The organism is Caballeronia sp. BCC1704 (genome assembly GCF_902833455.1).
Taxonomy (GTDB): Bacteria; Pseudomonadota; Gammaproteobacteria; order Burkholderiales; family Burkholderiaceae; genus Caballeronia.
This window is the reverse complement of record NZ_CADFFT010000003.1, coordinates 797879-855549: the sequence shown is the minus strand read 5'-3', so window position 1 is coordinate 855549 and position 57671 is coordinate 797879. Positions and strand designations below refer to the sequence as shown.

Annotated in this window: 47 protein-coding genes and 1 pseudogene (1 of these 48 cut by a window edge); 22 read left to right on the top strand and 26 right to left on the bottom strand. The window is 63.9% G+C overall.

Translation table 11 applies throughout. The features are described 5' to 3' along the window. On the top strand, window positions 1-219 hold the 3' end of the coding sequence (locus HWX53_RS19470) for a response regulator (RefSeq protein ID WP_175943844.1). Its footprint begins 522 nt before the window's first position; only the last 219 of its 741 coding nucleotides appear in the window; its start codon lies off the left edge, out of view; the stop codon is at window positions 217-219. A gap of 7 nt (window positions 220-226) precedes the next feature. Then, window positions 227-1501 (top strand): ATP-binding protein, encoded by a 1275-nt coding sequence (locus HWX53_RS19465; protein WP_175943842.1) that lies wholly within the window; start codon window positions 227-229, stop codon window positions 1499-1501. A gap of 162 nt (window positions 1502-1663) precedes the next feature. Here the strand turns inward: HWX53_RS19465 and flgM are convergent, their stop codons facing one another. The 6 genes from flgM to HWX53_RS19435 all read right to left on the bottom strand — a co-directional run bounded on the left by flgM (window position 1664) and on the right by HWX53_RS19435 (window position 5972). Then, the gene (gene flgM / locus HWX53_RS19460; protein ID WP_175943840.1) at window positions 1664-1969 is read right to left on the bottom strand and encodes a flagellar biosynthesis anti-sigma factor FlgM; all 306 of its coding nucleotides are present in this window, start codon (window positions 1967-1969) and stop codon (window positions 1664-1666) included. 167 nt (window positions 1970-2136) lie between these two features. Then, window positions 2137-2580, bottom strand: a complete 444-nt coding sequence (locus tag HWX53_RS19455) for a response regulator (RefSeq protein ID WP_175943837.1) — start codon at window positions 2578-2580, stop codon at window positions 2137-2139. A 70-nt stretch (window positions 2581-2650) separates the two neighbouring features. After that, entirely contained in the window at window positions 2651-2815 is a 165-nt protein-coding gene (locus HWX53_RS19450; protein ID WP_175943835.1) for a hypothetical protein, read from the bottom strand. A gap of 125 nt (window positions 2816-2940) precedes the next feature. Further along, window positions 2941-4629: a methyl-accepting chemotaxis protein gene (locus HWX53_RS27960; RefSeq protein ID WP_175943833.1), complete on the bottom strand. Its 1689-nt coding sequence runs from the start codon at window positions 4627-4629 to the stop codon at window positions 2941-2943. Between the two features lie 468 nt (window positions 4630-5097). Beyond that, window positions 5098-5670: a flagellar transcriptional regulator FlhC gene (flhC, locus tag HWX53_RS19440; protein WP_175943831.1), complete on the bottom strand. Its 573-nt coding sequence runs from the start codon at window positions 5668-5670 to the stop codon at window positions 5098-5100. Between the two features lie 2 nt (window positions 5671-5672). Further along, entirely contained in the window at window positions 5673-5972 is a 300-nt protein-coding gene (locus HWX53_RS19435) for a flagellar transcriptional regulator FlhD (RefSeq protein ID WP_175943829.1), read from the bottom strand. A 744-nt stretch (window positions 5973-6716) separates the two neighbouring features. Here HWX53_RS19435 and HWX53_RS19430 point away from each other — a divergent pair. Next, a complete protein-coding gene (locus tag HWX53_RS19430) occupies window positions 6717-7031 on the top strand; it encodes a DUF4148 domain-containing protein (protein ID WP_175943827.1) in 315 nt (104 codons plus the stop codon). Between the two features lie 90 nt (window positions 7032-7121). After that, window positions 7122-8231 carry a patatin-like phospholipase family protein gene (locus HWX53_RS19425; RefSeq protein ID WP_175943825.1) on the top strand — a complete coding sequence of 370 codons (1110 nt, stop codon included), beginning with the start codon at window positions 7122-7124 and terminating at the stop codon, window positions 8229-8231. A 95-nt stretch (window positions 8232-8326) separates the two neighbouring features. Here HWX53_RS19425 and HWX53_RS19420 read toward each other — a convergent pair whose 3' ends face one another. Then, window positions 8327-8554, bottom strand: coding sequence for a hypothetical protein (locus tag HWX53_RS19420; RefSeq protein WP_175944046.1), 228 nt, complete (start codon window positions 8552-8554; stop codon window positions 8327-8329). Window positions 8555-10138: 1584 nt separating this feature from the next. Between HWX53_RS19420 and HWX53_RS19415 the strand changes: the two genes are divergently transcribed. Together HWX53_RS19415 and HWX53_RS19410 are read left to right on the top strand one after the other, a co-directional pair. Further along, window positions 10139-10582 carry a hypothetical protein gene (locus HWX53_RS19415; RefSeq protein ID WP_175943823.1) on the top strand — a complete coding sequence of 148 codons (444 nt, stop codon included), beginning with the start codon at window positions 10139-10141 and terminating at the stop codon, window positions 10580-10582. Between the two features lie 126 nt (window positions 10583-10708). Further along, window positions 10709-12112: a sensor domain-containing diguanylate cyclase gene (locus HWX53_RS19410; protein ID WP_244140187.1), complete on the top strand. Its 1404-nt coding sequence runs from the start codon at window positions 10709-10711 to the stop codon at window positions 12110-12112. 702 nt (window positions 12113-12814) lie between these two features. On the opposite strand, the gene HWX53_RS19405 is transcribed toward HWX53_RS19410, so the two are convergent. Beyond that, entirely contained in the window at window positions 12815-14719 is a 1905-nt protein-coding gene (locus HWX53_RS19405; RefSeq protein WP_175943821.1) for an ATP-binding protein, read from the bottom strand. A gap of 164 nt (window positions 14720-14883) precedes the next feature. Between HWX53_RS19405 and HWX53_RS19400 the strand changes: the two genes are divergently transcribed. Together HWX53_RS19400 and HWX53_RS19395 are read left to right on the top strand one after the other, a co-directional pair. After that, window positions 14884-15654 (top strand): 3-oxoacyl-ACP reductase family protein, encoded by a 771-nt coding sequence (locus tag HWX53_RS19400; RefSeq protein WP_175943819.1) that lies wholly within the window; start codon window positions 14884-14886, stop codon window positions 15652-15654. Continuing rightward, window positions 15651-16043: a nuclear transport factor 2 family protein gene (locus HWX53_RS19395; RefSeq protein WP_175943817.1), complete on the top strand. Its 393-nt coding sequence runs from the start codon at window positions 15651-15653 to the stop codon at window positions 16041-16043. Before HWX53_RS19400 ends, HWX53_RS19395 begins: the two co-directional genes overlap by 4 nt. Before the next feature lie 17 nt (window positions 16044-16060). Here the strand turns inward: HWX53_RS19395 and HWX53_RS19390 are convergent, their stop codons facing one another. Further along, window positions 16061-17641: an amino acid carrier protein gene (locus HWX53_RS19390; protein WP_175943815.1), complete on the bottom strand. Its 1581-nt coding sequence runs from the start codon at window positions 17639-17641 to the stop codon at window positions 16061-16063. A gap of 297 nt (window positions 17642-17938) precedes the next feature. Beyond that, a complete protein-coding gene (locus HWX53_RS19385) occupies window positions 17939-19651 on the bottom strand; it encodes an IlvD/Edd family dehydratase (RefSeq protein ID WP_175943813.1) in 1713 nt (570 codons plus the stop codon). Between the two features lie 705 nt (window positions 19652-20356). Here HWX53_RS19385 and HWX53_RS19380 point away from each other — a divergent pair. Together HWX53_RS19380 and HWX53_RS19375 are read left to right on the top strand one after the other, a co-directional pair. Continuing rightward, window positions 20357-21874 carry an ATPase domain-containing protein gene (locus HWX53_RS19380; protein ID WP_175943811.1) on the top strand — a complete coding sequence of 506 codons (1518 nt, stop codon included), beginning with the start codon at window positions 20357-20359 and terminating at the stop codon, window positions 21872-21874. A gap of 4 nt (window positions 21875-21878) precedes the next feature. After that, window positions 21879-23570 (top strand): response regulator, encoded by a 1692-nt coding sequence (locus HWX53_RS19375; RefSeq protein ID WP_175943810.1) that lies wholly within the window; start codon window positions 21879-21881, stop codon window positions 23568-23570. Between the two features lie 193 nt (window positions 23571-23763). Here the strand turns inward: HWX53_RS19375 and HWX53_RS19370 are convergent, their stop codons facing one another. Next, a complete protein-coding gene (locus tag HWX53_RS19370) occupies window positions 23764-24903 on the bottom strand; it encodes a PDDEXK nuclease domain-containing protein (protein ID WP_175943808.1) in 1140 nt (379 codons plus the stop codon). 184 nt (window positions 24904-25087) lie between these two features. Between HWX53_RS19370 and HWX53_RS19365 the strand changes: the two genes are divergently transcribed. Further along, window positions 25088-25267: a hypothetical protein gene (locus tag HWX53_RS19365; RefSeq protein WP_208454801.1), complete on the top strand. Its 180-nt coding sequence runs from the start codon at window positions 25088-25090 to the stop codon at window positions 25265-25267. Between the two features lie 354 nt (window positions 25268-25621). Next, the gene (locus tag HWX53_RS19360) at window positions 25622-26596 is read left to right on the top strand and encodes a glycosyltransferase family 2 protein (RefSeq protein ID WP_175943805.1); all 975 of its coding nucleotides are present in this window, start codon (window positions 25622-25624) and stop codon (window positions 26594-26596) included. On the opposite strand, the gene HWX53_RS19355 is transcribed toward HWX53_RS19360, so the two are convergent. Beyond that, window positions 26589-27218 carry a CDP-alcohol phosphatidyltransferase family protein gene (locus HWX53_RS19355; protein WP_175943803.1) on the bottom strand — a complete coding sequence of 210 codons (630 nt, stop codon included), beginning with the start codon at window positions 27216-27218 and terminating at the stop codon, window positions 26589-26591. The genes HWX53_RS19360 and HWX53_RS19355 overlap by 8 nt on opposite strands. A gap of 205 nt (window positions 27219-27423) precedes the next feature. Between HWX53_RS19355 and HWX53_RS19350 the strand changes: the two genes are divergently transcribed. Both HWX53_RS19350 and HWX53_RS19345 read left to right on the top strand, forming a co-directional pair. Then, window positions 27424-28053, top strand: coding sequence for a lysophospholipid acyltransferase family protein (locus tag HWX53_RS19350; protein WP_175943801.1), 630 nt, complete (start codon window positions 27424-27426; stop codon window positions 28051-28053). A gap of 3 nt (window positions 28054-28056) precedes the next feature. Beyond that, window positions 28057-28986 carry a phosphatidate cytidylyltransferase gene (locus HWX53_RS19345; protein ID WP_175943799.1) on the top strand — a complete coding sequence of 310 codons (930 nt, stop codon included), beginning with the start codon at window positions 28057-28059 and terminating at the stop codon, window positions 28984-28986. 66 nt (window positions 28987-29052) lie between these two features. Here HWX53_RS19345 and HWX53_RS19340 read toward each other — a convergent pair whose 3' ends face one another. The 5 genes from HWX53_RS19340 to HWX53_RS19320 form a co-directional block, all read right to left on the bottom strand. After that, the gene (locus HWX53_RS19340) at window positions 29053-30498 is read right to left on the bottom strand and encodes an NAD-dependent succinate-semialdehyde dehydrogenase (RefSeq protein ID WP_175943797.1); all 1446 of its coding nucleotides are present in this window, start codon (window positions 30496-30498) and stop codon (window positions 29053-29055) included. A 162-nt stretch (window positions 30499-30660) separates the two neighbouring features. Then, window positions 30661-31485 (bottom strand): NAD(P)-dependent oxidoreductase, encoded by an 825-nt coding sequence (locus HWX53_RS19335; RefSeq protein WP_244140186.1) that lies wholly within the window; start codon window positions 31483-31485, stop codon window positions 30661-30663. Between the two features lie 90 nt (window positions 31486-31575). After that, on the bottom strand, window positions 31576-32910 hold the full coding sequence (argG, locus tag HWX53_RS19330) for an argininosuccinate synthase (protein ID WP_175943794.1): 1335 nt from the start codon (window positions 32908-32910) through the stop codon (window positions 31576-31578). 120 nt (window positions 32911-33030) lie between these two features. Continuing rightward, window positions 33031-33351, bottom strand: a complete 321-nt coding sequence (locus HWX53_RS19325; protein ID WP_175943792.1) for a DUF1330 domain-containing protein — start codon at window positions 33349-33351, stop codon at window positions 33031-33033. An 85-nt stretch (window positions 33352-33436) separates the two neighbouring features. Beyond that, entirely contained in the window at window positions 33437-34453 is a 1017-nt protein-coding gene (locus HWX53_RS19320) for a 1-aminocyclopropane-1-carboxylate deaminase (RefSeq protein ID WP_175943790.1), read from the bottom strand. Between the two features lie 176 nt (window positions 34454-34629). Between HWX53_RS19320 and HWX53_RS19315 the strand changes: the two genes are divergently transcribed. Beyond that, a complete protein-coding gene (locus tag HWX53_RS19315; protein ID WP_175943788.1) occupies window positions 34630-35130 on the top strand; it encodes an Lrp/AsnC ligand binding domain-containing protein in 501 nt (166 codons plus the stop codon). Window positions 35131-35144: 14 nt separating this feature from the next. Here the strand turns inward: HWX53_RS19315 and HWX53_RS19310 are convergent, their stop codons facing one another. The 4 genes from HWX53_RS19310 to HWX53_RS19295 form a co-directional block, all read right to left on the bottom strand. Beyond that, a complete protein-coding gene (locus tag HWX53_RS19310) occupies window positions 35145-37319 on the bottom strand; it encodes a TonB-dependent siderophore receptor (RefSeq protein WP_175943786.1) in 2175 nt (724 codons plus the stop codon). A 129-nt stretch (window positions 37320-37448) separates the two neighbouring features. Next, a complete protein-coding gene (locus tag HWX53_RS19305) occupies window positions 37449-37895 on the bottom strand; it encodes a DMT family transporter (RefSeq protein ID WP_175943783.1) in 447 nt (148 codons plus the stop codon). Window positions 37896-37904: 9 nt separating this feature from the next. Beyond that, window positions 37905-39086, bottom strand: coding sequence for a Gfo/Idh/MocA family oxidoreductase (locus tag HWX53_RS19300; protein WP_175943781.1), 1182 nt, complete (start codon window positions 39084-39086; stop codon window positions 37905-37907). A 39-nt stretch (window positions 39087-39125) separates the two neighbouring features. Next, window positions 39126-40052, bottom strand: coding sequence for a LysR family transcriptional regulator (locus tag HWX53_RS19295; RefSeq protein WP_175943778.1), 927 nt, complete (start codon window positions 40050-40052; stop codon window positions 39126-39128). Between the two features lie 154 nt (window positions 40053-40206). On the opposite strand from HWX53_RS19295, the gene HWX53_RS19290 reads away from it, so the two are divergent. The 4 genes from HWX53_RS19290 (at window position 40207) to HWX53_RS19275 (ending at window position 44822) form a co-directional block, all read left to right on the top strand. Further along, window positions 40207-41652, top strand: coding sequence for a M20 family metallopeptidase (locus HWX53_RS19290; protein WP_175943775.1), 1446 nt, complete (start codon window positions 40207-40209; stop codon window positions 41650-41652). Then, complete coding sequence (locus HWX53_RS19285) at window positions 41645-42934, top strand: MFS transporter (protein WP_175943772.1); 1290 nt, start codon at window positions 41645-41647, stop codon at window positions 42932-42934. Before HWX53_RS19290 ends, HWX53_RS19285 begins: the two co-directional genes overlap by 8 nt. Before the next feature lie 30 nt (window positions 42935-42964). Then, on the top strand, window positions 42965-44020 hold the full coding sequence (locus tag HWX53_RS19280) for a serine hydrolase (RefSeq protein ID WP_175943770.1): 1056 nt from the start codon (window positions 42965-42967) through the stop codon (window positions 44018-44020). A 337-nt stretch (window positions 44021-44357) separates the two neighbouring features. Then, window positions 44358-44822 carry a hypothetical protein gene (locus HWX53_RS19275; protein ID WP_175943768.1) on the top strand — a complete coding sequence of 155 codons (465 nt, stop codon included), beginning with the start codon at window positions 44358-44360 and terminating at the stop codon, window positions 44820-44822. 2472 nt (window positions 44823-47294) lie between these two features. Here the strand turns inward: HWX53_RS19275 and HWX53_RS19270 are convergent. Then, entirely contained in the window at window positions 47295-48272 is a 978-nt protein-coding gene (locus HWX53_RS19270; protein ID WP_175943762.1) for a ParB/RepB/Spo0J family partition protein, read from the bottom strand. Next, window positions 48269-49480 (bottom strand): AAA family ATPase, encoded by a 1212-nt coding sequence (locus HWX53_RS19265; protein ID WP_175943761.1) that lies wholly within the window; start codon window positions 49478-49480, stop codon window positions 48269-48271. Before HWX53_RS19265 ends, HWX53_RS19270 begins: the two co-directional genes overlap by 4 nt. A gap of 608 nt (window positions 49481-50088) precedes the next feature. Here HWX53_RS19265 and HWX53_RS19260 point away from each other — a divergent pair. Next, on the top strand, window positions 50089-51486 hold the full coding sequence (locus tag HWX53_RS19260; RefSeq protein ID WP_175943759.1) for a replication initiation protein: 1398 nt from the start codon (window positions 50089-50091) through the stop codon (window positions 51484-51486). 15 nt (window positions 51487-51501) lie between these two features. On the opposite strand, the gene HWX53_RS19255 is transcribed toward HWX53_RS19260, so the two are convergent. The 3 genes and pseudogenes from HWX53_RS19255 to HWX53_RS19245 form a co-directional block, all read right to left on the bottom strand. Beyond that, window positions 51502-52731, bottom strand: coding sequence for a YbfB/YjiJ family MFS transporter (locus HWX53_RS19255; RefSeq protein WP_175943758.1), 1230 nt, complete (start codon window positions 52729-52731; stop codon window positions 51502-51504). A gap of 158 nt (window positions 52732-52889) precedes the next feature. Continuing rightward, window positions 52890-54191 carry a glycosyl hydrolase gene (locus HWX53_RS19250; protein ID WP_244140185.1) on the bottom strand — a complete coding sequence of 434 codons (1302 nt, stop codon included), beginning with the start codon at window positions 54189-54191 and terminating at the stop codon, window positions 52890-52892. Window positions 54192-54541: 350 nt separating this feature from the next. Next, window positions 54542-55072 (bottom strand): annotated as a pseudogene (locus tag HWX53_RS19245) (type VI secretion IcmF C-terminal domain-containing protein); the annotation flags it as partial. Window positions 55073-55177: 105 nt separating this feature from the next. Between HWX53_RS19245 and HWX53_RS19240 the strand changes: the two are divergent. Further along, window positions 55178-55348, top strand: a complete 171-nt coding sequence (locus tag HWX53_RS19240) for a hypothetical protein (RefSeq protein WP_175943753.1) — start codon at window positions 55178-55180, stop codon at window positions 55346-55348. A gap of 162 nt (window positions 55349-55510) precedes the next feature. Continuing rightward, window positions 55511-56704, top strand: coding sequence for a YihY/virulence factor BrkB family protein (locus tag HWX53_RS19235; protein ID WP_244140203.1), 1194 nt, complete (start codon window positions 55511-55513; stop codon window positions 56702-56704). Window positions 56705-57671: the final 967 nt, after the last annotated feature.

Sequence of the window (57671 nt, the reverse complement as noted above, 5' to 3'; positions counted from 1 at the left end):
GTGCTGCCGCGAGTCCTAATTCATGACCTCGTGCATCGCGACGCAGTGAGCTTTCAGGATCGCGGCCTGGACGTCCCCATCTGGCGCTTGCGCCGCATCATCGAGAGCGATCCGTCGAGCCCGAAATACATTCAGACGCTGCGCGGCAAAGGTTTTGTCTTCGTGCCCGACGCAGATGCGGACGCGAACGCCGACGCGGCAAAGCCTGATCCGGCGTGACGCTCGCATGAAGAATCCGCTCAACTCCCTGTTCGGCAGAATGACCATCATGTCTGTCGTGGTGCTGGTAGGCATGCAATTCTGCTGGTTCTGGATAATGGCCGGTGAAAGACCGCGCCAGCAAATGCACGGCTTCGCGCAAGGACTCGTGCTTGCGTTGCACGCGGCAAACGGCGAGACGGTAAGCGGTAAAGAACTCGCGCCGGCCATGCGCGTGCGATCCGTTTCGGCCGAACTCGATCCGACGCATGTGAAGCTGCATCAATCGAACGCGCCGCCGTTAAGAGACCTGATCAGAGAACTGAGCGCAGCATTGCCGCCCGGCACCGCGATGGCGTTCGATGACGAACGCCCGCCTCATCTCTGGGTCCGGTTTCCGGGCAAGCCATCGTGGCTCGTCGTGCCGATGGACACGCCGCCGCCTCCGCGCCATATCCTCGAAACGCTCTCGTTGTTGACCGCGGCGATCGTTCTGTCCGTGCTCGTCGCATGGCAGATGCAACGCCCGCTATCTGGACTTGCGCGCACGGCTCGCGCTTTCGGATCAGGAGGACGCCCGCCGGCCGAGCCGCAGCGAGGACCGCAGGAAGTTCGCGAGCTGATCGGCGCGTTCAACGACATGATGCGGCGGCTCAACGAAGCGGACGACAATCAGGCGGTCATGCTTGCCGGGCTCGGGCATGATCTCAAAGCGCCGCTCACGCGGCTTAAACTGCGCGCCACGCTTCTCGCGTGCGACACCGAGCGCGGCGAATTGCTTCGCGACATCGACTCGCTCGCCAACGTCGTCCAGCAATTTCTCGAATTCGCGGGCCAGCCCGTCGAGAAGGGCGAACCGGTCGGCGTTGATGCGTTTCTTCGCGAGCAGTTTCCCGCGTCTCATGATCCTGATGAAGAACGCCTTTTCTCGCTGGACCTGCGCGCGGGTCCGGCGTTCACGCTGCCTGCGGGCATGCTGGATCGCGTCGTGACGAACCTCGTCGACAACGCGTTAGAGCATGGCGCGCCGCCGATCGAAATAGCGACGGCGCTGCAGGAAAACCACTGGATGATCTCGGTGCGCGACCACGGGGCCGGCATTCCCGAAGGGCAGCTCGCCGCGGCAATGAAACCGTTCGTCCGGCTCGATCCGGCGCGCGGCAGTCAGGGACATAGCGGACTCGGGCTTGCCATCGTGTCGCGACTGACACGTGAGCATGGCGGTACCTGCGAGATCGGCAACGAGCCGGGCGGCGGCTTTCGTGTGCGGATCGCGATTCCGGTCAACGCGAGCGGACTTTGAGCGAGACGAACGTCTGGCCGCTCTCGCGAGCAGACGACGCAGCCAGGACTGCTGCTTCTACGAGTCCGGGAGTCGCGCGTCGCTGTCTGAGTCCGGTCGATACCGGAAGAATCGCGGCGCGGCGGCAGAGCACACAGCCGCACCGGCAAAATTGGCGTCTGGTTAGCGCGATGCCGCCGGCAGGAGATCGCGTGCCGTACCCAGCATGCCGTCCGCGACGGCCGCCGAGTCGATCTTGTAGGTCCCGTCTCTCAATGCGGCCTTGATGGATTCCACCTTGGCCGTATCGATATCGGAAGCGTGGGAAGAGAACGCGGCAGTCGACGACAGGCTGATGGTCGAGCCTTCGGTCGCTGCCGGTGCGACCGGCTGCGCGGTGCCGGCGCTGAGCTTGGCACTGGTACTCGCCGCCCGCTTCACGGTGATTTGGTTCGAGGAATCTGCGCTTTTGAAGGTCTGGATGTTCATGGTTTCGGTTCTCGCTGGCTTTAATGCTTAACGGTGCCTGCGTTGAAACCTTTACCATCCGAAGCGCTTGCCGATCCCGCGAAAACCTTGGCATTCTCCCGGAAGCCCTACACAGCAAGGCTTCCGGGCAACTGCAACAGTTTGAAACAAAGTGTAAAAGAGGCCAATCACGCGTTCATGAAGACGGCACCGAACACGGATGCGCCGCGATCTGCCGGCGCGGCGGTTTGTTGAAGCGGCGCGATCTGGGCCAGCTTGTCAGCGAGCGCCGCTTCGGAGAACGGCTTGACCACATAGCCGTTCGCACCGGCGCGAATCGCCGCGATGACATTCTCGCGCCGGGTCTCGGCCGTCACCATCAGGACCGGAACGTCGGCGTGATCCTCGGACTTGCGAATCTCCTGCAAGAGGGTCAGCCCGTCCATGTTCGGCATGTTCCAGTCGGTGATGATGAGATCGAACCGCTGTGTTTTGAGCTTCTCGAGCGCTGCCACGCCATCCACTGCTTCGTCGATGAGCGTATAGCCGATCGCCTTGAGCATCTTTCGAATCAAACTGCGCATGGTGGTCAAGTCATCGACTACCAGCAAACGCATTTCCGTCTTAACCATCTGTCAATCCTTTCTCTTTGTACTGTCCCGCGCATGGCCCCGCACCCAGCCATGCGAGAGGGCTAGCTCGCTACGTGCTCGGGCAACGCGAGGTGTCGCCCGGCGGACCGCCACTCGATCGAAGGAATTCGTCCAGCTCGAAACAAGCCTTGACGACTGCCTCGATCGCCTCTTGTGCGATATCGTTTTCCATCGCCGCCAGCCGACGGCGAAGCTCATGCAGTTGCTTGACCATGTCACCCACCTCGTTCCGGATAAGAAACTCGCCCTGCGATTCTTCGTGGCAAGGCGAGGTTGCGTGAGTCGGCGCCGCCGGATCCGCGCGCCGGTTTGTCAGCCGCACGGCAGCACCCGTCCGGCTCAGAACGTCGACCAGTCGCCGTCAGCGGTCGCCGCGACCGCCACCGACGGACTCGCCGCACGCGTCACCGCCGGCGCTTTTTTCGCGAGCGGCGGTCGCGCCGGCTTGTGTTCGTAGCTGGCGGTCGTCGGCGCGGCGAACGACTGCGTCGTGCGGAACACGGCAACGGCGGCGGTCAGATGCTTCGCCTGGTCCTCCATCGAGCCGGCCGCTGCCGCCGCTTCTTCGACGAGCGCCGCGTTTTGCTGCGTGACTTCGTCCATCTGCGAGATGGCCTGATTCACCTGCTCGATGCCGCGGCTCTGTTCGTTCGACGCCGATGCGATCTCGCCCATGATGTCGGTCACGCGCTTGATCGCGGTGCCCACGCGCTGCATGGTGTCGCCGGCTCGCGCCACCAGTTCGGTTCCGGCCTGCACCCGGCTGCCCGACGTTTCGATCAGTTCCTTGATCTCCTTGGCCGCCGCCGACGAGCGCTGCGCGAGACTGCGCACTTCGCTCGCCACGACGGCGAAGCCCCGGCCTTGCTCGCCGGCTCGCGCCGCTTCCACCGCGGCATTGAGCGCGAGGATGTTGGTCTGGAACGCGATCCCTTCGATCATGCCGATGATCTCCGCAATCCTCGCGGAGCTATCTTCGATGCCGGTCATCGTGTCCACGACCTGGCTCACGATTGCGCTGCCCTCGTTCGCGACGGTACTCGCGTTGTCCGCGAGGCCGCTCGCCTGTCGCGCGTTCTCGGCGTTCTGCTTGACCGTCGCGGTCAGCTCTTCCATGCTGGCTGCGGTTTCCTCGAGCGAGGCGGCCTGCTGTTCCGTACGTGACGACAAATCCGTGCTGCCTGCGGCAATTTCGCCCGACGCGGTTCGAATGACATCGACGGACTCCTTGATGCCGTTTGCGAGCGACGAGAGCTTCTCAAACGCGGCTCGCACCGCCAGCATCAACGTGGCGAGTTCATCGCGGCCGACGACCTCCACGCGGTGCGTCAGATCGCCCTGCTCCAGCGCCTTCATTGCCGCGAGCGCGTCGCCCAGCGGCCTCGTCACGGATCGCGTGATGACGAGCATCGCCGCGATCGCGACCAGCACCGCCGCTATCGTCGATCCGAAAGACAGCGCGACCGCGCGGTCATACGCGGCGTGAGCGTGCCGGGCGGACTCGTCGGCGAGTTCGAATTGATGCGCGACGAGCGCGTCCAGCGCCGTGAAGTATTTGGCCTGTGCGGTTGCAACCGGTCCGGCGATTTGAGCGCGCGCGTCTTCGATCTGCCCCGCCGTCAGCAGCTTGACCGCTTCCTGACGCGCTGCGGTGTTGGCCGCGCGCGCCTCGACGAGCGCGTTAAAGAGCTCCCGCCCGCGCGCCGTCGTGATCATGCGGTCGACTTTCTCGAGCCGCTGCGATGTGGCTTTGGCTGCTTCGAGGACGCCGACTTGCATGGCGGCGATATCCTCGGGTTTTCCGGTGATGGCGGCGCGCTGCAGCCGCAGCACCGTTTGACTCGCCGAGTCCTTAGCCTTGCTCACCTCTGCCGCCTTGACCATCCGGTCATCGGTGATGACGGTGATCTCGCTATCGAGACCGCGCATATTGACGAAGTTGATCGTGGCGATGAGGACGAGCAACGCGACGACGATGCCGAAGCCGATGGTCAGGCGGGCGCCGACCTTGAAGTTGTGCAGGTTCATTTGGGATTCCGGGGACCGGTTGTTCAAGACGTGTTCGGAGGAAGGCGCTCGCTAACTTGCTGCGGTAGCGCGGCCGGTCGCCGGTGGCTGAGTTCCTTCAGGGATCGCCTGTCGGATCTGGATCGCTGGTTACTGTCGCCTTCCTTTTTTAGTATCGGCAGAAGGCACGGAAGCTTTACCTCGAATTCCCAGTATTTGCTCGCTGATATGTATTTTTTACCGATTACGCGACGCGCGTGACGACTTGATCGGTAGAACTAATGATCGTCGGCGGTTGTTCTGACGGAGCGATCGAGCGTCGTGGGCTAGCCACCGATGCGGGAGTGGTCGACTATCGAGCGCGACCTCGACGATGCAATAACGCGAAAGCCTTCAAGACACGTCGAAGGCCGTAAAGCATCAAATGGGGAGGCGCGGTGCGATTGGATGCGGCGGCGCTTGCCGATCAAGCGCTTGAGCAATGCGGTGTCAAGCCGCCCGCAGCGTCGCGCTCTGCTCGCGCGCCGCCTTCGCCTTCGTCTTGCCCGCCCGCGAAGGCGGCTGACAAATGCCGCAGACCATGCCGTGCGTCGGTTCGTGCGCGTGCACGACGAACTTGCCGCGGCAGCGCGTGCAGCCGGCGAGGCGCAGGATGCCGGCTTCCTTGAAGCGCACGAAGGTCCACGCGCGCGTCAGATCCATCTGCAGTGCTTCGCCGTTCAGCGTGAAGTGCTCGGCGTACAGCGCGTAGGCGCGGCTCAACAGGTCGACGCGATCGAGGTTCGCGCTGTTTTGCTCGAGAAACGCATACACGTTGGCGAACATCGATGCGTGGATATTCGGTCCCCACGTCAGGTACCAGTCTTCCGAGAACGGAAGCATGCCCTTGGGCGGCGAAGCGCCCTTCACTTCCCGATACAGACGAATCAGACGGTCGCGCGAAAGCTTCGGGAATTCTGATTCGAGCACCTGCATGCGCGCGCCCAGCTTGATGAGCGTGATTGCGCGCATAACCTGAGCGGCTTCCTCGGCGAGGCTTTTCGAAGACGTGGTCGTGCTCATGGTCAGGCGGCAATGAGAGCTGCGTTGGACAGGGCCGCGACCGGCGCATCGTGGCTGCGGCTCGCGAGGCCGCCGAGCATTTCGTCCGCGCTCATGCGGAAGAAGCACAGCAGTTGCGACGACGAAGCCAGCTTGTCGGTTTGCGCCGGCGAGAGATTCAAGAGCGTGTCCGCGATTTCCGCCGACAGGCCGAGGTGCGCCTGCGCGGCTTCGCGGTCGGACGCCAAAACACGCCGCGCGAGCGTCAAGTAGGACAGGTTCAACTCGCGGATGGACGAAAGGTCTGGGCTGGCGTGTGTCATGGCTGGCTTACCGAGTAACTGTGACCGTGTTTGGCGTCTGGCGCGCCGTGACTCACAGCGCGAAGCAATTGTCTGGCTAATCGCAGCGATCTGCAACAAAAAGTTACAGTGGCAAACGTTCACGGAGGTTCGATTCGCGGTTGCAAACGTTATCTGCTGATTGTTTATGCCAACAATGGCGGTTGTCTGACGCTTCGTATGTTCGATGCATGTGTTTGAGACTGACATTTAATTCAGCAGATAAGCTGCGAGTTGAACGTAAGTTTCAATATTCACAGAGATGGGCATACCGGCAATTGTTTCCGCGTAACACTTTTACCGCGGCTATTACACGACAGTGTTACCACCGCTTACTCTTTTTGTAACGATGTGCTTGCGTCAAAAGGCCCGGTCGCGGTGTCCCGCCTCCGCCGGATTGATCACCGTAACTTGCTGGACGCGACGGCCCTTCGACCCAGCGAACCGGCGCCGTGTGACCAGTACGAACATCGACATCACTTGCGCGCGCCACTTGCCCGGCGGAACAGTGCTTGCTCCTCGGTCGTGGAACAACGGGGAGACAACCATGCCGGACCAGCGCGAGCCGGGCGTCATCAATGAAACAGGCGGTGCCCGCACTTGTCGACATCCCTCACCGCTAAGGCAAAAGGGCAACGAAGCGCGGAACAAGCGGCCTCACGCCGCCATGTACCCGCACGAAAACATCGAACCGGAGCGCGGCGACTAGCCGGCCGCTGACGCACCATGCGCGAGATTCGGACAAAGACTCAGCTAGCGTCGGCGGCGCTTCTCCTGCTCGCCGGATGCGTCGCGGGTGGCATGCCCCCTCCGGGCCGGCATCTGACGGACCTGGAATGCCGCGATCTGGCCGCGCTCAGAACGAACGCGAGCCCTTCTACGATGGCCCAGCATCAAGTGGAACTCGGGGCGCTGCGCAAGGCGGGCTACGACCCGTCTCCCTTCTACGACGATCCCTACTACCCGGACGACCTGCAGCAGGCACAGCGCCTCGTCGACTACTGGTTTCAGACGGAATGCGCGCCCGCTCGGACGCAGTGACGGCGGCCGCCCGGCTCGGGCGTCGCGATTTCATGTGAGCCGATGCCTGCGGGGATTCGAGCGCAACGCACCGGTGCAACTGGAGAATGTATGGCGCAGCAAGATAACGGCGCAGGCAATCGCCCGCGTATCGCGTTGGCGTTGCAAGGCGGCGGCGCGATCGGCGCGTTTCAGGCAGGCGTGCTCGAAGCATTGCACGATGCAGACATCCAGATCGACGCGTGCTGCGGATCGTCGATCGGCGCCATCAACGCCGCGATCTTCTTCGGCAACGCGCTGGAGCATCGCGTCGATCGGCTCAGGCAGTTCTATCATCGCGTGTCGGTTCCCGGCACGACGCTGCGCGACCGGATGGCGTCGTTGATCGGCGGACTGGCATTCGCCAACGACGACTTTCGCCGCATGCTGGCCGAAGCCGATCAAAGCTACGCGATCAGCGCGGGCCTGCCGGGATTCTTCACGCGACGCCTCGCCGTGCCGTGGACGACCGGCAGCCAGGCGCCGGAACTCGCCAGCATCATGGATATGCGCCCGCTCTATCAGACGCTCGCGAGCCTTTGCGATTTCGACGAACTGAATCGCAGTGCGACGGAGGTAAGTGTCATCGCGGCGAACGTGGCGACCGGCGAGCCGCATTACTTCGATAATCGCGCCGGCGGTTTGCAAGCGCCGATGATCGTCGCGTCGGGCTCGCTGCCGCCGTGGTTCGCAGCCGTGCAGATCGGCGATGCGTGGTACTGGGACGGCTCGCTCGTATCCGCCGCCCCGCTGCAACGTATCGTCGAGACGGCGCCTGCGGACGTCGAAACCATCATCTTCCGTGCCGATTTGTGGACCCCCGAGGGCCAGGTGCCGGACAATCTGACCGACGCCGAAATCCGGCAAAAGAACATCGAGCACGGTAGCCGCGCGGCTGCCTATCATCAGGCGTTCGACGAGTCGCAGCGCCTGAGAGCCCTGCTCGCTCATGCGCTGGAATGTATTCCGGCGGCGCAACGTCAATCCGACCCGCAACTGATGAATGCCGCGGCGCTGGGGGGCGCGCGGCCGGTTCGCATCGTGCCGGTCGACTACGCGTTCTCGCAGCGCGAATCGCACTTCAAGGACGGACAGTTCACCGCTGCGGCGATCGAAACCCACTGGGCGCACGGGCGAGAGGCCGCGCAAGCGGCGCTCGCCCGAATGAGCGAGCGTGATTAGATACGTGTCAGGCGCAGGCAGTCACTGGCGCTGGTCTGCAGGAAGCGCCAAGCGGTCCGATTCGCCGCTTGGCCGTTCTTCGCTTCGTAGCGGTTCTACGCGTGCACCCGGAACGGCGGCAGCGGCATCTCGTCGCCTTCGATAAAGGCGGTCGCGCACCGAACGGCGAAATTGATGGCGCCCTCTTCGTTGGCAAACATGCCGAGCTTTCCGAGCGATGTGGCGTGGCCGTCTTCCTCGAGCACGGCGACAGAAGCCACGAAGCCGTTGCCGGCCGGAATGATTCGCGGCTCGAAGGCCGCGCCGCGGTGATAGATGATCATGTTCGTCTCTCTCAGGTTCGGTTCAATCAGCACGGTCTCTCCTCGAAGAAGCCGTGAAGTCCGCTGTCTGAACGTCTTTCTATTCGGGGCCAGGCCAAATCGACCATGAGGCCGCTCGTCTAACCTTTGTCAAACCGTGAGAAGAATAATTAACGGTAGCGTTGGCCGCATCCGTTTTAACAAACGGTAACCTATCTGCAATAAGCTCTTAAGATAGACGATAGCGCCGGCTCCAAAGCATCTGTGCCAGAAAGACAAAGCCCCGACCATCATGCGATGGCCGGGGCTTATGCTTGCAACGGTACGGCTTTAAGAACCACATAATCGAAACAACTTTCCCTTCGGACTGCTCCCTCGATAGTACGAGCTGCAACCGCTACTGCGACAACCGCTGCGTCCGGAAAAATAAAGGTAGGCCGGCTTGCTCGGTGACGTTCGTTTCGCGATTCATGGCATTTGATTGCTCGCCATGGAAAGCAGTGTATGCGGCATCGGACATCGGGTATCTCACGAAAAAGCGGTGAAAACACGGTCTTCCCGGCCGAATGCTTTTCCTGCTGCCGCCGATAACGGCGGCTGTCCGGACCGCGACTTGAGCGCCACTTAGTGCAACTGCAAGTGCATGACTGGACGCGCCGCGCTGTCGTTCGAGACGTGCGATGAGAGCATCGCCTTGTCGCGGCATCGTCATAAATCTTCGCTCTAATACGGCGCGTCGCGGTCTCGTCCCTACGTGGGACCGTCGATTGCGAGGCTCTACCGCCGCGACGGCAACGGACACTGCGCGACGCAGTCCGGTGTGAGCCGGCCAACTCAAGGACAATACAAGCGATGAACATTGCAACGAAGTGCATAGTGACGACTGCCCTCGCGTGGGGCCTATCCACCGCCGCGCTCGCTCAGGGCAACGCCGGCGGCCTACCCGGCGGTAACGGCGCCGGCCGCGGCGGAGTGGGCGTCGGCACGCCGAATGGCAACGGCGAGACCGGCGCGCCTGCCGGTCCCTCAGGGAAACATTCGACGCTTCGTCTGAAGCATCATCATCACAAACATAAACAGCCGAGTTGATCCGCTGACGGCGGCTTGTCGCGTTGCCGTGCGCGGCACTCGGGTAGAACGAGACTGTGCGAGCGGCGCGGCGGTCGTGTAATGCGCTCTGATGCGCTTAGTGCCGCCATGCGTGTCCATCTCTGAGCGAGGCCGGCCGCACGCGTGACGGACACAATGCAGCGGGGCTCGCGCTCTCGTATCTATTCGATCGTCGCGGTCCTGTCCGCGACGCTTCTAATCGGTCGGCGTCACGCCCGGCGCTAGCGCCTTAGCGACATCGACCGCAGACGCGCCCCGCCGTCGACAGACGGCTGTTATATAAGATCACCCCTTCCCCGGTTGCGATAGCGACCGTTCGCGATTAAGCGTCTGCGCGAGCCCGCTTGCGCTCGCTGGCTAGCTCGCAGGACGGTGACCGCGCGCCAGGCCAACGCGTCGCTCTCTCGATCATGCGACCGTCCGGCGCCATGCCCGCGAGCCCACTCCCCGACCGACCACGCACGATCTCTGCTTCTCCGAAAGCGGAGGTGTCTCATGCGCGACATTGTGCTATTCGACTTAGACGGGACGATTGGACTGATTCAACACCGCGTGCACCACATCAGCGGAAAACGGCGCAACTGGCCGGCGTTCTTCGCCGCATGTGGCGACGATCTTCCAAACGCGCCGGTCATCGAAACGCTGCATACGCACGCGGCGCGGCATCGCATCTGGATTGCGTCGGGCCGCAGCGACGAAGTACGCGCCGAAACCGAAGCGTGGCTTGATCTGCATGTGGGAATGCATTACATCGACACGCTGCTGATGCGCCGCGCCGGAGATCGGCAAGCCGACGACCGGCTCAAACGCGGATGGTTGAAGGACGGCTCCATTCCGCGCGAGCGCGTGTTGTGCGTCTACGATGACCGCCAGCGCGTCGTCGATATGTGGCGATCCGAGGGCCTCGCGTGCTTTCAGGTCGCGCCAGGAGACTTCTGATTACAAACGACGCTGCCGACGTCCGGAAATTCCTACCCGTGCGAGCGCGTTCGCTCAAGAATTTCCGATAATTGCCGTATTCCAGTTGTCGCTCGGCGTCGGTGCCGGCCAGACCGAGGATCCGCAGTGCAAACTTCGCTTATTCACCTGCCATCGACGTCGAAGGACCGCCTCGCCGCGGCCATCACCGCCGCTATTGCACTGATCGGCGCCTTCATCGTATGGCCGCATGCCCGGCAGCCCGGTCCGGTCATCGTCCCGTTCCTGCCGATCTTCGCGACCTGGGTCACGCTCACCGAGGGCCTCACGGCCTTTCTGCTGTGGACTCAGTACCGCATTTCCGGGCGTCTTCTCTTCGCGACGCTGAGCGGTGCGTACGCCTTCGTGAGCCTGATCGCGGCCATCCAGTTGATAGTGTTTCCCGGCGTCTTTTCCGCGGGCGGCCTGCTCGGCGCCGGCCCGCAAACCGCCATCTGGATATGGGTGTTCTGGCACGGCGGATTCCCCGCGCTCGTCACCGTGTCGCTGGCCGCGCGGTCCTGGGCGCCGAGCCTGCGCAATCGCGCATCGGGACACGTGGCGCTTCTCGGCGCGCTGTCCCTCGCCTCGTGTTGCGCGGCGCTGGCCATCGTGGGCAAGGACGTTCTGCCGGTCGTCGTGGCATCGGGCGGCTCGTATTCGAATCTGTCGAGCAGCCCGGCCGCGCTGATTGTCGAGGCAACGTGTCTCGCCGCGCTCGGCCTGCACGTCTCGACCACCCGGCTGCGCTCGCTGATGGACCTGTGGCTCGCCGTCGCGTTGCTGGCGGCGCTGATCGACGTGACGCTCACGCTGTCGGCCGGCGCGCGCTACAGCGTCGGCTGGTACGCGGCGCGCGTCGCCTCGATGCTGTCGTCCAGCGCGGTTCTCGGGATGCTGATCTACGAGACGACCGGGCTGTATCGCAAGCTCACCGACACGCATGAGAAGCTGCTCGAGAGTTCCGCGCGCGACGGGCTGACAGGCGTGTTCAACCGCGCATATTTCGATGAGCGATACAGCCGCGAGCACGCGCTCGCCGCCTCCTCGGGCTATTCGCTTTGCGTGCTCTTGATCGACGTCGACAACTTCAAGGCCTACAACGACACGTTCGGGCACCTGGCCGGCGATGACTGCCTGAGAAAGGTCGCGCACGCGCTGACCGAGACGCTGGCGCGCACCGGCGACTTCGTTGCCCGGTACGGCGGCGAGGAATTCGTCGTCGTGCTTCCGGCATGCGACGCGGCAGCGGGACTCGCGATCGCCGAGAAGCTCCGCGCGGCAGTCGAAAGCGCAGCATTGCCCGCGCCGAGGCCCGGCACCGTGGTCACCATCTCGGTGGGCCTCGCCTGCCGCGACGCCGCCTCGCGCCAGACAGCGAAGGCGCTGCTCGGAGCCGCCGACGCGGGACTGTACGCGGCGAAAGCGGGCGGCCGAAACCGTGTCGCCAGCGCGCGTTTCGGTAAGGCGAGTGGCGGGCTCGTCCGTCAGACTTCGGCTTCTTCTTCCTGAGGGGAGAGGACGCCGCCCTGCGGTTTCCGTCGATCCACGCTGTAGGTCACGCGATCGAGCCGTCGGCGTCGGTCAGACTCGGCTTCGTGAGGGGAAAACACACCGCCCTGCGGTGTCCGTCAAGCCACGCTCTTGGTCACGCTATCGAGCCGTCGGCGTCCGTCAGACTTCGGCTCGGTGAGGGGAAACGCGTCGTCCTAAGGTTTCCGTCGAGCCACGCTCTTGGTCACGCTATGATGCCGTCGGCGTCCGTCAGACTTCGGCGTCCTGAGGTGAAAGCGCGTCTTGCTGCGGTGTCCGTCAAGCCACGCTCTTGATGACGCAATCAAACCGTCGGCGTCCGTCATTCATCGAACAACACGCCAGCGCCTTTTCGCGCTGGAACCCGAACGCGTCTGCTGCGTTTTGACGAGATCGTCCCGTTGTACGTGTTCGCGTCATCACGCGCGTCGTACCGATTCGAGCGTGCGACGCGCTTGCCCTAGATCGGGTGCTTCACACGGTGCTCGACCGGCGAACCCGGGCGTGCCGCGCCCGGGGCTGCGGGGCTCCAACGCGCCGCCGAAGATCGCCGTCCGGCAGCCGCTTCTACCGCCGCATGATCTTCCCGCGCGGTGTAAGACGGAGCGCATTCTCCCCTCCGTCGACGCTGCCGCATGCTTCGCCCTTCGCATAACCCTTCCCGCGCGATGACGCGTCCCGCTAAGACGCGGTGACGGCGCTCTCGATCGCGTGATTAAGCTGCGCCACATCGACCGGCTTCGTGAAGTGATAATCGAAGCCGGCGTCCGCGGTGCGCGCTCGGTCCTGCGGCTGCCCCCATCCGGTGATCGCGATGAGCGTCACGTTCGCCGTCACCGGCCTCGACCTGATGCGGCGCGCGACCTCGATGCCGCTCATGCCCGGCAAGCCGAGGTCCAGCAGGATGACTTCGGGCGTGTAGTGGCTCAGTATGTCGACCGCCTCCTCGCCGGAATAGACCGTGCGCACTTCGTGGCCTTCGAGTTCGAGCAGCGCGGTGAGCGCGTCGGCGGCATCGACGTTGTCATCGACCACCAAGATGCGATGCTTCTCGATCTCGGCGGAAATGGCGGGCATGTCGCGCGCCGGAGCGGGCGGCGCCACCACGCGGCACTGCGCGGGAAGATGAACGGAGAAGCAGCTTCCCTGGTCTTTTCCGGCGCTCGATGCAGTCAGCCGGCCTCCGTGCAGCTCGATCAGCGATTTCGAGAGCGCGAGTCCGATGCCGAGCCCGCCCTGCCGATGATGATCGCGATTCACTTGCGAGAACATCGAGAAGATGGCCGACAGCTTGTCCGGATCGATACCGATGCCGTTGTCCGCGACCGATACCACGATCTCGGCGTCGTCCGCCTTCACCGTCAGTTCGATGCGCCCGCCGGACGGCGTGTATTTCGCGGCATTCGTCAACAGGTTCGCCAATACCTGCGCGATTCGCAGGCGGTCCGCCTCGATGTGCAAGGGCCGCGAGGGCAGCTTGACGACCAGGTCGTGACCCTTGCCCTCCAGCATCGGCCGCGCGGTGTCCACCGCATCCTCGACCACATCCCGCAGCGCCACGGCTTCCTTGCGAAGCGTCAGCGCGCCGCGGGTGATGCGTGACACGTCGAGCAGGTCGTCCAGCAAAAGCGCCATCGCGGCCGATTGCCGGCGCAGCACCGTGATGCACCACTTGCGACGCTCGTCGGTCAGGTGTGGCTGTTCCAGAATTTCCGCGACCTGACGGATGGGCGCGAGCGGATTGCGCAACTCGTGAGCGAGCGTCGCGAGGAACTCATCCTTGCGCCGGTCCGCTTCGGAAAGCGCCTGTTCGGCGCGCACGCGCGGCGTCACGTCGCCGAACCATGCGACCACTGAACCGTCGAGCGACGCAGCCACGACGTGGAACCACTGCTCGCCGTGCTCTCCCTGCACGCTCACGTCGAACGCATCGCGGCCCTCTGCCTCCGCCAACGGCGCGAGCCGCTTCAGAAGCACGTCCGCGTCCCAGCCGCGCGGACGCACATACGTGGTCGAACTGCCGATGACCACCGTCGTCGCCCGATTGAACAAGTGCGCGGCCGCGTCGTTGAGGTAGTCCCAGCGAAACTCCGCCACGCGGCCGTTGCGCACGATCGGCGTGAGAATGAAGAACGGCACGCCCGCGCTATTGAGCGCGACGTCGAAGCGGTGCCGCGCGTCGCGCTCCATTTGCAACAGGCGCTCGGCTGTCTCCTGCGAAGCGGCCTCCGCCCGCCCGGCGCGTCTGGCGACCTTGGCGAGCTGCTGGCCCGCCGCCACCAAAAGCGCGCCGACGACGACGAAGGCCAGCAGCACGATCCGGTCGCTGTGCCCTTCGACCGTCAAATTGCCGACAGGCGGCATCCACAATGCGCCGTACACCGTGCCGGCTGCCAGCAGGAACACACCCGACCAGCCGCCGAACAGCACTGTGACGAGCGGAAGCGACGCGCTGACGAGAAGAAAAGTCAACCGTCCGTGGGCCACCACGGTCAGCACCTGCTGCGCCACCAGGACGGCGGCAGTGGACGCCATTCCGAACACCAGGCGCTTGCCCGGCGGATACTGCGCGATTCGAACAATCATGGTTGGCAACTCGTCGGATTGATGACACCTTTCGCCTGCATTATGCATTCCTCCTATGTTTGCAAATGCGAATCTTTTCGTCTCGCGGCGCGCTCCGCCGCTAACGTGCGCGTACGCCGTTTGCTAACGCTGGTTCATCGCTCAACCGCTCGCGAGGAGTACAGATGAAACTGCAAGGGAAGACGGCGCTCGTTACCGGAAGCGACTCCGGCATCGGCCAGGCAATCGCGACGCTGTTCGCGGAGCAAGGCGCGGACGTCGCGGTGATCTATCACACCGACCGCGCGGGCGCGGACCAGACGGCGGCAAAGATCGCTTCCTTCGGCCGGCGCGCGCTCGTGCTGCAAGGCGACGTGGGCGACCCCGCGTCCGTCAAGCGCATCTTCGGCGAAGTCGCGGCGCAGCTCGGCCGCCTCGATATTCTGGTGAACGATGCAGGCGTGGGCGCGGGCGGCGCCGAAGTGGCCGAGCTCGACGACGCCCAGCTGGAAACCGTCATCCGGACCGATCTGTTCGGACCGCTCTACTGCTGCCGCGAGTTCGTGAAGCTGCGGCGCGAGGCGGGCGGCGGCGGCCGCATCGTCACGATTTCGTCGGTCGCGCAGCATTTGCCGACGCCGGAAAGCGCGCCGTACGGCATGGCCAAGGCCGCGCTCGGCTCGCTCACGCGCAGCCTGTCGCGCGAAGTCGCCAACGACAAGATCAACGTGAACAACATCGCGCCCGGGCTCATCCAGACGCCGATGACGCAAGAGCGCCTCGACGATCCCGACGCTCGCGAGAAGTCGATGTCGGTGATTCCGTGGCATCGTCCGGGGCAACCGGAGGAGATCGCGCGTCTCGCGCTCTTTCTCGCCTCCGACGACGGCGATTACGTGACCGGACAGACGTGGACCATCGACGGCGGTTTGTCGATGCAATGGGGCGGCGCATGAACAAGGAAGACGTGCTCGCGCTTTTCGGAAAGCTCAGGGACGATACCGACGCCTTCTTCGCGCACGTGGCCGATGACGTCGACTGGACCGTGATGGGCACGCATCCGCTCGCGGGCCGCTATCGTGGCAAGGAGGCGTTTCTCGAACATACGTTCGCGCGCCTCGCGAAGGCGCTGCCCGACGGCGCGAAGCTGACCGTCACCCACGCGCTCGTCAATGGCGATACGGCCGCGGTCGAGCTGCATTCGGACGTGCGCGCGGCGAACGGCATGCACTTCGACAATCGCTACTGCTGGGTGTGCCGTTTCGAGGAAGGCTCGATCGTCGAGGTGCGCGCGTATCTCGACAGCGCGATGGTGGCCGAACTGCTGCGTCAGAATCCGGCCTGAGCGATGCCCCGCGCGATTTAAGCGTCGACGGTCTCGCGTTCGTGAACCGGCGCGGCGCGACGCGCATCGCCAGGCCAGCACGCCGTTTTCACTCCGATTTCTTCCGATACGAACGCGCCGCCGCCCGTCGCGCGATAGTGCGCGAGCGCCTTATAGACGAGCGCTTGCCCGAGCAGAACGATCGGCACGTTAAGCAGCACCATCACGATGTTCATCAGGTCCGAGAGCGCCCAGAGGTTCGGCAGTTCGAGCCCGGCCAGCACGGTCAACGCGCCGAACGGCACGAACACCAGCGAGCCGGCCACGCGAATACCGGCGATGAACGCGCGGCGGCGCGAGATGAAGTTCGCCGAGATTTCGGCAAACGAGATCATGCCGAGGAGCGTCGTGAAAGCGAAAAGCCCGTAGCACACGCACATGATGATCTTGATGGCATGCGCGGCCCAGAGCGGCACGAGCGCCTGCACCGAAGCGAGATAGACCGTGATCTTCGAGGCGCGCACGGCTTCCCATGCCTGCCCGTCGACGGTTCCGGTCCACACGTGCGCCATCACGACGATAAAGCCGGTCATCGTGCAGATCACCATCGTGTCGAAGAACACGCCGAGGCTCTGCACGAAGCCTTGTTCGCACGGATGCGCGTTGTCGGCGATGGCCGCCGCCATCGTGATGGTGCCCTGCCCCGCCTCGTTCGACATGAGGCCGCGCTTCACGCCCTGCGCGAGCGCCGTGCCGATCGCGCCGCCGAAGAGTGCATGCGGCGCGAACGCGCCGACGACGACCTCGCGAAAGAAGTAAGGCACGAGCGGCAGATTGATCAGGATGATGACGAGCGACATCGCGCAAAAGAGCGCGGCCTTGATAGGCACCAGCACGTCCGTGTAAGCCGTGACGCGCCTGATGCCGCCCATGATGATGAACGCGCACGCGAAAACGAGCGTCGCCGCGATGCCGTAGTACGCGGTGGATTGCCGGGCGAGGTGCTCGCCTGCGACGGTATCGGCAATGGTGCCCATCGCGGTGAAGACGTTGAACGTTTGCGGCGGCACGTTGAATAATGCATAGACGATAAACACGAGCGACAGGAACGTGCCCACGATGCGCCGTCCCCCGAGCACGCGCCGCCCGTAGAACGGCAAGCCGCCGACGAACTCGTCGCCGTTCTTCTCCTTGAACAACTGCGCGAGCACGGATTCCATGAAGGCCGTCGCCATGCCGAAGAAGGCGGCGACCCACATCCAGAACAACGCGCCGGGACCGCCGACCGAAATGGCGCCTGTAATGCCGACGATGTTGCCCGGCCCGGCGCGCATCGCCAGTCCGAGCATGAATGAAGCCATCGCGCTCACGCCCGTTCTGGACGACTGCCTGCGCTGCATGATGCGCACGATCTTGCGCATGTTCATCGTCTGGACAAAGCGCGTGCGGATGCTGAAGTGGATGCCTACGCCGACCAGCAGCAGAATCGCGAACGGAAACCGGCCGAGCACGGGGATGCGCGAATAGGCCGCGAAGTTGGTCGGAAAATCCCAAAGAAAATCGGAAATGGGCGCGATGAACGCAAAGAACGCGTTGACGGATTGGAAAAGGTCTTCCACGCGGGCTTTCCTTCTGTTTTCTGATGCTTCGAGCTGTTTAAGGCGGAAGTTCGATTGATTGAACCGGATTCGCTGGGATCGGGCGCTTGGCCGGCGCGCGCGCCGGCATCCGCCGTTTTAGCGGGCGGCCATTATACGGTGCGGGCTGGCGGCGCTTTGGGCGCATCGCGGAGAGGACTGCGCGCGCCGTCTGTGCGGCGCGGCGATGGCGGCTTCGGGTTGCCGAACGAATCGTACTTGCATGTTCGATCAGTGATGCGCGCCGGGGCGCGCGCCTTCCCGCGCGATGGACGACGCTCAGGAATCCTTCGATACCGCCTGGAGGAAATCGAAGTCACAGCCCGCATCGGCCTGTAATACGTGCTCCTGATACAGCTTCTGATAGCCGCGCAGCACGCGCTTCGGCGGCTTGACATCGGCTGCGCGGCGCGCGAGTTCGGCTTCATCGACGAGCAGGTCGATACGCCGTTCGCGCACGGAAAGCCGGATGCGGTCGCCGTTGCGCACGAGTCCGATCGGCCCCGCGAGCGCGGCTTCCGGCGTGACGTGCAGCACGATGGTTCCATATGCCGTGCCGCTCATGCGCGCATCCGAAATGCGCAGCATGTCCTTCACGCCCTTCTGCGCGAGCTTTTTCGGAATCGGCAGATAGCCGGCTTCGGGCATGCCGGTGCCGCTCGCGGGACCGGCGTTTTGCAGCACGAGAATGTCGTCGGCCTCGACATCGAGCGCGGGATCGTCGATGCGCGCAGCCAGGTCTTCGAGCGATTCGAAGACCACGGCGCGGCCCTCTTTCTCGAAGAGCGACTTGTCGGCGGCGGATCGCTTGAGAATCGCGCCGCGCGGCGCAAGCGAGCCGAACAACGCGACGAGCCCGCCTTGCGGTTCGACCGGGTCGGACAGCTCGCGCACGATGCGATGATCGACCCACGCCTCGCGCTCCGCCGCGATGCGTTCGCCGAGCGTTTCGCCGGTGACGGTCATCGCATCCAGATGCAGCTTCGGCGCGAGTTCGCGCAGCACCGCCGTCATGCCGCCCGCAGCAAAGAAGTCTTCCATGTAGTGCTCGCCCGTCGGCTTCAGATTGACGAGCACCGGCGTGTCGTCGGAGAGCACGTTCAGCCGTTCGAGCGACACCGGAATGCCGAGCCGCCCGGCGACGGCGGTCAAGTGGATGATCGCGTTAGTCGACCCGCCGATGGCCAGCAGCACGCGTAGCGCGTTCTCGACGGACTTCTCCGTGATGATCTGGCTCGGGCGCAGCGGCGCGCGAATGAGCTGCACGGCGCGCGCGCCGCTCGCTTCGGCGGCGCGAATGCGGTCGGCATGGACGGCGGGAATCGCGGCGGTGCCCGGCAGCGACATGCCGAGCGTCTCCGCGATGCACGCCATGGTGCTTGCCGTGCCCATCACCGCGCAGGTGCCGGCGGTGGTCGCGAGCCGCCCTTCGATCTGGTCGATCTCCTGCTCGCCGACTTCGCCCGCGCGGAACTTGCCCCAGAAGCGGCGGCAGTCGGTGCACGCGCCGAGGCGCTCGCCTTGATGACGGCCGGTCATCATCGGTCCGACGACGAGTTGCACGGCGGGGATATCGGCGGCAGCGGCGCCCATCAATTGCGCGGGCACGGTCTTGTCGCAGCCGCCGATCAGTACCACGGAGTCCATCGGCTGCGCGCGCAGCATCTCCTCGACGTCCATGCTCATGAGGTTGCGGAACATCATCGAGGTCGGATTGAGGAAGACTTCGCCGAGCGAGATGGTCGGAAAGTCGATGGGCAAGCCGCCCGCTGCGAGCACGCCGCGCTTGACTGCTTCGACGAGCTCCGGCATGCCGCGATGGCAATTGTTGAAGCCCGATCCGCTCGATGCGATGCCGACGATCGGCTTGGTCAGCATGTCGGAGGTGTAGCCCATCGAGCGGGCGAACGAGCGGCGCAGGTAGAGGGCGAAGCCGCGGTCACCGTAGTTGGTCAGGCCTTTTGACAGGCCTTCAGTCTTGGGTTCTGGCATTTGTTTGGGTGTCTCCCGGGTTTATGCTTGGCTGCTATCGGGGCGGTTTTTCTGTGATTCTATGGAACTTGTTGTCGTGTCGGTCTATTCGCGTTGCCCCTCCCCGGGGCGGGGGTCACTTTCTTGGCTGTCGACCAGAGTAGGCGCTTTAGCGCCGTACTCTGGTCCCATGCGAAGAAAGTAACCAAAGAAAGCAGCTTTTTCTTGGCCCGCAGCACTAACACAGTGGCCACTCCGCAATTAGTCCGTGGCGCTCCGTTAATAAACAGCCCTGGAGCACCTTCCACGCCCACTATCACCACGTCCTCCGAGCCCCTTGGCTCGATAAAACCGTCGGGAATAGCGGTCATGTCATGGCTGCCGCGGCGCCTTGATTTCGGCGTTTATCCAAGGCTAGAAGAAAACCGTCAGCGAACGCAAAGCGGCGAAGCTCATCAACTCGAGCTCCGCGCCATCAAGAACCGTCGTCGATCGATGCGCTCTCTGCTCCACCCAACGAAACCAGCCGCACCCTCTCATCGATGTGATAGCCTTCGCCGACCATCGAACGAATGCTTTAGGCGGCCGCCCGCCGCAGCCACGCCCGCGCGAACCGCGCGTCCGCCTCCGCCATCCGCCTGCCGCGCTACGACGACGAGCCCGGCCTGCTTCTTGCAGTCCCCGTAGCGGACATCGCCCATCTCGTCGATCATCAGAAGCAATCACATGCCAGACAACATCTCCGCGCCACAACGGGGGCGCGTTCAATCCGGGATCGAAGGAATCGACGATATCCTGGGCGGCGGGCTCACGCCGCACCGCATGTATCTGGTCGAAGGCGCGCCCGGCGCAGGTAAAACCACCCTCGCCTTGCAGTTTTTACTCAAAGGCGCCGAGGTCGGCGAGCCGGGGCTGTACATCACACTGTCCGAAACGAGGGACGAACTCGTCGCCGTCGCCGAAAGCCACGGCTGGGACACAAGCCGCTTCACCATCATCGAACTATTGTCGGACGAAGGGCTCGATCCCGCTTACGAGCAGACCGTGCTGCATCCCGCCGAAGTCGAACTCGGCGAGACCGTGCGCGACGTGATCGCCAAAGTCGATGAACTGAAGCCCGCCCGCCTCGTCTTCGACAGCCTTTCCGAACTGCGTATGTTGTCGCAGAATTCGCTGCGCTATCGCCGCCAGATTCTCGCGCTCAAGCGCTATTTCGCCACGCGCGCCTGCACCGTCATGCTGCTCGACGACCACACGTCCGAGACCGGCGACTTGCAGCTGCACAGCATCGCGCACGGCGTCATCAGCCTCGACAACCTCGTGCACGACTACGGCGGCGAGCGCCGGCGCATACGCATCGCGAAAATGCGCGGCATCCGGTTCCGCGAAGGCTTTCACGACATGACGCTGAAGACGGGCGGCATCGAGGTGTATCCGCGGCTCGTCGCGGCGGAGCATCACGCGGACTTCGCTTCGGATTCGCTCAGCACCGGAACGCGTGAGCTGGATGCGCTCATGGGCGGCGGCCTCGTGCCGGGCACCAACACGCTGATCGTCGGTCCGTCGGGCGTCGGCAAGACGACGACGGTCGCCTCGTGTCTGCTCGCCGCGCTTAATCGCGGTCAGCCGTGCGTCTACTATCTCTTCGACGAGACGCTGATGACGCTCGTGCGCCGCTCGACGAGCCTCGGCATCGACCTCAGACCGCATCTCGACAGCGGCCTCTTGACGCTGCGCCAGATCGATCCCGCCGAGATCTCGCCCGGCGAATTCACGAGCGACGTGCGCAAGAGCGTGGAGCAGGACGGCGCGCGCTTCGTCGCCATCGACAGCCTGAACGCGTATCTGCAGGCCATGCCCGGCGAGCGTTATCTGCTGCTTCAGATGCACGAGCTGCTCACGTATCTGAACCAGCGCGGCGTCATCACCATGCTCGTGCTGGGCCAGCACGGGATCATCGGCGAGATACAGAGCGATATCGATATCAGCTATCTCAGCGACGTCGTGCTGCTCTTTCGCTATTTCGAACGCCAGGGCGAAGTGCTCACAGCCGTGACCGCCGTCAAGAGCCGCGCCAACGGCCACGAACGCTCGATCCGTCAGTTCCGGCTCGGCAGCAAGGGCTTGAACGTCGGCGAGGCGCTGCGCGATTTCGAAGGCGTGCTGAGCGGCCTACCGACTTACCGGGGCGATACCGCCATGCTCGCGTCATCGGAGGGCGAGCCGGCCTCGCCACGGGAATAACGCGATGGAACATCGCGTACTGATCGTTGCGCCTTTCGGCCGCGACGCCGAGGTCATCGTCGATGTCCTCAAGACGGAGGGCCGCGAGTGCTTCGTTTGCGCCGACTCGCGCGTGCTCGTGACCGAACTTGACCGGGGCGCGGCCGTCGCCATCATCACCGAAGAATCGCTGCTGGACGACAGCGCGATGGCCCTTGCCGCATGGATCGAACAGCAGCCCGCATGGTCGGATTTCCCGATCGTGTTGCTTTCCGGGCGGCTGCCGGGCAGGCGTTCCGCCAAGAGCATCGAGATGCTCGAGCGGCTCGGCAACGTGCTGGTGCTCGAACGGCCGCTCAACTCCGAAACCTTGCGCCGCGCCGTGGCGTCGTCGTTGCGGGCGCGCGCCCGGCAATACGATGCGCGCAGGCACCTCGCCGAGTCGGAGCAGCATCTCATCGACCGCGTCAAGGCGCAGGAAGCGCTCCAACGGCTCAACGAATCGCTCGAAAGCCGCATCGCGGAACGCACGCACGAGCTCGCGTCGGCCAACAACCGCCTGATGCGCGAGATTCACGAACGCGCCAAGGTGCAGGCCGTCCTCGTGCAGTCGCAGAAGATGGAAGCGCTCGGGCAGTTGACCGGCGGCATCGCGCACGACTTCAACAACCTGCTGAACGTGATCATGGCCAACGCGGAACTGCTCGCGCGCATCAGCAAGGACGAGCGCGTGCTCAGGATGGCCGCGACCACGAAGCGCGCGACCGAGCGGGGCGCGAAGCTGACCGCGCAGTTGCTGACGTTCTCGCGCACGAGCAATCTAGATCTGAAAGCGGTGAACGTGGCCGCGCTGTTGCACGGCATCCGCGACATCATTTCGATCTCCCTCGGCTCGACCATCGCGCTGTCGATCACGACTGCGTCCGACGATCTCTGGACGCAAGCCGACGCCAACCAGCTCGAACTCGCGATACTCAATCTCGCGATCAACGCCCGCGACGCGATGCCGAACGGCGGCCGCCTGGCGATTCACGCCGAAGAACGGCCGAGCGTCGACGAAGCGCTCGCGCCTGGCCGCTACATCGTCATCAGCGTGACCGATTCGGGCTCAGGCATCGAGCCAGGCGTGCTCTCGCGCGTATTCGATCCCTTCTTCACGACCAAGCCGGTCGGCAAGGGAACCGGGCTGGGTCTCAGTCAGGTGTACGGCATCGCGCGGCAAGCGGGCGGCGTCGCGCGCATCGAAAGCGAAGTGGGCAAGGGCACCACCGTGCAGATCTGGCTGCCGTTCGGCGCGCAAGATCCGTCGGAAGGCGCGTTAGGCGCGGACCCGCGCGACGATACGGCGACGCCGGGCCGCATTCTCGTCATCGAGGACGACGAGGACGTGCGCACGATGATCGTCGATTGTCTCGAAGCGCTCGGCTATCACGTCACGCAGGCGCCGGACGGGCCAAGCGGCCTCGCGCGTCTCGATGCCGACAAGCCGGACGTGATGATGGTCGATTACGCGATGCCGGGCATGAACGGCATACAGGTGCTCGCGAGCGCCCGCGAATCGCGCCCCGACCTGCCGGTCATCCTCGCGACCGGCTACGCGGACGTCGATGTCACGACCATCACGGACCGGCGCTTCACCGCGCTTCGCAAGCCGTTCCAGCTCGAAGACCTTGCGCGCGCCGTGCGTCTCGCGCTGAAAAGCGCCGAGAAGACCTGAGGGGCGCGGACATTGTTGAATCGGCCCGGTCGCATCGCGCCGCACGAGCCAGCAATTCACCGGCGGCGCAAAGGCCTTTCGTGCACGTGTATGTGGATCGCGAGACGCGGCGGCGCAAGCGGCTCTCGCAAGCATGGCGCTCGGCGTTGAGCGCGCCGAAACCGGTAGCGGCGTAAGACGCGGTGGGAAGCGACTACGCTTCGCCGCCGTCCGCGGGCCGCCGGGCCTCCAATTCTCTTCGCACGCGCGCCAGTTCTTCGGCGAGCACCGCCTCGTCCGGCAGCATCATGTGGTATTCGGCGGCGAGCACCTTGTTCGGCAGGCCGTCGAGCGCGTATTTCGCGACCGCCGCATTGGTCCGCGCGCACAAAATCAGGCCCACCGGCGGGTTCTCGCCCGGCAGCATCCAGTGCTCTTTCGCGTAGTTGCAGTACATGTGCATCTGCCCGACGTCGGCGTGATTGAGCTCCGTCAGCTTCAGGTCGATGATGACGAGACACCGCAGCCGCCGGTGAAAGAACAGCAGATCCACGCGATACCAGCTATCGCCGATGCGCAGGCGCCGCTGCCGCCCGACGAACGTGAAGTCGCCGCCCAGTTCCAGCAGGAAGTCCTCGAGCCGATGAATCAGGGCGTCCTCGAGCTGGCTCTCCGAGTACTCGTCCTTCAGGTCGAGAAATTCGAGCACGTACGGGTCCTTGATGGCTTCTTCGGGCGTGACGATGTCGCGGCTCTCGGCAATGGCGCCCTTCTCCAGCATCGCCCGCTTGTCGCGCGACATCAGCGTGCGCGAATAGAACTGGCTGCCGATCTGCCTGTCCAGTTGCCGCACGCTCCAGCCGCCGCGCAGCGCTTCGGCTTCGTAGAAACGCCGCTCGTCGTCGGAACGGGTGCGCCGCATGAGGTGGACGTAATGCGTCCATGAGAGCGGGAACCGCTCGGCCAGTTGCGCGAGCGTCGAAATCCGAATCGCCGGTTCGGATTTTCCCGCGGACGCGGACGCCGCCGAATTCCGAATCGGTGATTCGGAAATCCCGGCGCTCGCGTACGACTGGTAAAAAAGGCGCATCAGCTCCAGATTGTCGACGCCGAAGCCGCGCCCGAAGCGCTTCGTCAGGTCGGCCGAGAGCCGCTGCAACAGCGCCTGTCCGTAGGCCGCGCGGCCCGCGCCGCCCTGCTCGAATTCGACGATCCGGTGCCCGATGCGCCAGTACGTCGCCGTCATCAGCGCGTTGATGCTGCGCGCCGCCGCCTGACGCCCCTGTTCGAGCAACGCCAGCACGTCGCCGAGCGTCGCGTCGTAGTCGTCCTCCGGCAGCATCACGTCGTTCATCGTCGTTCTTCCTTTCCGCTGCGCACATGGCGCGTTCGAGCCAAGTGTCGCATACGCGCGTGTGTCGCCGAGCGCACATTATTGTCCGATAAATCGCCCTACGCTGTGGCCCTTCAGGCGGATCAGCGTTCGGCGGTCAATGACTCGATATTTCACCTCAAGGCAAGGCGCCATCAAGCGTCTGATGGAACTCAAGCGGGAGCTCGCGCGAATGAATCGCGCGGCGCCGGCTATCGACGGATGTCGCACGGACGGCATCGAAATAGCCGGCCTCGATCAGGTGTTGCTCGACGTGCGCGCGGGGCGCGTGTGCTGGTACCGGCACTCGGCGGCGCACGAAGACCAGCTCGTTTTCATTAGCTGAAGCGCGCGGCTCAGGCTTCGGTTCGTGCGGCGTCGTCGCGGGTTCGTCCGGGTCGACGCGCGCTCTGAGCGACGCGTTTGATGCGCGGCCACGCCGCAGCGAGCGCGGCGTTTCGGCGAACGCGGCGCATCGCGCGGAGTCGGCATCGTAAAAGGTCGTGTCAGGTCGCGATGCCTGTGCGCAAGCCAGCAAGCAACGCACCCTGCGGCGCAACGCCGCCTATGTGCGCTGCCGCACAATCCCCCGCGATTCGTCACGGTAGTCTCGACGGCGGTCCACCGCCGTTTCATCGCGAGGCCGCCTTCCACCGGTGCTCCATACCGCCCCTTCCCCCGGCCAACCGTGAGAGCCTGCATGCCTATACCGAAAGTCAGTATTCTTCTGCCGATGTACGACGTGGAAGGATGCATCGCGGAATGCGTCCGCTCGATTCTCGCGCAGACGCGCACCGACTTCGAGATCATCGCAGTCGACGATTGCAGTCCCGACCGCTCCGGCGAAGTCGCGCGCGCGCTGCTCGAAGCGCAAGACGTCATTCCGTGGAAGCTCGTGCGCAATGAGAAGAACGTTGGCATTGCCGAGACGCGGCGCATCGCGGTGAGTCACGCGAGCGGCGAGTACGTGCTGTGCGTGGACAGCGACGACTTCGTCGCGCCGAACGTGGTGGAAGTGGCGTGCCGCGAAGCCGACCAGCACGGCGCGGACGTGGTGATCTTCGCGGCGAAGTGCATCGACCCGCAGGGACGCGAGGTCTATCGCGTCAAGACCGGCAACGAGACCATCACCGGACTTCAGGCCGTGGGCCGCATCATGGACCTGAGCTTGCAGGCGTATTGCTGGAACAAGCTCTTCAGGCGCGAGCTGTTCGCCTCGGTCGAGCATCCGGCCGGACTCATCTACGAAGACATTCTCGTGTGCGTGCAGGCGCTTTCGCGCGCGCGCGTGGTGCGGCTGATTCCCGACGAACTGTACTACTACGTGAAGCGCGGCAACGGGCTTTCGGTGCGCTTCAACCCGCGTATCGTGGACCTGTTCGAAATCATGGACCGCGTGGAGCGCGACACGCGCGGGCTGGCCATCGACAATGGCAGCCAGCTCTTTTTCCGGCTCAAGTACGTGTATGCGTACCGGAACATCGCGTTCGAAGCTGCGCGCCTCGCGCCCGATTATGCGACGGCCGCGCCAATACTCGACAGCGTGGCGAGCAAGCTGCGCTTCACGCATGTCGGCAAGATCTACGCGGACAAGCGGCCGAAGTTATCCGTCGCCATGTGTCTTCTGAAGATCCATCCGCGCATCTTCTATCGCTTCGTGCGGAGCTTCAACTGACGTCGCTTGTGATGCTTGCGCGGTTCGCCTCCGCGACGCCCGCGCGCACGCGCCGGATCGCCGTCACGAGCGACAAGACGATCAACGCGCGCCACAGTCCCACGCCGGCCGCGCCGATCGTGCCACCCGCGCCGACCCAGAGCGCGAACGCGCCGAGCACGAAGGCGCGGTCGCTTTTGCCGAACGGTCCGTCATAACGCCGGCTCGCGCCCGCGAGCGGCCCGGCGAGTCCCGCGCATTCCACGATCACCGCTAAAAGCGCGAAGACCCAGACATCGGCCGGGCAGAATGCCTGCACCGCAAGAAACGGCAGCGTGAGCGCGACGTCGGAGACCACATCGCCCAGTTCGTTGAGGTACGCGCCGAGCGCGCTCTTCTGGCTGTGCTCGCGCGCCAGCATGCCGTCGATGGCATTGAGCGCCATGCGGATGAAAAGCCAAAGCGGAATCAGCGGGAACAGGGAATGGCGCGGCGAGCCGAACCCCGCAATTGCGCCTACCGCGACCGATCCGCCGGCCGCGGTCAACGTCACCTGATTGGCGGTCACGCCGTGGCGATACAGCCAGTCGGTCAGCGGACGCAAGAGATTCTGGAAGCGGGGTTTGAGTGCGTAGAGGCTCATGAGACGCGTCGGATATCGGAAAAGAGGCGCTACTATCGCGGCCCTTTCCGCACGCGTCAAACGCTAAGGACGCCGAAGCTCAACAATTGAGCAGGTTTGTCACAGCATCGCCGATATCTGGCAAATCTCGTCACTGCGCATTGCAAGCGAACGGCGGATGTGAAAGGAATAGCGGCCCGACACTCACCCTTCGCACTCTCACCCGATGAAACTCATGCATGTCTGGCAGCGCGACCTGCTGCTCGCGCTCGTGCGGCTCGTTGCGGGCGCGTATCCGGTATGGCATTGCGCCGCGCCGACCGCCACGCAGAAGCTCTATTTCTCGAATCACACGAGCCATATCGACACCCTCGCGATCCTCGCCGCGCTGCCACGCGAATTGCGCGATGCCGTGCGGCCCGTCGCCGCGCGGGATTACTGGGACACCGGGCGCATCAAGCGACATATCGCGCGCAATCTGCTCAACGCGGTATTGATCGACCGCCGCCGCGAGACGGAAGGCGATCCGCTCGATCCGGTGCGCGACGCGCTCGCGCAGGGCCACTCGATCATCATCTTCCCCGAAGGCACGCGCGGCGCCGACGCGCTGCCGCAAGCGTTCAAGAGCGGGCTTTTTCATCTGGCGAGCGAGTTTCCGCAGGTGGCGCTGACGCCCGTTTATCTGGAGAACCTTCAGCGAATCATGCCGAAGGGCGCTATCTGGCCAATTCCGCTCATCTGCAAGGTGCACGTCGGCGCGAGCGAAACACTGCGCGACGGCGAAGAGAAAGCGCCGTTTCTCGCCCGAATGCGCGACGCCGTGATCGCGCTCCCTCAATCAGCACATCGAAATTAAGCTATGCCGACTTCATTCTGGAATCTGGTCGCGGGCGTCGTGGGCGCGCTGACCTTCGCGACGCTGATCGGCGCGGTGCTCGGCGCGCGCGCAAAGGGCACGAGCGCGACCATCGTCAATTTGAATCAGCGCATCCTTGCCTGGTGGGGCATGATCGCGGTGATGGTCGTCGCCATCGGTCTCGGCGACAAGGCGACGTTCGTCGTCTTCGCGCTGCTCTCGTATCTCGCGCTGCGCGAATTCATCACGCTCACGCCGACCACCGCGAGCGATCACACCACGCTTTTCGTCGCGTTCTTTGTCGCGGTGCCGGTGCAATACGTGCTTCTAGGCGTCGACTGGTACGGCATGTATTCGATCTTCGTGCCGGTGCATCTCTTCTTCGCGATGTCGCTCGTCTCCGCGCTCACGCAGGACACGCGCGAGTTCCTGAGCCGCAACGCGCGCATTAACTGGGCGCTGATGGTGTGCGTGTACGGGCTGAGTCACGCGCCCGCGCTGCTGACGCTCGATATTCCCGGTTATCGCGGGCAGAACGCGCTGCTGCTGTTCTTCTTCCTGCTCGTCGTGCAGATCAGCGATGTGTTGCAGTATGCCGTCGGCAAGCTCTTCGGGCGGCGCAAGATCGCGCCGGTGCTGTCGCCTTCGAAGACCGTGGAAGGTTTCGTCGGCGGCGGATTGCTCGCGACCCTGTGCGGCGCGGCGCTGTATCGGGTGACGCCGTTCGGATTCGGCGCGGCGTTTCTCATGTCCCTCGCGATCGTGCTCGCGGGCTTCGTCGGCGGGCTCGTGCTGTCGGCGGTCAAACGCTCGCTCGGCGCGAAAGACTGGGGCGTGATGATCGCGGGACACGGCGGCATGCTGGATCGCGTGGATTCCGTCTGCTTCGCGGCGCCGGTGTTCTTTCACCTCGTCCGATATTTCTACGTTTGAGCGCCGCAAAAAAGAAAGCGGCCCCTCACGGGGCCGCCAAGCGTCATTGCGGGCAAAGAGCGGAGATCAGACCGCCATCACCGTCACCGACTTCGACACGAGATACGGCTCCAGCGCCTCGGGTCCGCCTTCGGAACCGTAGCCCGAATCCTTCACGCCGCCGAACGGCATTTCCGGCCACGGCGTCGCGGGCTGGTTGATCCACAACATGCCCACTTCGAGCTGGTTCGTGAGCAAGTGCACGTTCTTGAACGAGCGCGTGAACGCGTAGCCGGCCAGGCCGTACGGCAGCCGGTTCGCCTCGGCGATTGCATCTTCCAGCGAATCGAAGCCGCGAATGGCCGCGACGGGGCCGAACGGCTCGTTGTTGAACACGTCGGCTTCGAGCGGCACGTCGGTCAGCACGGTCGGCGCGAAGAAGTTGCCCGCCGAGCCGATGCGCTCGCCGCCCGTCGCGATCTTCGCGCCCGCCTGACGCGCGTTCTCGACGACGCTCGCCATGGCCGTGATGCGCCGCGCGTTGGCGAGCGGCCCGAGCGTCGTGCCTTCGGCGAGGCCGTCGCCGACCGACAGGCTCTCCGCGTGCTTGACGAGCGCCTTCGCGAAGTCGTCGCGCAGGCTGTTGTGAACCAGAAAGCGCGTCGGCGAGATGCAGACCTGACCCGCGTTGCGGAACTTGGCCGCGCCCGACGCCTTCACGGCAAGCTCGACGTCCGCGTCTTCCGCGACGATCACGGGCGCGTGGCCGCCGAGTTCCATCGTCGCGCGCTTCATGTGCTGGCCAGCGAGCGCCGCGAGTTGCTTGCCGACGGCCGTCGAGCCGGTGAACGTCACCTTGCGGATGACCGGATGCGCGATCAGGTACTTCGAGATTTCGGGCGGATCGCCGAACACGAGTCCGAGCACGCCGTTGGGCACGCCCGCGTCGGCGAACGCGCGGATGAGTTCGGCAGGCGATGCCGGCGTTTCTTCCGGCGCCTTCACGATGAACGAGCAGCCCGTCGTGAGCGCGGCCGAGAGCTTGCGCACCACCTGATTGACCGGGAAGTTCCACGGCGTGAACGCGGCGACCGGGCCGACCGGCTCCTTCACGACCGTCTGCTGCGCGTTGACGTTGCGCGGCGGCACGATCCGGCCGTAGACGCGGCGCCCTTCGTCCGCGAACCATTCGATGATATCCGCCGCCGAATTCACTTCGATGCGCGCTTCGGCGAGCGGCTTGCCCTGCTCCATCGTCATCAGGCGCGCGATGCTGTCGGCGCGTTCGCGCACGAGCGCGGCGGCCTTGCGCATCAGCGAGGCGCGTTCGAGCGCGCTCATCTTGCGCCACGTCGCGAAGCCGGCTTGCGCGGCGGCCACGGCGCGATCCAGATCCGGAATGCCGGCGCGCGCGACCGTGCCGATTTTCTCGCCGGTGGCCGGGTTCACCACGTCGAGCGTGGCGCCGCCCTGCGCGTCGCACCATTCGCCGTTGATATAAAGACGCGTGTTCTGATACGTACCTGCAGTCATTGAGCACCTCTTGCTGGAAAGATGGTCCGCGCCGGTGCGTTTCCGGCGCGGCGTCTATTGCACGACGATTGCCGCTTCGGCGCTTCGGCGCGTGGGCCGCGCTGCATCGTCGTCAAAAAGAAAAGGATACGGATTAAATCGCGGGCGTGCATGGGTCGCCCTTCACTCCCCGCGCTTGCCGAAGAAGTCGATGAGCGCGTCGGTCGCAGCCTTGTCGTTCGCGAGCCGCGCGTAAAGGCCCGCCGCGCCGTCGTAGATCCGATGTTCCGGGTACGCATCGCCGATGAACGCGGCGATCTCTTCCATCTCCGCGACCCAGCGATACGCTTTCGGCGGCATGTGCGGCACGTTACCGGCAAGCCACGCGGCAAGCTCGGGCTGGCTCTCGCGCAATTCGTCGAAGAGCGCGTCTCCCGCGCCGTTGCGCAAAGCGGCAAGCGACATGGCCGAGCCGAGCGCCGTCAGCCCTTTCGTGATGCCCGCATACGACATCTTGAGCGCCGACGCCGCGCCGACCGGGCCGTCGAGCACGCGCACGTTCAGGCCCGCTTCGCCGAGCACGGCTGCGCGCGCGGCGTGCGGTCCGGACAAGTAGAACTTCGGCGCCGACGGCGGCCCGATGATGGCGGCATCGACGAACGGCGCGCCGGTGGCATCGACCGTTCGGGCGATGGTCACGGCGGTTTCCGGGCTGATGGCGTTGCAATCGACGTACACGGCTTTTCGGTCCGCCTGCGCGAGCGCGGGCGCGAGCCGTTCGGCGGATTGCACGGCGACGGCCGGCGGCACGATAGAAAGAATGAAATCGCACGCGGCCAGTTCGGCGAGGCTCGCGTCCTCCATGCCCGCGTCGTTTGCACGAGCGGCGCTCGCGGCGCTGCGGCCTTCGAGCGTCGTGAGCACGCGCGCGCCGGAGGCAGACAGCGTCCGGCCGACCGCCGATCCCATGCTGCCCGCGCCGAGCAGCGCAATGGTCAAACGAGTCAAGTGCGGCTCCTTGCGGATCGGTGACGAGACCACAGGATACGCGGATGAGCGCGCGCTCGCAGCGCTCATCCGGCAACCGGACGCGTGGCTTTAAGCCTCGTCGCCCTTGATCTGCGGCAGTGCGGACGCCTCGCCCGGCGTGAGCAGCCCGACTTGCGCGTAGATGCGCAGCTTGTCGCGCGTATCGGTTATGTCGAGATTGCGCATCGTCAACTGGCCGATGCGGTCGCGCGGGGAGAACGTGGACGCCACTTTCTCCATCGACAGGCGTTCCGGCTGATACGTCAGATTCGGCGACTTGGTGCTGAGAATCGAGTAGTCGTTGCCGCGGCGCAGTTCGAGCGTCACTTCGCCGGTAATCGCGCGCGCGACCCAGCGTTGCGCGGTTTCGCGCAGCATGATGGCCTGCGAATCGAACCAGCGGCCCTGATACAGCAGGCGCCCGAGGCGGCGGCCGTTTTCGCGATACTGCTCGATGGTGTCTTCGTTATGAATGCCGGTCACGAGCCGTTCATACGCGATGTGGAGCAGCGCGAGTCCCGGCGCTTCATAGATGCCGCGGCTCTTCGCCTCGATGATGCGGTTCTCGATCTGATCGCTCATGCCGAGGCCGTGACGCCCGCCGATGCGGTTCGCTTCCAGCAGCAGCTCGACCGCGTCGGTGAACGTCTTGCCGTTCAGCGCGACCGGGCGGCCTTCCTCGAAGCGGATCGTCACCTCTTCCTTGTCGATCTTCACGTCGTCGCGCCAGAACGCAACGCCCATGATCGGATTCACGATCTTGATGCCCGATTCGAGGCTTTCGAGGTCCTTGGCTTCGTGCGTGGCGCCGAGCAGGTTCGAATCCGTCGAATACGCCTTTTCCGCCGACATCTTGTATTCGAAGCCCGACTGGCGCATGAACTCCGACATTTCCGCGCGGCCGCCGAGTTCGTCGATGAACGTCTGGTCGAGCCACGGCTTGTAGATCTTCAGGTCCGGATTCACGAGCAGGCCGTAGCGGTAGAAGCGCTCGATGTCGTTGCCCTTGTACGTGCTGCCGTCGCCCCAGATGTTGACGCCGTCTTCCTTCATCGCGGCGACGAGCATGGTGCCGGTCACGGCGCGGCCGAGCGGCGTCGTGTTGAAGTAGGTGACGCCCGCCGTCGAGATATGGAACGCGCCGCATTGCAGCGCGGCGATGCCTTCCGCGACCAGTTGCGCGCGGCAGTCGATCAGGCGCGCGCCCTCCGCGCCGTATTGCGTGGCGCGGCGGGGAATGGAGTCGTAGTCGTCTTCGTCGGGCTGGCCGAGGTTGGCCGTGTAGGCGTACGGCACCGCGCCCTTCAGGCGCATCCAGTGCAGCGCGGCGCTGGTGTCGAGTCCACCTGAGAACGCGATACCGACTTTTTGCCCAGTCGGAAGGCTTTCAAGAATTGTGCTCATTAGCGAAACCGTTAAGTCGACGTACGGGAAAAGGTGCAACTGGGCAGTATCAACCATGACCGGTGATATGACAAGTTTGCGCCAAAACCGCGCGTGTAGACGGTCGTTCGCTGTGAGCCGCTAGTGCAGGATGTCCGTCGCCTTGTGCGTCGGATCGACGCCGTCGATCAAGAACACCGCGCCGCGCGCGTGGCGGGTGCGTAGCGGCAGGATGCGCCGATACGCGTCGGACTCGTACCATCCCCGCGCGGCCGATGAATCCGGAAACGCAATCACGATGAGATCGCCATGCCACGCGCCCTCGCGCACATCACACGGCCCGCCGTGAATGATGAAGCGCCCGCCGAACGGCGCGAGCGTGGCGTCGATTTGCTCCAGATACGCGACGATATCCGCGCACATCTCCACTTCATACAGATGCCCGACGGCGTAAGCAGTCATTTCGCGGCTCCTTCTTCTGTGTGAGGATGCCGCCGATCTTGCCGGCCGGCGCGCGTCGCGTCGATTACGTGCGAGGTAAAGCGAGTCAGCCGTTGCGAAACAGGTAGCTGTAGGCATTGAGCGCGGGTACGCCGCCCAGATGCGCGTACAGCACTTTCGACCCCTCGGGGAACTCGCCGTTGCGCACCATCTGGATCATGCCGTCCATCGACTTGCCTTCGTATACGGGATCGGTCAGCACGCCTTCCAGCCGCGCGCACACACGAATGGCGTCGAGCGTGCCTTCGTTGGGCAGGCCGTATTCGGGGCCACCGAAGCGCGTGTCGAGAATCACGTCGTCGCGCGTGATGTCCTGGCCGAGAGCGACGAGTTCCGCCGTGTGCTTCGCGATGCGCGTGATCTGATCGTGCGTCTGCTGCGGTTTCGCGGACGCGTCGATGCCGATCACGCGCCGCGCGCGGCCATCCGCCGCGAAACCGACGACCATGCCCGCCTGCGTGCTGCCCGTCACCGAGCACACCACGATGTAGTCGAACTTGAAGCCCAGCTCGGCTTCCTGCTGCCGCACTTCCTCCGCGAAGCCGACGAAACCCAGCCCGCCCAGCGGATGCTCCGAGCAGCCCGCCGGTATCGGGAACGGCTTGCCGCCCGCCGCGCGCACGCTGTCCATCGCGTCCTGCCAGCTTTTGCGAATGCCGATATCGAAGCCGTCGGGCACCAGGCGCACGTCGGCGCCCATCATGCGCGACAACTGAATATTGCCGACGCGGTCGTAGACGGCGTCCGAGTAGTTGACCCAGTTTTCCTGCACGAGCACGCACTTCATGCCGAGATGCGCGGCGACGGCGGCGACCTGACGCGTCTGGTTCGACTGAATGCCGCCGATGGACACGAGCGTATCGCAGCCCTGTTCGAGCGCCTCGGGAATCAGATATTCGAGCTTGCGCGTCTTGTTGCCGCCGAACGCGAGACCGCTGTTGCAGTCCTCGCGCTTCGCATAGAGCTCGACTTTGCCGCCGAGATGCGCGCTCAGGCGCTTGAGCGGCTGAATGGGCGTCGGCCCGAAAGTGAGCTTATAGCGGGGAAAACGTTGCAGGTTCATGGTCGGCATCCTGTGCGATTGAGGTCGGGCTGCCGCGCGTGATCCGCGACGCCTGACGGAAATCGTAGTCAATCTGACGGATGTCGGCGTTGCGAAGAAATTGGCTTTGGCCTAACGTGAGCGCTTATCGGTCAGACCAAGCGCAGTTTTATTTCTTCGGATGGTGCTCGCACGCAATGAAAAAAACCACGCCACGGCGAGAGCCGCCAGCATCGGGCATCGAGATCGATCGCGTCGATCGCGCGATCCTGCGCCAGCTTCAGCGCGATGCATCCATCTCCAATGTCGCGCTCGCCGCCAAGGTTCACCTGAGCCCGCCGGCGTGTCTGCGGCGCGTCGAGCGGCTGCGCGAAGCCGGGCTGATTCGCGGCACGGTTGCGCTATTGAACCCGAAGGCGCTGGATGCGGGCATGCTCGTGCTGATCGGCGTCGTGCTCGACCGCTCGACGCCCGAGTCCTTCACGGACTTCGAAAAGGCTGCGCAGAAGGTGCCGGGCTGCATGGAATGCCACGTCGTTACCGGCGAGTTCGATTTCTTCATGCTGATTCGCACCCGCGACAGCGACAGCTTCAACCGGCTGCACGCGGAAAAGCTGCTGTATCTGCCGGGCGTCCGGCAGATACGGACCTTCGTGGTTCTGCGGGAAATTCTCTCGACGACAGCATTCCCCGTGTGACGCGCGAACGTGTACTACCAGCGATAGTTCATGCCCGCGAACACTTGCCGCCCGTAGCCGAACGCGCACCAGCTTCCGTAGTAGCACGACGCCACATACTCTTTGTCGAAGAGATTCTGCGCGTTGACATACAACTCCGCGCCCTTCAGCTGCGCGGCCGCGCGGCCGAGGTCGTAGCGCAGCGTGGCATCGACCAGGAAGAAGCTCTGGACCTTGAAGTCGTTTTGCGTGCTGTACGTCGTGCCGGTGTATCGCCCGCCCGCGCCGAGCGAAAGGCCCGCAAGCGGCCCGCGATTGATCGTGTAATACGCCCACAACGACGCCTGATTCTGCGGCACGGCCGGCAGATGCTTGCCTTGCAGGCCGCCGTTGTCCTTCGTGTAGACGGTATTCAAATATGTATAACTTCCCGTCACGTTCAACGAATCGGTGAGACTGACCTTCGCTTCGAGTTCGACGCCGCGCGAGCGCGCCTCTCCCGTTTGCGACTGGAAGTTCGGGTTCGTGGCATCGACCGTCAGCAGGTTTTCGCGCGTCAGATCGAATAGTGCCGCCGTGAAAAGCGCGTCGTAGCCCTTCGGCTGATACTTCACGCCCACTTCGTATTGATGTCCGCGCTCCGGGTCGAACGCGCGGCCGTTGATGTCGGTGCCCACTTGCGGCGTGAACGACTCCGTATAGCTCACATACGGCGCAATGCCGTTGTCGAACACATACGTCAGACCGGCGCGGCCCGTGAACGCGCGGTCGGACTGGCTCGACGACGTGCCGAACGTTTCGTTGCGCGTCTTGCTGTTGATCCAGTCCTCGCGCCCGCCGAGCGTGAGGATCGCGTTGCCGAAACGCGCCTGGTCCTGCGCATACACGCCGTATTGCGTGCCGCTCAACACCTGCTTCGACAACTCGGGCACCGTTATCGTCTGGTTGTACACGGGCGCGTACATGTCGATGGAAGGCGCCGTGCCGAAGCCGGAGACGAAGTTCGTCGCGTAGTGCTGATAGTCGAAGCCGACGAGCAACGTGTGGTCGATCGGCCCGGTCGAGAAGTTGCCTTCGAGTTGATTGTCGAGCGCGACCGTATTCAGATTGTCCTGCGAATAGGCGGTGCCGCGATCCAGCGTACGCAAATCGTCTTCCAGCGCGCTCGCGTAGACGCTCTTGTAGTCCTGCGCCAAATGCATGTAGCGGCCGTTGGCGCGGAACGTCCAAGCGTTGGTCAGGCGTCGGTCGAACTTGTAGCCGACGGATTCCTGCACGCGATTGAAGCTCTCGAAGCTCGGATCGCCGTCGTAGAAATTGCTCGGCAGCTTGCCGTTCGGGTTATAGAGCACGGTGCCTTGCGGCGGCACGCTGCCGTAGGAAGAACTGCGCGGATCGTGCTGATACAGGCCGAACAGCGTAAGCGATGTCTTGTTGTCCGGGCGCCACGTGAACGACGGCGCAATCGCAATGCGCTCGTTCTTCGTCATGGCAACCTGTCCGTCTTCCTTGCGTCCGATGCCGGTCACGCGAAAGAGGTAGCGGTCGTCGCCGGCAATCGGCCCGGATAGATCGAACTTGCCCTGCACATGCCCGTAGTTGCCGACTTCGACGCCCACTTCGTGCAGCGGCTCGACAGTCGGCAGCTTGCTTTCCATGTTGAGCAGCCCGCCCGCCGCGGCTTGCCCGTACAGCACGGACACCGGCCCTTTCAGAACTTCGACGCGATCCATCAGATACGGGTCGAGTTGCGGTGTCGAATACCAGCCGTTGCCGATGAGCTTCAGGCCGTTCCAGTACGTGTCGGCGTCGAAGCCGCGCACTTTCAGCAGATCGTAGCGCGTGGCGATGGCGCCGCGCGTTTCCGGCGTCACGCCCGACACGTAGCGCACGGCGGCATTCAGCGTCTGCGCGTTCTGCTGATCCATCTGATCGCGCGTGACGACGGAGACCGACTGCGGCGTCTCGATGATCGGCGTGCCGGACTTGAGCGCCGTCGAACTGGACTTCGCGACGTAACCTTTCGTCGGTCCGTACGGCGCGTCCTGATCGCTTTGAGCCGTCACTTTCACCGCGGGCAGCGTGCTTTCCGCTGGCGCGGTGTCGGCGTCGACCGATTGCGCGTTCACGCATGCGCTCGCCGTGAACAAAAGCAGCGCCGCCGTTCTCAGCGGTCGCAGGGCGAACCGGCTGGTCTTGTTTGAATTCATGCTTCTTCTCGTAGCCGTCGTGGTTTTAAATGCGAATCATTATTATTCAACGGCGGATTGTGCCCGCTGGCTTTACGTTTGTAAAGCTACCGGCGACGCGCGCGTTAATGCGAGCGTCGACGGGCGCAGTCAGAAGATCGCGACGAGGACGACGCCCGCGACAGCCAGACCGGCGCCCAGCAGACGCAACGCGCTGGCCTCGCGCACTTCGAAGCCCATGAGGCCGAAGTGGTCGAGCGCGATCGATGTCACGACAGCAGAAATGACGACGATCGTCGTGAAGGTGGCCGACCCGAGCTTTCGCGTGATCAGGAGCGAGCACATCAGAAAGAGCGCGTTGCAGATGCCGCCGATATACGCCCACCACGGCACGCTGCCGAGGCGCGAGAGCGCGGGCCGCACGCCGAAGCCGAAAAATGGCACGCATACCGCAAGACACGCCGCGCCGATCAGATAGACGATCAACGCGGACACAATCGGCTCGTGCAGGCCCTTGAGCAGCGCCGAGTTGCTGCCCGATTGCAGCGGGTTCGAGACGCCCGCCAGTACCGCGAAGATCGCGAGTAGCCAGTGCATGATGTGGCCTCAGACAGTGAGCCGGGCGTCGCGGAACGCGTCCCGCTCGGCGACCGCGGGAAGCTGCACCGGCCGATTTTCCGCCGCCGAGCGATAGATCGCTTCCATGATCCTTTGATCCTGTAGGCCCTCTTCGCCGGGCGTCGCGGGCGTTCTGCCGGTCAGAATGCACTCGGCCATGTGGTCGATCTCCGCGCCGAACTGGTTCGCGTCTTCGAGCACGCGCTCTTCGCGCACCTCGACGTCCTCGCGTTCCGGCGAGCGATGCTGCACCGACAAGCGCAGTCCCTTGTACGCGAACGCCGGATCGAGCATCACCGTTCCGCGCTGAAAATGAAGGCGTGCGACGCGCGATTCGTGCGAATCGTAAGCGGCCGAGCAACGCGCGACGACGCCCGACGGAAAGCGCATCTGCCACGAAACGTTCTCTTCGACTTCCGCGAAGCGCGCGTCGCCCGGCGTGCTCCACGCCCAGGCCGACACTTCGATCGGCTCTTCGCCGGTCACGAATCGCGCGAAGTTCAGGCAATAGAGGCCGATATCCGGCAACGATCCGCCGCCCGCTAGGCGCTTGTCATGCCGCCATTGATCCGCCTCGCCCTGCACCTGACCGTTATGCGCTTCGATGATCTTCAGTTCTCCGAACGTTTTCGATCTTGCCAGCCGCGCGGCCTCTCGATTATGCGGTTCATATTGCAAGCGGTACGCGACCATCAGCATCACGCCCGCATCCGCGCATGCGCGAATCATCTCTTCCGCTTCGGCCGATGTATTGCTCAACGGCTTCTCGCACAGCACATGCTTGCCGATGCCCGCCGCCGCAATCACCTGTTCGCGATGCAAGCCGTTGGGCGTCACGATATAGACGGCCTGCACATCGTCGTTCGCGGCGAGGCGCGCCCATTCGTCGTAGCCGTACACCGCTTCGGCAGGCGCGCCGTATTGCCGCGCCACGCGTTCGCCCTTTGCCTTGTCACCGGTCATCACGGCTGCGAGGCGCGCGAGCTTCGATGACGCCAGCGCGGGCAAGATCGAATCGAGACTCAGAAGGCCGAGGCCGACGATAGCGAAGCCCACCTTGCGATCAGGCGCAAGCGGCGGTAGCTCGACAGGCGAGCGCCGCTCCGAAGCGCCGACGAAGGGCGGGCGTGTCTCGGGTTTGTCCTGCCCGGTCGATGGCAAGCCTGACATGATGTGCTCCGTGAGTCGCAATGCCGTTTGGCGTTGGCATCAGCTAGAGCAACGGCTATTCCTGTCGACGATCGCCGGGTCTTCTATCGCGTCCTTCAACAGAGCGACGAATGCCGCGACCGGCTGCGGCAGCGTGCGTCCTGCCATCGTCTGAATTTGCAGTGTGCGTTGATGCAGTTCGGGATTCGAGATCGGCACGGCGGCAAAGCCCTCGGCACCAAGACGGCTGCGCACCGTGAGATAGCCGGTGAGCGTGATCGCGTCCGTAAGCCGCACGAAGCTTTGCAGCGCCATGTGGTAATTGCCGACGAAGACCGGCTCGAACACGAGTCCTTCGAGACTGCACGCGATGTCGAAGAGTTGTCGAAGCGTCACGCCCTGGCTATGCATCGCGAGCGGCCATGCATGCAGATCCGCGAGTGACACGGATTCGCGCGATGCGAGCGGATGGTCGCGCCGCATCAGCGCATAGACCGGCGCGCGTTGCGCGTAATGCACGTGGACGTCCTGCTCGGGCGCCATGCTGAAGCACACGGCGATGTCGTGCGAGCCGTCGCGCACGCGCTGTGTCGCAATGGACGGCGCCGAGACGTCGAGCTGAAAGTGCGCGCGCGGATGCGTCGTCAGGAAGTGCGCGAAGGCTTGCGGCAGGAAGTCGGGCGCCACGCCTTCGGATGCCGCGATTCGAATCGTCGCGCGGCCGCTCGCGGCGAGTCCGCGAATCTCGTCGATCACGCGCTCGTCTTCCAGTTGACTGCGACGCGCGTGATTGGCGAGCAGGCGGCCGGCTTCGGTCAGCACCATGCCGCGCGGGCGTCGCTCGAAAAGCGGCGTGCCCATTTGCTCCTCGATCTTCGCGATCTGCCGGCTGAGCGCGGACACCGCGACGAAGAGCCGCTCGGACGCCTTGCTGAGCGATCCGCTGCGAGCCACTTCGAGGAAATAGCGTAAAGCCGTCTGGTCCATGCGCCGTCCGTTTTAGCGTTCAGAGTCGAAACGCGCGCTTTGCCGAAAATGCAAAGGTTGGTGAGAAATATTGTAATTGTCCAGAAATATCGGCGAGGTCAGCATGAATTGGTCGGCGGCCACGGCTGCCTTTTCAGCTTCGACGGAGACCGATGTGACCCGCGACACCGCCCTTCAGATTGCCGATCGCTACTTTCAGTCCGGCGCGTTTCTCGACGACTTGCAGCGGCGCGTCGCGTATCGCACCGAAAGCCAGGAGGCCGATAGCGCCGCGCGGCTCGCGGCGTATCTCACCGAAGAACTGACGCCGACGCTCACGATGTGGGGCTTCCGCTGCCGCGTGGTCGAGAATCCTGCGGCTGGCGCAGGGCCGTTTCTGGTCGCGCATCGCCACGAAGGCGACGACCTGCCGACGGTGCTGACCTACGGCCACGGCGATGTCGTGCGCGGCTACGACGCGCAATGGCGCGAAGGCTTGTCGCCGTGGAGCGTGACGGTCGACGGCGACCGCTGGTACGGTCGCGGCACCGCCGACAACAAAGGGCAGCACAGCATCAACCTCGCCGCGTTGAAGGCGGTGCTCGACGCGCGCGGCGGCAAGCTCGGCTTCAATCTGAAGCTGCTCTTCGAGACCGGCGAGGAAGTCGGCTCGCCCGGCCTTTCCGCCATTTGCGAGCAGCTGCGCGACGAACTCGCCGCCGACGCGCTGATCGCCTCGGACGGACCGCGCCTCGCCGCCGACCGCCCGACCCTGTTTCTGGGCTCGCGCGGCGTGATCAATTTCCGGCTCGACGTGAAACTGCGCGACGGCGCGCATCACTCGGGCAATTGGGGCGGCCTGCTGCGCAACCCGGGCATCGTGCTCGCCAACGCGATAGCGACGATGGTCGACGAGAACGGCAAGATTCTGATCGAAGGCTTGCGTCCGCCGCCGATTCCCGATTCGGTGGTTCGCGCGCTCGCGGACATCACCGTCGGCGGCAATCCGGGCGAACCGGACGTGGACGCCGATTACGGCGAGCCGGGACTTACGCCCGCCGAGCGCGTGTTCGGCTGGAACAATATCGAAGTGCTGGCCTTTCGCGCTGGCAATCCCGACAAACCGGTGAACGCCATTCCCGCAACCGCGTTCGCGCATATGCAGATCCGCTTCGTGGTCGGCACGGACTGGCGCAACTTGCAGCAGATCGTGCGCGATCACCTCGATGCGCACGGCTTCCCGATGGTCGATGTCGAAGTGGAGCGCGGCATGCCCGCGACGCGCGTCGATCCGGACAATCCGTGGGTCAAGTGGGCGCTGCGCTCGCTCACGCAAACCACGGGCACGCGGCCCGTGCTGTTGCCGAATCTCGGCGGCACGCTTCCCAACGACGTTTTCGCCGATGTGCTCGGAATGCCGACGCTGTGGGTGCCGCATTCGTATCCCGGCTGTTCGCAGCACGCGCCGGACGAGCACTTGCTCGGGTCGGTCGCGAGCGAAGGGCTGCGCATCATGGCGGGCCTCTTCTGGGACCTCGGCACGCGCGAAGGCGATGCCGCCAACGGCAATCCCGCCGACCATCTGCCGCGCAAGACGAACGGAGGGCTTCGCCATGAGTGATTCCGCCACCATTTCGACGTCGCCTGAAGCGCGCGGCAAGGAGCGCGGCGTCGCACGACTGATCGTCGCGACATCGATCGGCAACGCGCTCGAGTTCTACGATCTCGTCGTGTACGGCTATTTCGCCGGGACGTTGTCGAAGCTCTTTTTCCCGACGCACGATCACACCGTCTCCCTCCTGCTCACGCTCGGCACGTTCGCGCTCTCGTATCTCGCGCGGCCGGTCGGCGCGCTCGTGCTCGGCTCGTACAGCGACCGCCGCGGACGCAAGGCGTCGCTCACGCTCTCCATCGCGATGATGACGCTCGGCACCGCCATGGTCGCGCTGATGCCGACTTACGCGACCATCGGGCTCGCGGCGCCGGTGCTGATCTTCGTCTCGCGGCTGTTGCAAGGCTTCTCGGCCGGCGGCGAATTCGGCAGCTCGACGGCGTTTCTCGTCGAGCACGCGCCCGAGCGCAGCGGCTTCATGTCGAGCTGGCAGTTTTCCAGTCAGGGCGCGAGCACGCTGCTCGCGTCGCTGTTCGGCGCGGTGCTGACCGGCTCGCTGACGCCCGCGCAGGTCGAAGGCTGGGGCTGGCGCATTCCGTTTCTGTTTGGTGTACTAATCGGACCGATCGGGCTGTATATCCGGCGACGCATCGACGAAACGCCGGAATTCGAGCACGCGGAGAAAGTGGCGTCGCCCGTGCGCGAACTGCTCGCGACGCAGAAGGAGCGCCTGCTCGTGTCGATCGGATCGCTCGTGCTGACGACGACCGCCAACTACATGCTGCTCTACATGCCGACGTATGCCGCGCGGCAGTTGGGACTCGCGCCCTCGTCCGGCTTCATCGCGACGTTGACGGCCGGTTTCATCATGATGGTGCTCGTGCCGGTGGTCGGGCATCTCTCCGACAAGTACGGGCGCACGCGCATCATGCTGATTACCGGCGTGATCTTCTTCCTGACGGTCTATCCGGCGTTCATGTTCATGAACGCGCATCCGTCGCTGCCGACGCTGCTCGCCGCCGTGATCTGGGTCGCGCTCCTCAAGGCGACGTACTTCGCGCCGATTCCCGCGCTGATGTCCGAGCTGTTCCCGACCGCCACGCGCACGACCGGCATGGCGTTCGGCTACAACATCGGCACGACGGTGTTCGGCGGCTTCACGCCGCTGGCCGTGGCGTCGCTCATCGCGGTGACGCATAACAATCTCGCGCCGGGACTGTATCTGATGATCGCAGCGGTCGTGAGTCTCGTCACGCTGGTCTGGGCGCGAAAGCGCCTCGATGTGCGTTGAACGTTTCGAATTCAGCCAGGAAGTTCTCACATGAATGAAGCATTGCAGCGTGCGATCCAGTTTTCCCTCGATCACGAATCGACTTGGGATCGGCAAGTGCACGGCAACTGGGGCGTGCACGTCAACGATCCGCCGCCGTGGAATCGGCTGCTCGGGCCGGTGCATGATCGAGGACCGGTGTCGGGCGCGCTTGCCGTCGATGGCCGCGTGATGACGACGTGGGGCGAGCCGGACCGCGCGGACCTGACGTTCAGCATCGCGAAGACGTATCTCGCGCTGCTCGCGGGCGTCGCGCATGATCGCGGGTTGTTGCCGGATCCGGACGAAGCGGTGCGCGTGCGCGTACCGGGCATCGGCTTCGACGATCCGCATAACGCGCCGATCACGTGGACGCATCTGCTTCAGCAAACCAGCGAATGGCAGGGCGAGTGTTTCGGGCTTTCGGATCAGGCGGACCACTACCGCGCCGTCACGTTCGGCGAGCCGCCCGGAGGCAAGAAAGGCGAACTGCGGCCGTTGCGCACGCCCGGCACGTATTGGGAATACAACGACGTTCGCATCAATCAGCTTTCACTCGCGCTGCTGCATCTGTTTCGGGAACCGCTGCCCGATGTGTTCCGGGATGCCATCGCGCGACCGCTGGGCTTGAGCGACAACTGGAACTGGGCGGGCTATGACCACTCGTGGGTCGAAATCGACGGCAAGCGCATGCAGTCCGTGCCGGGCGGCACGCATTGGGGCGGCGGGATGTCGATTAGCGCGAACGATCAATTGAAGATCGCGCAGATGCTGCTGGATGATGGCGTGAGTGATGGCAAGCGGGTGCTTTCATCCCAGTGGATCGCGAGGATGCGCGCGCCCTGCCCGCTTGCATCGTTCTATGGCTACCTCGTCTGGCTCAACACGGGGCGGAAGATGTTTCCCGGGGTGCCGGAGACGAGCTACTTCGGCATCGGCGCGGGAAGTTCGTTTATGTGGATCGAGCCAGAGTCGCGGATCGCGTTGATCGTGCGATGGCTCGACTCGGCGCACGCGGCAGAGTTCTTTGCGTTGATGTATGAGGCGATGAAACGACGCGGGGCGTAGACGAAGAATTGGTGAGGCGGAATGGTTGCTCTGACCTGCGCAGGAGGTCGATGCGTGCATTCCTCAATCGGCTAACGCTAGAAGCGGTCGATCGCGGCGAACTGACGAACGTTCTCGACGTCTCCGTGGACGGCGCGATTGGCCAATAGCGCGGCGGGCGCCTCTCGGCTCGCCCGCTTTTGCTTGCTTCGTTGGTCGGTGTCGGCTGCGACTCTTTCGTGAACGTCTTTCGGTATGACCGTTAGTTGCGTCATTAGGGTAAATGCAGATGCACGCGGGCCCTTAAGAACGGCTTCAGTTGTTCGTTAACAAGAGCAAGCCAACCCAAGACCGACGCATGTCCTCCACTATTCCATTTCGCCGCTCGGCTCCCGCGACGCACACGCGGCTCTCAAAAGCACAACTGTTGCCCATCGCTCGCGGCGTAGCGGATGAACTCGCCCTTCACGCGCACCTCGCGCTCGAGACCTTGCGCGTCGGCTCGCCGGATATTGCACCAGCGCAGCATATCGCCGAAGTCATGCTGCTCGCGAAGTTTCTTGCGGACGCCGGGCATGGCAACTTCCCCGACGAAGCTCTCGTCGATGCCGATCAAACGATTGCGCGCATGTTCGACGGCGGCCGCGAATCCGGCTCGTGGAGCATCGAGGCGGAGGCAGTCGAGCGGCTGGCAGCGATCGTGTCGCTCTACGATCATCAACTCAGGCGCGCGACGCTCGGTGCGTTGACCACTGCAAGCGACAGGCTCGAGCGGTTCAAGGCGGGGGAACCGTATCAGGGGTCGCGGAAGAAGCGGGCTTAAGGGCGGTTTCTTGGGGCGTGTGCGGAAGCGCTAGCCCCGGCCTCTGGCGGCGTTAATGTATCGTTTGTTACGAAGCAGCGGGATTGAAGAGCTTCGGGGCGGGATTCGTCGCGGTCTTGCGTCAGCGCGCGGTTGACGCTCGCTGTTAGGCTGTTTCTTCGTGAAACAAGTGAAGATAACGGTCGTAAGTCACTGAATCTAAACGATATTCGCGGCATGCAAGAAAGATGCCTTTGTTCCACGCTGAGGCACTTCGTTCGCCCGATACGCTGAGCCCGCGAGAAACGCGCAGGCTGAAGTCTTTCCGCCTCTGTATAGACCGGAGACATGGCTGGCAGGTGTACGGGGACATGGTTGACGCTTTCGGGCAATCGAACGCCCGGAATCATCCATGCCCTGCCACAGACGAGATCCTGCAAGTCAATTCGAATTGCCAAGTTTCTCTCCGGGCCACGCGCTGCGTCTGTCGATTGCACGCAAGGGATTACTCATGGCTGGCAGGCCCAAAAGCGACGAAGACGGCGTTTTCGAATTCTAGTTTGCTCATCATCGCGCCGCCCGACTTGACGTGCACGAGCCGAAACCCTGACCATCATGTGTCAACCATGTCCCCGTACGTCCGTACACGCCTCTAAAAAGCGATGCTGGCGTCAAATGCGCTTCTTGCATTAGCTACTTCAGGAAGCCGCGCGGTGACGATCCCATGTCGTTCGACTCGCAATGATCGCGGGAATCAAAGAACTGCTCGCAGGGCTCCTTTCTGCCTAAGCAAAGACTATCGCTCCACTTCGGAGATGCGACTGTTGCCTAGCACATTCAGCAGTCGCTTTTTCCGAAGTCATCGAGCCGGCTTGTAACGATTTGGATCGCAACAGCAATCGGTCCGCGGACACTGAGCATTGGTTCTGCCTCATTAGCACACTAGTGCGTGCTCCATGCCAGAGCCCTACCCAGACGCGTCGAAGCCATCGGCGCGCTACCGGCATCAAATTCAATTACGCACGTGGTCGGTTGCTTGATCGGTACCAGCATTTCGTTCGCGCGACTGCAAGGCGCGGGTTCGTGATTGAGTAGACGGAGATCCGCCATACTGCGATGCAGGTCTACGTTGAGCGTCCTGCGAGTTCGTCGGCACTCCGGGTACCTCTTCAACGGCCCCGCCTATCGGCTTCCGAGTCGGCCCTAATCTAGTGCCTTGATGGCGCGCTTCCTGTCGTCCTGATCGCTCCTCACGGCGCGGCGTTGTGAAGGAAGTCCAACGAGCGCCTCTTTCTGCGTGAACTGCTCGGGAAAGGCTTGAGACGGAAAGAAGATGCCTTTGCGCCTCTTGGGCGGACAACTCGCGCCCACGCTCGGCAATCGGTGGACGGGTACGGCTGCCACGAGCCTACGCGTTGCGCGATCACTCAAACGCACTCAAATTGTAGGAAACCAGCGGCGCTCCTCGTGACCGTGAAGGTCCGCCCGACGTCGCGGTTCAGGTCGCCGCGATGATTCCGGCGCGAGAGCTTCTTCGCCGTAAGCCGCGCTGCTCTTGGAGTATCGCCCGATGCTCGGGGCCACCATTACTAGGGTCCACCAGCGAGCGACGCGGCACATTGGACGGTCCAACCGCAGTTGTCCCGAAAAGAAATGCGCGCAGTCGAACGACGCCGCATTGTGTCCGAATTCGGACACCGTTGAAGCGGCCGTCATTCCTAGATACTGCGGGTACGGCGCGGGGTACGCCGCCGCATATTTTGTATTCTTCGAGCTAAGCGTTCTGATCTTCTAAACGCTGAGCCACCTGCAGTGCGAATCCAAGCTTGCACGCGAGACGCGCCGCGCAGAGCGCATTCTTGCCTGGACCAAGACGACGCCACTTGATGCCCGATACAGCACGTGTGTAATCTGACAGCCGGTCGTGTCAAGTTAGCGTGGAACCCCAGGCATCACGCTTTTCACGCTTGCGTCCGGGCGTTCGCGAATGAGTACGCGCAGGGCGTCGTTGCAAATTGCAACGGATCGCGCAGGAAATGAGGCCGGCGTGGGCTAGCTAGACGTGGTCGAAAAACGCCAACAGGAGGATCCGAGAGGCGCGGAAGAGTCACTGCAACTCGGCCGCCTGTCCGAGTGAGTGTCCGAATTCGGACAGTAGCGCTGCTGTCGCCTCAATGCCGTCCTACATGCAAGTAGGGAAGGCGCGCCGCACCACGCGCCACAAGGTACGTTAGTAAAGGCAGCGTTGATGGTTCGCGGCGCCCCAGACGAAGCGGGCAGGGATCAACGGCTCTGCGCCCCGTCTTGGTGGAGTGTCCAAATTCGGACACTCGCGCCGAGCATAAGCACAACGTCTACGAGCGCTTCCTCCTCTAGGTGACATCGCACCCTTGTCGCGTGCATGCTTCGGACACCCGTCCGCAGGCCAGCCGCACTCATCACACCCACACTGCGAAGCCAAAAAAAAGCCCGCGAAGCGGGCCAATAAGTGAGTCACTCAGACCGTATTGAGAACATCTTCCCTATATGCTCTCGGAGCTGATTTTCCTGCTCCTCAGTGACCACGCCCGCCTTAAACTTAAACGTCAATCCCTTGACGTCCTTCGTGATGCTCCCCGCCTGCACCTTTCCCGCGAAGATCTTCAGGATGCTACGCCCGCCAGCGTCTGTAGCCGCACCGCCGCGGCTAATATGCGCGCCCAAACTCGCAGCGAGCTTCGTCTGAACGAGATCGCCCGACAGAACCTGCGGCCACAGTTCCTGCAGCGCCTTCAGCCCCGCTTCGCCCGACTTCTTCAGCGCGTTCGCGACGTCCTGCGCCGACGACGCCCCTAAAACCGAAGGCGTCAAATCCAGATCGCGCTTAACAAAATCGGGCAGCGCGTCAAACGCCAGGAACCGATAGAGATCGCTCCGCGAGATGCCCATCGCCTCCGCCAGCCTAGTGCGGTTCGGAAATTCTGCTTCCGCACGCCGAATCGCAATAGCGATCTCATAGTCCGACAGATCGTCGCGCGTCACGTTCTCCATCAACGCAAGCGCTGCCATATCCTGATCAGAGCACTCGATCACAACCGCGCGAATCGTCTCCTTGTTGATGAGCTTATGCGCACGCAGCCGCCGCTCGCCGGCGACCAACTGAAACGACTCCCCGATGCGGCGAACCGTAACCGCCTGAAGCAATCCGACTTCATCGATGGACCGCGCCAGTTCCGAGAGCTTGCCCTCATTGAATTGACGACGCGGCTGCCACGGGTTCGGCACGATCGCCTCGATTGGAATGTCCGTCTCCACACCCTTCGATTCCAACTCCTGAATCCGAAGCTGCGCCGCTGCGAGCGCGCTCGTGATGCCGGGCATCGTCTGCGGACCTCGGGCGTTTCGATCCTTCTTCGACTCGCCTTTGAAATCGGCCGGCTTCGGAAGGTTGGCCGTCTTGGCCATGAGTTGTTCTCTAATGTTGTTACTCACGCCGCCTCCTTCCAGGATTTAACGAACATATCGTCGAGCCACTTGGCATACTGCATCATCGGCTGACGAACCCGTTGCAACGACTTGGCCGTCGAGTGCGTACTGACGACGTCCAGCGCAGTCGAGAACGACAGCGCACCGCCGCTCATCACAGAACTCGCCGGGATCTCGAACGGATCGAGCCAACGGCCGTACGCACTTTGCGCCCACTGCCGGACGACCGGCGCCGACGACGTCTTACCGTAATCGACCTTCGACAGCAGGATCGAGATGAAGTCGTACACCTTGTCCTCTTCGTACGGCAGAAAATCTTCCGCGACATCGGAGAAAAGCCGCCAGAACGCCAACGAGCTGATGAAGTCGAGATTCTCGGGAATCATTGGCATGACGAGCGCGTCGGCTGCCAGCAATGCGTTCAGGTTCATGTAAGACAGCGAGGGCGACGTATCGATCAGAATGTAGTCGTACTGCGCGCGCAGCGGCTCGAGCCCCTCCCGCAACACCGCCCAGAATCGATAGCCCTGAATCGTCTTCTGCCGGGCGGGAAGCAGAAACTCTGCTCCGTACAGGAAGGTATGACCGGGGATAATGTCGAGCCCATCCCAGTAGGTCGACTGCACGCTCGCGCCCAGCCCCCCTTCGATGTTCTGGTCATAGATATAAGGGAGCACGGTGTCGTCCCCCGAGATTTCCTTCTCTGCATAAAGTCCGCAGAGCTCCGACGCCGACGCTTGCGGATCCAGATCGATCAACAAGACTCTCCGGCCGAGCAGCGTCAGAGCTTGTGCCAGGCATACGGTTGTCGTAGTCTTCGCCGAGCCTCCCTTCAACTGCGCCGTAGTGAGCACCTTGCCGCGAAAGGTGCCGTCGGCATCGTCGAGCCGCGTCTGGTAGATATCCGAAGCCATCTTCACCCACAGTCGCACCTCGGGCAATGTGAACGTCCGGCTGCGCCCGTTGCCATTTAGTGTGCCGCTCGGCAGACCACCTTCGCCTTTAGTCACGAGATACTGAATTTGCTGCCGAGTGAGGTTGCACATCTCGGCAAGTTCGCTGATGGTGTAAAAGGGTGCTGTCTTGCGCGGGCGCGGTGCGAGGATCTGCTCGCGAAGGTTGTCCGAAAACGGTTCGAGGTTATCCGCAAACTCCGCCACTTCCCGAAGCGATACTTTGCGGTCTTCCATTGGTAGGCTGCCTACGTTGGCCATTCTGCGCTTTCTCCCTGTATTGACGCTGAAGCGCAGAATACACGAATATGCGTAAACAGGCTTACGGAGCGGAGAAAATTTCGCAGTTTCTTGTCTATCAGCGCCTTCATCGCGCCATTTTCTCTGCTCGCAATACCGTCCGGATCTTTTTGACGAAGCAGTGCCTCCGCCGTCGTCCTCCCATGCAAAAGGCCCCAGCACAAAAAGCGCCCCGGGGTGCTTTTTGTGCGCTAGAAAATCCATTACGAAATCAGACACTTAGATTCGAGGAGACAAGAATTCACCTTGCAGAGGCAAGAGTTTGTCTTGTCTTTTTGTAAACCTTGACTCGCACACCTACAAACAACGCTGAGAATTCCCTTTGAAATCAAGGCCGCCCGTTGTGAATAGGGACGGTTTTTGTGACGGACGGGGCGGTTTTTGTGCTGGGTCAGCCGCAAACTGGGCGGCCAGAGACGGTTTTTGTGCGCGCGGGGGCGGAATTTGGGCGTCTGAGGCGCTGGGCAGGACGGTTTTTGTGCAGATCAGGCGCGTAAAAGCGGGGCGGTTTTTGTGTTGACACGCTTTTCGTGCCTGTTAGAGTGCCGGGACAGTAGCCGAACAGAAGAATGGACAATCAAGATTTCACCGTCACGCCTCAGCAACTTGCGCTGGACATCTACGAGGATATGTCCGGACAAGGCGCGGCTATTTGCGAGGCGACGCGCGATATCGGTTTTCTGCGGAACAACATCTTCACGCGTGTCGGCGGCCTCGGGATCGCGGCGCGGCGCGTGCTCGACGCCGCGTATTTCATCGTCGCGACAAAAGCACCCGACGAGCTGATCGACGACAAGGTCTATACCTTCACCGCGGACGTGAACTACTTTAAGTGGCTGATGCGCTACGACAGCCGCAACCACAGTCACCTGATCGCGCAAATGAGAGCGGCGGCGCGCGCGCGCGTCGAAATCATGACGGCGCCATCCATCGAGGAACTGACGGAGAAAGACTCGTGGGGCACCATTAGTCTGCTCGGTGACTGTTATATCGAACGGAACGTTGTCTGCGTGCTGCTTTCCGGACGCGTCATCAAGTATCTCATCAGCCCCTACAAGGCCCACTGGTTGAGCTTGCGCGCCTCGACGGCATTTTCGCTGTCGCTCGCACGTGCGATCTATGACCGCCTGATTCCGTGCGAAGGCCACGGCGTGACCGAGTGGTTCCCGTTCGAAGAGGTGCTCGAATGGCCGGGCAAAGTCGGTGAGTCGCGCAAGGAAGTCAAGGAGTTCAAGAAGCGGTTTCTGGAGCCGGCTATCGACCAACTCAATGAAGTCTCGGACTTCGACGTGAGCTGGGAAGCCAACGCCGATCGCGCCACGCGCGACAAGCTCAAGATCCGCTTTCGTTTCACCAAGAAGCAGGGCGCGGATGCGGCGCGGGCGGGCATCGCCGACGAGATGTACCTCCTGTTGCACAACGAATTCGCGTTCGATACGCCCGACTTCGAGCGCCTCGCCAAGCGTCGCGATGTGTGGACGGACGAGCGTCTCGAACAGGCGATCGAATACACGCGCTTCAAGCTGAACGAAGGCAAGGTCACCGTGAGCCCGCGCGGCTACCTCTTCAAGGCGCTGGAAGGCAACTACCGTATCGGCGACGCGGACCGCAAGATGGCCGCGATCAAGGCCCGCCAACTCGAAGAAGAGAAGAAGGGCCGGCGAGAGCGCGACGCAGCCCAGGCGCAACTAGAAGCGACCATCCAGGCGCAGAACGATTCCGCGAAAGCGAAGATTAGCGAGGAGATCAGGGCGGGGCGGGAGTTCTTCGAGTCAGCAGACACGCAGTCACGCAAGGAACTGTGCCATTCGTTCCTGAGCCAGCTGATTCCGCAGCGACTGATCGAGAAACAGGGCCTCTCACGAGAATCGTTGAGCGCGGACAACATCCTGACGGTCAATCGCGTCGTCGCCGATGCGTTCTGCTCGCACGTGTACGTCAAGATGAAGAAGGCGCGGTCGGGCTGACCTGCCGCACTGGCCTCATTCTTTCGGCGATGCGGGCTCGCTCAACGGCTTCTGGCACGCCGCAAGAGCAGCGCCGAGCGCGAGCATGGCTGCAGAGTAGACGAGACCGCGACTGAGCCCGCCGCTATCCGAAATGCGCCCGATCACCGTGGGACCAACGATCTGCCCGACGGCGAAGACGATGGTGAACGCGTTGATGCCGCTCGCCCATTGGCTCGCAGCCAGGTTGTGCCGGACGAAGGCTGTCGTCGACGCCACGGCGGATAGAAACGTCGCGCCGAACAGCAAGCCGGACGCGAACGCGGCCACCGGATGCGCGAACAGCGCAGGGACGAGCGTCGCCACGGCGAGCAGCGCGTTGAGCAACGCGAGCGCCTGACCGCCGCGCACCCGGTCGAGCAGTCCCGACCACACACGCGCGGAGACGACCGTCGCCAGGCCGAGCACGACGTAAAAGCCGCTGACGACAGCGGCACTCATGCCCGCCGTGCGCAGCAACGCGACGATGAACGTCATGTACCCGATATAGCCGACGCCAAAGCAGCCGTATCCCGCAAGCGCGAGGATATAGCGCCTGTGCCCCACCGGCCGATGCGCCGCGACTGACGCTCCGCGTGGTGCCATCGGTTGCGCAGACGCCGAGTCGATACGCCGCGCTGCCCACACCGCGGCGGTTCCGCAGAGGGCGCACGCTGCCGCGAGCGCGAACCAGGCGTATCGCCAGCCGTGCGTATCGGACGATATGGTCAGCGGGACGAGGATCGACGAAAGCGCGATGCCCCAGCCCGTGCCGCCGTAATACAAGCCGATGATGAGCCCGGAGTCGCGAGGCGAAAGCGACGCGAGGCGAGCCGCCAGCACCCCGCCGCTCACGAAGACGAGCGCGCTCGCAGCGCCGGTCACGACCCGCAATATAAGCAGCCCGTTGGTCTGTGTGACCGCGCCGCTCAATGCCATCAACAGCGCCGTGGTGACACAACCGGCGACGAAGAGCGTCCGCGGCGCGCTTCGCTGCGACAGCCGCCAGAACGCGAACGCGCCGAGCAGATAGCCGAGCGCGTTGGCCGTGTTCATCGCGCCGGCCTGCGCGAAGTTCCATCCAAGGTCGAGCTTCATCGGAGGCAGAAGCAAGGCGTACGCGAAGCGCGCAAACCCGAGCGCGATCGCGCTGCCGAGCGACAAGGCGACGGCGAGCCGCCGCGCGTGCGCGCGGTTCGCCGATGCGCTCGCGGGCTGCGGCTCCATGCGAGGCCCTGCGCTGCTGTCGATAGTCTCTGGGTTTCGCACGCTCGTCGCTTCTCCGGCTGGCTTGAATCGCGGATGGTGCGGCTTATGGTAGCGCGTCGAGCGTCAGCCGTACCCCTCGCGTGGCCGGTCAATCGTCGCGTCACGCGACCGGCGAGTTACATCGGATGCCCGGCGACGAAGTTCTTGAACGCCGCATACACCGGCTTCTGCGTGACGCCGTCGTTCATCAGAAGACCGTAGTTGCCTTCGCCGCCGACCGGATCGTCGTAGAGTTCGTACACCTGGATCGCCTGAAGGTTATACCGCGATGCCACCGCGACGAACTGCGCCATCATCGTGTTGCCGACCATGTACGACGCGATCTGCGCGTCCGAACCGTAGGACGGGCGCACGCCGAACTCCGTCAGCCAGATCGGCTTGCCGAAGGCCTGCAGCGCGGCGAGCACGTCGTGGCAGCCGGTCCCGCCGCAGGCGCGCGTGATGTCGCCCTGATCGGAATACCAATGCCAGCCGGTGATGTCCCACGTGACCTTCGGATGGCCCGTCGTGCCGTCCGGCTGCGTGCCGTTCCAGAGCATCTCGTCGAAGCCGTAGTGCAGCCACGTTTCTCCGCCCATGACGATCTTGCCGTTCGTATCGACCGATTTGATGCCGGCGATCATGCCGCGTATCACGCCGCGCGCCTTCTGGAAAATCGCGTTGTTGAAATGTTGCGGATAGACGCCATCGACGTTGCCGACCAACGCCAGCGCGCCCAGTTCGTTCGACACCTCGTAATAGGGATACCGATACGACGTCGCCGTCTGCTGACCGAGCGCGAAGCCCGCGTCGTACGCGTCGGTTTCGCTGTTGAAGGAGCGCGGGTCGGACAACAGCACGGGAAACACCGTGACGCCGCCGGCCGCCATCGACCTTGCGATACCCGCCAGCTTCGTGGCGGTTGCCTGACTGTACACCTCGTTGCGATACAGCTTCACGCCGAGGTCCTGCAACTGCGAAAGCTGGCGCGCGGGACTGGAAATGTCGTAGGCGCCGCCTTCGTTGTTGTGGCCATTGGCACCATAGAAGATCGACGCTGAGGCATTGACCGGCGCGGGTGCGCTGACCGGCGCGCTCGAGCCTGTCGAGTTGTTCAGGCTAACGGGCGTCGCGCTGCTTCCCGTCGACGTGCTGGCCGCCGTGGAATTCGCGGCGGACTGCGCGGTGCTCGTGGCCGGGGAGGCGACGGCAGTGCCGCCTCCCGAATACGAAGCCGACGAAGCGGCGGAAGCGGCATCGCTTTCCGTGCCGCTGACGGTGGTGCCGGCGGCAGCGCTTTTTGCCGCGCCGGCCGTGCCGTCGCCGCCTCCGCCGCCGCCGCACGCCGTCAGAAGCGCGGTCATCGCCAGTGCAACGGCGAATAGGGCGCACGGACGCGCCTGGAAAAGAGCGCGTGCATTCGAGTTGATCGTCATCATGATGTCACTTAGGAATGCTGATCGAGGCCGCATCGACGACGACGGCGACGGATGGAAGAGGACCATCGCGCGGCAAGCCCGATCGGCGATGCAAGGAGAAAGTGCGGCGGGACGAAAGAGGCCGTCCCGCTTGGGGTTCGGACGTAACTACGGCCGGAAAAGGCGGGACTTTAGGGTCCTTCTCGTCAAATTTGCGTGGACGGCACGCGCTGAACGAGCCGGGCCGCCAACGTTTGCCTAGATCCTGCGAGAAAGCGGAAATATGTGCCGGAAAACTGAGGCGGATGCCGCTGTCGGCGAGCGCCGGCTACGTCTGTCGACCGTGCGCCCGTCTGCCGAAGCGGCGATGCTTACTGACGGCTCGCCGAAGCGGCCGGAGCGGGGTCGGCTGCCGCGACGGTTGCGGTTCCGGCGGAGGAGGCCGTCTGCGACGGCAATGCGGGCAAGCCGGGCGGCGGACCGCTGTCGGGCAGGTTGAAGATCGGCATGGAACTCGGGCAGCGGAACGTGGTGAGCACATCGCTCGTGAAGGGATTCGCCACGCTGCCGGCCGTCGCGATATCGAGCACCGCCTTGCGGCCCTCGAAGCCGAAGACGACGCGCGTGCGGCCCGGCGTCGCGGTCGGCACGACTTCGCCAAGACGCATCAGGCGCATGAGCGCCCACGGTCCGTCGGCAGCAATCGTCGATGTATCCGCGCGGATGCGCGGGCTCGCCGTCAGTTCCGCATGCACGCCGCCGCGCGGGCCGGGCCAACTGATGCGAGTCGGCGCGACCGGTCCGTGCTGGTAGAGCGCGTTCTGACCGTCGATGTCGATGGACAGGCTCAGGATCGTCGGATCGAGTTCGGCGATGCGGAGGTCGGCTTTCCAGGCGCGACGCGATGTGGCACGGCCGGGGCCGCGCAGGCAGCGACAGTCCGCGACGCGCGAACGCGAGTACGCCATTTGCTGACGACTTAAACACCGACGCCCCAAGGAGCCACCATGTCCGACCCGACTCAACCGCAACGACCCGCCCCGGAGCAAGCCGAAATTGGGAGCGGCACGCCGCCTGCGCGCACGCCGGAGACGCTGCCCGACAACACCGATCTGCAGCCGGACCAAAACCCCGTGCGTGGCACGCCCGACATTTCGAAGCCCGGCGCGGACGGCTAAATTCCGGGCGTCGTCGCTTCTAACGCGCCCAGCGCACCATCAGCACTCCCGCGTTTTCGCACCGTCGTTCTCCCGGCTGGCATCCGCGATGCTAAAGGCAAGCAGCACGTTCCCAGGAGAATAGCGATGAACAAGACATCCGCGCGGGATTCCACATCCCTCATGAGCCGGGCGATCGCCTGGCCCGTTCGCACCTTCAAGCGCTTCAGCGCCGACCGCTCCGCGCCGATGGCCGCGAGCATCGCGTTCTATTCGGCCTTCTCGCTCGCGCCGACGCTCGTCATGGTGATCGCCGTGGCCGGACTCGTCTTCGGCGAAGAGGCCGCGCGCGGGCAGATCTTCCATCAGGTGAGCGGCATGCTCGGCAAGGACGCCGCCGCGAGCGTGCAGACCATCGTCGAGCACGCGCACCGCAGCGGCGGAGGCGGCATCGCGGCGGTCATCTCGTTCGTACTGCTCGCCGTGGGCGCGTCCGCCACGTTTTCATCGCTTAATACGGCGCTCTCCGTCGTGTGGCCCGCCGACGACAAAGCCAAGTCGGGCGTTGCCACGCTCGTCAAGGTGCGGCTGATTTCCTTCGGCCTCGTGATGGGCGTCGCGTTCCTGTTGATCATTTCGCTCGTACTCGATACGGCGGTGCAGGCGGCCGGCAAATGGGTGTTCGGGGAATCGCCGCTCGTCGTCATCGGCGATATCGCGCAGTTCCTCCTCGGCCTCGTGATTCTGTCGTGCGCGTTCGCCGCGCTGATGAAATATTTGCCCGATGGCCACGTCGCCTGGCGCGATGCCTTCGTGGGCGGCACGATTGCCGCCGTGCTGTTTTCGGTCGGCAAGAAGCTGTTCGCGCTGTATCTGACGCACGCGGGCACGGCCAACGCATTCGGCGCGGCTGGCTCGCTCGCCGTGCTCATGATGTGGCTGTATTTCGCCGCCGCCGTGCTGCTGCTCGGCGCGGAAGCCGCGGCCGCGCGAGCGGAAGCGCGCGAGGGCAAGCCGGCGAAGGAGTCGAGCGCAGCCGATAAGCCGGGCGCGCCCGCGATGCCGGCGCCGGGGGCGGGCGCGTCGAATCAGGGGTCTAACGACGCGGTGCACGGCGCGCCGCACGCGCCGGTGCTGGCAAGCGCGGCGCACGCGCAACCGGTCGCGCCCGCGCCGCTGCCGCCTGTTCCGCCGTCGAGGTCGGGCGCGACGCGTTCGTCGCCGTGGGCGAATGCCGTGGCCAAGGGCGTCGATACGGTGAAGGCGAATCCGATCCGGCTCGCCATCGCGGCTGCGGGCGCGGGCGCGAGTCTGTTCGTGTTCGCCAAGGGATCGGGCCGGCCGCAGGCGGGGCGGCATCGGTCGGTTAAGGCGTAGGCCGACCGGCGTTGCGAAGGAGAGGCGGGCGGCGAACGGCCGCCCGGGACGGCTATAGAGCATTGCGTCATGCGGACATTGTCAATCCGGTTTCCGCGTCGGCGAGGAAATCGTGCAGCAGTCGGCGCATCCGGAGGATATAGCGCCCGGAGACCGATGACGCCGGCTCGCTCACCATGCAGGTGATCGCATCTAGGAGGGCTCTCGACGTGACGCGTGAGGGTGGCGCGACAGCAGCCGCATGGCGCTGGTCATTCGCTCGCGCTTCTTCAGCAGAAGCGGCATGGTCGAGATGCAGGCGGTTATCTCAAGAAGACGGGCTCGATATAAAGAGGGAAGAAGACTTTTCCGTCGTGTCGCCTTTGAGTCGGTGTCGAGAACTGCCTAACCGACGCGCGCTATAGCGATTCGACGCCGCGGAACGCCACCCTACTCGTGCGCCGTATTGCCTGCGAATTCACTCTTCTTCGAAAGCGACGTTGATCGCCGTCTCTCGCAGCGATTCATGATTGGCTTGCCCTTCTGTACCGGAATTGCAACGTCGGCGACATTCTTGTCGTTTGTCCCTTTGGCCCGCTTGCCTGCCCGTCTGCATGGGAAGCACGTGCGGGACGTCATCGGAGACGTGAGTTGCGCGCTCGTACGTAGGCCAGCTTTTAAGGTGACGCGCGCCCACATCTATCCGCCGGATGTTTGCAGCCGCGCAGAGAGTTTTACCAAGCGGCGAATGGTTTCTTAACCAAACCTATGTTCGCCGCCGCGAGGCCGCCTGGAGAGTCCCACACCCGATGCGGCTGTTACGCGGTCATTCGCTGTAGCGTCGGCAACTTAGGAAATCGTACGATCGCTCTTGACGGAAACGGGTTCGCTGCCAAGTGAGCAGCTCATGAAAGGGAGCGACGTGGGCAAGCGGGCTACCTGTCGTTCGCTGCCGCGCACTTACCTTGGCTTCGACTTGCGCAGCGCG

Excerpts from the sequence above, each read along its gene's own strand:
- HWX53_RS19465 (WP_175943842.1), top strand. The coding sequence starts at position 227 with ATGAAGAATCCGCTCAACTCCCTGTTCGGCAGAATGACCATCATGTCT.
- HWX53_RS19395 (WP_175943817.1), top strand. The coding sequence starts at position 15,651 with ATGAACAAGGAAGACGTGCTCGCGCTTTTCGGAAAGCTCAGGGACGAT.
- HWX53_RS19455 (WP_175943837.1), bottom strand. The coding sequence starts at position 2,580 with ATGGTTAAGACGGAAATGCGTTTGCTGGTAGTCGATGACTTGACCACC.
- HWX53_RS19400 (WP_175943819.1), top strand. The coding sequence starts at position 14,884 with ATGAAACTGCAAGGGAAGACGGCGCTCGTTACCGGAAGCGACTCCGGC.
- HWX53_RS19315 (WP_175943788.1), top strand. The coding sequence starts at position 34,630 with ATGAAAAAAACCACGCCACGGCGAGAGCCGCCAGCATCGGGCATCGAG.
- HWX53_RS19380 (WP_175943811.1), top strand. The coding sequence starts at position 20,357 with ATGCCAGACAACATCTCCGCGCCACAACGGGGGCGCGTTCAATCCGGG.
- HWX53_RS19305 (WP_175943783.1), bottom strand. The coding sequence starts at position 37,895 with ATGCACTGGCTACTCGCGATCTTCGCGGTACTGGCGGGCGTCTCGAAC.
- HWX53_RS19340 (WP_175943797.1), bottom strand. The coding sequence starts at position 30,498 with ATGACTGCAGGTACGTATCAGAACACGCGTCTTTATATCAACGGCGAA.
- HWX53_RS19435 (WP_175943829.1), bottom strand. The coding sequence starts at position 5,972 with ATGACACACGCCAGCCCAGACCTTTCGTCCATCCGCGAGTTGAACCTG.
- HWX53_RS19350 (WP_175943801.1), top strand. The coding sequence starts at position 27,424 with ATGAAACTCATGCATGTCTGGCAGCGCGACCTGCTGCTCGCGCTCGTG.
- HWX53_RS19255 (WP_175943758.1), bottom strand. The coding sequence starts at position 52,731 with ATGGAGCCGCAGCCCGCGAGCGCATCGGCGAACCGCGCGCACGCGCGG.
- HWX53_RS19310 (WP_175943786.1), bottom strand. The coding sequence starts at position 37,319 with ATGAATTCAAACAAGACCAGCCGGTTCGCCCTGCGACCGCTGAGAACG.
- HWX53_RS19370 (WP_175943808.1), bottom strand. The coding sequence starts at position 24,903 with ATGAACGACGTGATGCTGCCGGAGGACGACTACGACGCGACGCTCGGC.
- HWX53_RS19240 (WP_175943753.1), top strand. The coding sequence starts at position 55,178 with ATGTCCGACCCGACTCAACCGCAACGACCCGCCCCGGAGCAAGCCGAA.
- HWX53_RS19235 (WP_244140203.1), top strand. The coding sequence starts at position 55,511 with ATGAGCCGGGCGATCGCCTGGCCCGTTCGCACCTTCAAGCGCTTCAGC.
- HWX53_RS19425 (WP_175943825.1), top strand. The coding sequence starts at position 7,122 with ATGGCGCAGCAAGATAACGGCGCAGGCAATCGCCCGCGTATCGCGTTG.
- HWX53_RS19325 (WP_175943792.1), bottom strand. The coding sequence starts at position 33,351 with ATGACTGCTTACGCCGTCGGGCATCTGTATGAAGTGGAGATGTGCGCG.
- HWX53_RS19300 (WP_175943781.1), bottom strand. The coding sequence starts at position 39,086 with ATGTCAGGCTTGCCATCGACCGGGCAGGACAAACCCGAGACACGCCCG.
- HWX53_RS19260 (WP_175943759.1), top strand. The coding sequence starts at position 50,089 with ATGGACAATCAAGATTTCACCGTCACGCCTCAGCAACTTGCGCTGGAC.
- HWX53_RS27960 (WP_175943833.1), bottom strand. The coding sequence starts at position 4,629 with ATGAACCTGCACAACTTCAAGGTCGGCGCCCGCCTGACCATCGGCTTC.
- HWX53_RS19295 (WP_175943778.1), bottom strand. The coding sequence starts at position 40,052 with ATGGACCAGACGGCTTTACGCTATTTCCTCGAAGTGGCTCGCAGCGGA.
- HWX53_RS19265 (WP_175943761.1), bottom strand. The coding sequence starts at position 49,480 with ATGGCCAACGTAGGCAGCCTACCAATGGAAGACCGCAAAGTATCGCTT.
- flhC (WP_175943831.1), bottom strand. The coding sequence starts at position 5,670 with ATGAGCACGACCACGTCTTCGAAAAGCCTCGCCGAGGAAGCCGCTCAG.
- HWX53_RS19280 (WP_175943770.1), top strand. The coding sequence starts at position 42,965 with ATGAATGAAGCATTGCAGCGTGCGATCCAGTTTTCCCTCGATCACGAA.
- HWX53_RS19450 (WP_175943835.1), bottom strand. The coding sequence starts at position 2,815 with ATGGTCAAGCAACTGCATGAGCTTCGCCGTCGGCTGGCGGCGATGGAA.
- argG (WP_175943794.1), bottom strand. The coding sequence starts at position 32,910 with ATGAGCACAATTCTTGAAAGCCTTCCGACTGGGCAAAAAGTCGGTATC.
- HWX53_RS19430 (WP_175943827.1), top strand. The coding sequence starts at position 6,717 with ATGCGCGAGATTCGGACAAAGACTCAGCTAGCGTCGGCGGCGCTTCTC.
- HWX53_RS19275 (WP_175943768.1), top strand. The coding sequence starts at position 44,358 with ATGTCCTCCACTATTCCATTTCGCCGCTCGGCTCCCGCGACGCACACG.
- HWX53_RS19405 (WP_175943821.1), bottom strand. The coding sequence starts at position 14,719 with ATGATTGTTCGAATCGCGCAGTATCCGCCGGGCAAGCGCCTGGTGTTC.
- HWX53_RS19345 (WP_175943799.1), top strand. The coding sequence starts at position 28,057 with ATGCCGACTTCATTCTGGAATCTGGTCGCGGGCGTCGTGGGCGCGCTG.
- HWX53_RS19365 (WP_208454801.1), top strand. The coding sequence starts at position 25,088 with ATGGAACTCAAGCGGGAGCTCGCGCGAATGAATCGCGCGGCGCCGGCT.
- HWX53_RS19385 (WP_175943813.1), bottom strand. The coding sequence starts at position 19,651 with ATGCCAGAACCCAAGACTGAAGGCCTGTCAAAAGGCCTGACCAACTAC.
- HWX53_RS19285 (WP_175943772.1), top strand. The coding sequence starts at position 41,645 with ATGAGTGATTCCGCCACCATTTCGACGTCGCCTGAAGCGCGCGGCAAG.
- HWX53_RS19420 (WP_175944046.1), bottom strand. The coding sequence starts at position 8,554 with ATGATCATCTATCACCGCGGCGCGGCCTTCGAGCCGCGAATCATTCCG.
- HWX53_RS19360 (WP_175943805.1), top strand. The coding sequence starts at position 25,622 with ATGCCTATACCGAAAGTCAGTATTCTTCTGCCGATGTACGACGTGGAA.
- HWX53_RS19320 (WP_175943790.1), bottom strand. The coding sequence starts at position 34,453 with ATGAACCTGCAACGTTTTCCCCGCTATAAGCTCACTTTCGGGCCGACG.
- HWX53_RS19355 (WP_175943803.1), bottom strand. The coding sequence starts at position 27,218 with ATGAGCCTCTACGCACTCAAACCCCGCTTCCAGAATCTCTTGCGTCCG.
- HWX53_RS19415 (WP_175943823.1), top strand. The coding sequence starts at position 10,139 with ATGCGCGACATTGTGCTATTCGACTTAGACGGGACGATTGGACTGATT.
- HWX53_RS19375 (WP_175943810.1), top strand. The coding sequence starts at position 21,879 with ATGGAACATCGCGTACTGATCGTTGCGCCTTTCGGCCGCGACGCCGAG.
- flgM (WP_175943840.1), bottom strand. The coding sequence starts at position 1,969 with ATGAACATCCAGACCTTCAAAAGCGCAGATTCCTCGAACCAAATCACC.
- HWX53_RS19250 (WP_244140185.1), bottom strand. The coding sequence starts at position 54,191 with ATGATGACGATCAACTCGAATGCACGCGCTCTTTTCCAGGCGCGTCCG.